This window comes from Frankia torreyi (genome assembly GCF_000948395.1).
In the GTDB taxonomy this organism is placed as follows: Bacteria; Actinomycetota; Actinomycetes; order Frankiales; family Frankiaceae; genus Frankia; species Frankia torreyi.
The window spans coordinates 1-56,332 of the sequence record NZ_JYFN01000046.1; the positions used below are offsets into that span (position 1 = coordinate 1).

The following is a 56,332-nucleotide window of genomic DNA, read 5'->3' on the forward strand; positions in this document are numbered from 1 at the left end:
CGGGGCAGGGGCTGGGGCGACTGAAAGCGGCTGAAGCGGCTGGAGACGGCTGGGGGCGGTCGGGGCGGCTGAAGCGGCTGGGGGTGGTCAGTCGCCGTGAGCGAGGGCGACGAGGTCGTCGTCCCAGGCGTGGTCCACGGCGGCCAGGTCGACGTCCTCGGCCGGGCGGGCGTACCCGGAGCGCTTGTGGAAGTGCGCGAGCAGACGCGGGTCGACCTCGTGCTCGCCGAGCACCTCCTCGGGCCGCGGGCCGATGCGGGCGGCCGCGCGGGCCAGCGCCGCCCGGTCGAGACCGAAGACGTCGACGGCGTTCTCGCCGAGGATCGCCCGGGCCTCCCCCTCGGGCACGCCGGCGAAGGCGGCGCGGATCCAGTCGCGGGTGTTGGGCCAGGTCCCCTCCGGATGCGGGAAGTCCACGCCGAACAGCAGCCGCCCCACGCCGATCTCGTGCCGCATCTCGATCTCGGCGCGGTGGGGCGAGGAGGGAATCGCCACGCAGTGCAGCCGGAAGTACTCGCTCGGCGTCCGCTTCAGGGCGCCGCCCAGGCGGGCGGCGCGTTCGTCGAGGCGCCGCAGGGTCGCCGGCAGCCAGTCGGCCCGCACCTCGGTCAGGGCCAGGCGCAGGTCCGGGAAGCGGTCGAACACCCCACCCAGCATGAGCTGCCACATGGCCCGCCGCGGCCCCAGGTCGAGCTGCAGGGGCGAGTCGGCGCGGGCGTCCATCTGCTCCCGCAGCCGCTGCTGCAGGTTCAGGTCGATCTCGCCGGTCCCGCCCATCGCCTCGTGCACCTGCCGCAGGAACGCCTGGAACTGGCCCTGGACCCCGCCCCAGCCGGCGTGCACGGTCACCACCAGCCCGAGGCGGGCGCAGGCCGCCCAGAACGGGTCGTAGTACGGGTCGTGCAGCGGCGGCAGCGCGGGGTCGGCGACCATGCCGGGCAACAGGACACCGACGAATCCGTGCTCGGCCACCCAGGCCAGCTCGGCGACGGTCGCCGCCAGGTCCAGGCACGGCCCCGCCTCCGCGATGCCGTAGAACCGGCCGGGCGCGGTGGTCATCGCGTCCGCCAGCCAGCGGTGGTAGGCCCGGGTGCCGGCCGCGCGCAGCCGCGGCGGGNAGGGGNTGTTCACGACGCCGAAGAACGGCAGCGTGCACATCTGGTGGCCCGACAGCAGCAGCTCGCCGGCGATGCCCTCGGCGTCGAGCTCACGTACCCGCCGGTCCAGGTCGAACGCGCCGAGCTCGCCGCCGGTGCGGATCGCCTGCCGGCCGTCGATCACCTCGAGGGTCTCGTCGGACGAGCCGCCGGCGGTGATCACGACGGCCAGCCACTCGTCGTTCTCCGCCGTCAGGCGGTCGAGATCGCCGAGGAACTCCGGCTCGATGTAGTCGCGGTAGGCCTGCGGGGGAGCTCCGGTGTGACCGTCGGCGGAGACGAGGACCAATCGCTGTCCCATGTGACTCACCTCATAGATCGAGTCCGCTCACCCTGCCCTCACCCCGCCGCGCTGTCAACAGTGTTCACCTCACCAAAGTGCCAGGCCCGCCGCCGGACGAGGGCTCAGTCGGTCGCCAGCTCGGCGCTCGACAGGTAGGTCCGCTCGATCTCGCCGATGCGGCCGCGCAGCTCACGGGCCTCGCCCTCCAGCACCACCCGCCCATGGCTGAGCACGTACGCGCGGTCCGCGACCTCGAGGGCGTCCCGGACATGCTGCTCGACCAGGAGCACCGCGCCGCCCCGGTCCGCCGCCGCGCGCACGGCCAGCAGCAGGCGCTCGAGGACCAGCGGCGCGAGCCCGAGCGAAAGCTCGTCGGCGAGCAGCACCCGGGGGTCGGCCGCGAGCGCGCGCGCCAGGGTGAGCATCTGCTGCTCGCCGCCGGAGAGCAGGGCCGCCCGGCGGGGCAGCAGCGGCGCCAGCTCCGGGAACAGCTCCAGGCACCGATCGCGCTCGCCCCCGCCCAGGCGCAGGTTGTCGGCCGCGGACAGCTCCATGAACACCGACCGTTCCTCGGTGATGTAGCGCAACCCGCCGCGGGCGCGCCGGTGCAGCGGCGCGGTCGTGCGGCGCCCGTCGAGCAGCACCTCCCCGCGCAGCGGCCGCAGCTCCCCCGCCAGCGCCCGGACCGTGGTCGTCTTGCCCGCGCCGTTGACCCCGAGCAGCGCCACGACCTCCCCGGGCCGCAGGACCAGATTCAGGTCGTGCACCACCGGGGTGGACCCGTAGCCGACCGACAGGTCGCGGGTTTCCAACCGCGGCGGCGAGGGGCGTTCGGACGATAAGCCGACGTTGCCGTTGGGCTGGGGAGCCGGGATACCCGAAGTGGTCGTCATGCGAGGACGGTACCGCCCGGATGGCTGATGTCCATGGCCCTTCCGGAGGTCGCACCGCGCTTTCCTGAGGCACTCGTCGGTGCCCGTCCGACCCGCCTACCCGAGCAGGTGAACGTCGTTGACTTGGCGGTCGCCGCGGACGTACGCTGCGCCCGCACCGGTCGCCCGGCGACGGCTGCGGCCGGCATTCCCAGTGCCCCACCAAACGCGTGGAGGATGACTGCTGTCATGGACGTGGACGGAAAGATCGAGGTAGCCTCCTACATTCCCGCAGACTCATTCTTCGGCTCGCCCTACATCGACTCGGACGTCTGGCGCGAGAGCCCCTTACCCCATCGCCACGTGCACGGTGGTTTTCAGGACACCGACACCCGCTTCACCTTCTACTTCCCCACCGAGGACTCCTACGACGGCCGCCTGTTCCACCCGCTCGAGGGGGCCCACGCGGGCCACGAGGACGCCTTCGGCGGCCCGATGGGCGACGTGATCGGCGGGCTGGTCCTCATCTCCCGGCTCGGCGGCTACATGGTCGAGTCGAACTCCGGCCACATCGGCGACGACATCGACCCCCGCGGCGGCGACGACCCCACCCTCTACGGCCACCGCGCCAGCGTCGAGACCGCCCGGTTCTCCAAGCACGTCGCCGCCCAGATCTACGGCGCCCCGCCCCACCACGCCTACGTCTGGGGCGGCAGCGGCGGCGGGCGGCGCTCGCCGCTGTGCCTGGAGTACGGCACCGGCGTCTACGACGGCGCGCTGCCGTTCATGGGCGGCGGCGAGATCGCCGCGCACGGCGTCACCACGCTCATGAAGGGCGCGCAGGTGATGGCCTTCGCGTCCATGTTCAACGTGCAGCGCCTGCTGCGCCGCCAGGCCGCCGGGGTCGTCGACGCGATGCGGCCGGGCGGCAGCGGCGACCCCTACGCCGGGCTGACCACGCACCAGCGCGAGGAGCTCGCCAACCTCTACCAGCTCGGCTACCCCCGCGGCGACGAGTTCATGATCTTCTCGCCGATGGGGCAGATCTGGCTGTGGTCGTCCATCGCCGACCGGCTCGCCAGCGAGGACGCCGACTACTTCACGTCCTTCTGGACGAAGCCCGGCTACGTCGGCCACGACGCGCCGGACGCCGTCGCCGACGACCTCCTCGACGTGACCACGACGGTGAGCCGGGTCGTCACCGGAGGCGAGCTGCTGACCGACCCCGCCTACGCCGGACCGGAATACGGCGGTCTGCGGGTGATGGCGTCGCTGATGAGCGCGGGGCCCGATCTGCCCATGGCGATCGAGGTCGAGGGTCTCGGCGACGGCTACCGCCTCGGCGCGGGCCTGCAACTGCTCAGCGGAAAGGCCAAGGGGCGCCAGCTCTACTGCATGGGCCACGCCGGCGACCTGCTCAGCGCCGACGGCGTCGCCGAGGCCAACCTGCTACGCTTCCGCGACGTCGAGGTCGGCGACGAGATCCACGTGGACAACCGCCGGTTCCTGGCGTTCTGCTACTACTACCGCCACCACCTGATGGACGAGCCGGCGTTCGACTTCCTGCGCCCCGACGGCCGCCCGATCTACCCGCAGAACCGGGTGCCCACGATGTCGCCGCTGATGGGCGTGGCCTACTCGGGCCAGTACGAGGGGAAGCTGCTGTGGGTGCACCACACCCACGACGCCTCGCTGTGGCCGCCGCAGGGGCTGGTCTACGAGGCGGCGGTGCGCGCCGTGCGGGGCCCCGAGGCGGCCGGCGAGCGGTTCCGCCTGCGCTGGACCGAGAACGCCGAGCACATCCCGCCGGCGTACCTGCCCTCGGCGCCCGACCGGGCCACCTCGACCTGGCTCATCGACTACCTGCCCGTCATCGAGCAGAGCCTGCTCGACCTGGTCGCCTGGGTGGAGCAGGGGGTCGAGCCGGCCGGATCGCACTACGAGTTCCGCGACGGGCGGGTCGTGCTGCCGGCGAGGGCGGCCGAGCGCGGCGGCATCCAGCCGGTGGTCTCGGCGACGGTGGACGGCGGCGAGCGGGCCGAGGTGCCGGCCGGCACGGCGGTGACCCTGCGGGTGGACGCCGAGGTGCCGCCGGGGGCCGGCACGATCGTCGCGGTCGAGTGGGACCTCGACGGCTCGGGTTCGTTCGCCGACCCGGCCGACGTCGTCGGCACCCCCACGGCCGTGAGTCTGACCAGGACGCACACCTACCCGACGCCGGGCACCCGGTTCGCGACCGCCCGGGTGTGGTCGCACCGCGACGGCGACCGCGACGCCGTGCACCGCCGCATTCCGAACGTCGCCTCCGTGCGGATCGTCGTGACCTGACCCGCATCACCCCAGCCCGCCGCGGGGCCGGCTGCGCACCGGCGCGCAGCCGGCCCCGTGACGCGCCCGTGAGGGCTGCCTCAGCGGCCGCCGAAGTCCGCCCGGACGGCGGTGGTGATCTCGGAGTAGCGCCCCAGGCTCACCGCGTCGGCGCCGCCGTCGACCGGCAGGATCACCCCGTTGACGAACCGGGACAGGTCGCTGGCCAGGAACACCACGGCTGCGGCGATGTCCTCGGGCTGCCCGACCCGGCCGGCCGGCTGCTCGTCGCGCAGCGCCTCGGCGAGGTGTTCCATGAAGGCTGGCCGGCGGTCCCGGGCGATGCCCATGCCCATCACGGGCGTCATCGTGATGCCGGGGCAGATCGCGTTGGAGCGGATGCCGTGCCGGCCGAGCTCGGCTGCGGCATGGCGCACCACGCCGATGACGGCATGCTTGCCGATCGTGTAGCTCGGCTGGCCCAGGCCCCCACGCAGCCCCGAACCGCTGCTCGTGGTGATGATCGAGCCGCCACGGCCCTGCTCGATGAACACGCGGGCGGCGTGGCGGTGCCCGGAGACGGCCGAGCCGACGATGAGGCGCAGCGACCGGTCGAGCCCGTCCGGCTCGAGGTCGACGAACCCGGCCTGATCGCCGGCGCCGCTGGCGTTGTTGAACATGATGTCCAGGCCGCCGAAGTGCCGCACCGCGGTGTCGACCAGGTTGGCGACCTGATCGTCGTCGGAGACGTCCGCGTGGACGTAGAGCGCGGCGTCGCCGAGCCGCTCGGCGGCGGCCCGGCCGCGCTCGTCCTGGATGTCGCCGATGACCACGTGCGCGCCCTCGGCGACGAACGCCTCGACGCTGGCCAGGCCGATGCCACTGCTACCGCCGGTCACGATCGCCGTCTTGCCCACCAGGTTGTCCGGCATCGCCGTCTCCTTCCGGTCCGTACTGGCCAGGGGCGTCGCAATCCTTCTCGCGCGCCGCGACCGGCCGTTACCGCGGAATGTTCGTGGTCGGTTCAGCGCAGCAGGACCTGGCCACCGTCGAGCATGAGCGTCGCCCCGGTCAGGTACTGCATGTCGTCGCTGACCAGGCCGACGATCGCTCGGCCGATGTCGGCGTAGGGGTCGCCGAGCCGACGCAGCGGAGTCTGGCGGCGCTGCAGCTCCCAGCGCTCGGGGCTCTGCTTCATGTACTCCTCAGCCGCCGGCGACCAGGCGGCCGGGCAGACCTGGTTCACCCGGATCCCGTAGCGGCCCCACTCGATGGCGGTGACCTTCGTCAGGCCGCCGATGGCCTCCTTCGCCATCGCGTATCCGAGCAGGCCGGGCGCGCCGCGCACCCCGATCCCGGACCCGAAGTTGACGACGGCGCCGTGGCCGGAGTCCCGCAACGCCGCGAAGCAGGCCTGCATCATGTGCACGCTGCCCAGCGGGCCGGTCTCGAAGGATTCGAGGAGCTGGGCATCGGTGGCGTCGACCGTGGGGATGCGGACGGTGTTGTTCCCGCCCTGGGCGTTGTTGATGAGGATGTCGACCCCGCCGAACGCGGCCAGCGTCGCCGCGACCGCGGCCTGCGCGTCGGCCCGGTCGGCCACGTCGCAGCGCACCGCCAGCACCCGGGCACCCTTGCCCGACAGCTCCTCGGCCGCCGCGACCACCTTCGACTCGGTGCGGCCGAGCAGGGCCACCGCGGCGCCCTCGTCGGCCAGCGCCTCGGCGATCCCCCGGCCCAAGCCCTGGCCCGCACCGGTGACGACGGCGACCCGCCCGGCAAGCCGGCCGGCCTGGCCCAGACCAGGGGCCGCCGTGGACCACTCGGATGCCGTGGATGGAACGGATGCCGTGGATGGAACGGATGCAGCGATGGGCTCGGCCATCCCCGTCAGGCCCCCGCCGCCGCGCAGCGGGCTAACGGTGCGGAATCGACGTTCCCGGACAGCTCGCTCGCGCCCATCAGACAGCTCCGTCCTCTGTTGCCCTCGGGCCAGCCCAGCCCAGCCCCGCGCCGACGCCCACGGCCCCGCCCGGTACCCGCGGCCCGCGTGCGGGTACCGGGCAGCGTTTCAGAGTGGCCTCGACCACGTCAACCGGTCGCTACCGGACTCGGTGAACAGTGTTGACACGCCTTCGGTCGGCGCCTAATTTCCGGTGCATCGAGCTACCTCACTCGCGCCCGGGAACGGGCCCACGCGAGAAAGGACCGATCATGCCGGATATCGTCATCGAAACGTCGAGCGGCCGGATTCGCGGCACGACGACACCAGCGGGCGTGCACGTTTTCAAGGGAATTCCGTACGGCGGATCCGTCGCCGGCGCGAACCGGTTCCAACCGGCCCGCCCGCCCGAGCCGTGGACGGGCGTTCGCGACGCTTTATCCTACGGTCCGACCGCGCCGCAGGCACGCCCGGCCGAGGCGGGCGGCGGCGGCGCGGCCGATCCCGCCGCGACCGCACGGATGGCGCCGTTCCTGACGTTCCTGCACGGCCTGGCCGGGGACGAACCGGCCCAGGACGAGGACTGCCTGGTGCTCAACGTCTGGACCGGCGGCGTCGACCAGCAGCGCGCCCGCGCCGTGCTCGTGTGGCTGCACGGCGGCGCCTTCAGCACGGGCTCGGGCTCCTGGCCGCTCTACGACGGCACCGCCCTGGCCGCCCGGGGCGACGCCGTGGTCGTCACGATCAACCACCGGCTGGGGCCGCTCGGCTTCCTGCACCTCGGCGAGCTGGCCGGGGACCGCTACCGCGACGCGGGCAACGCCGGCATGCTCGACATCGTGCTCGCCCTGCGGTGGGTGCGCGAGAACATCGCCGGCTTCGGTGGCGACCCGAACCGGGTACTGGTGTTCGGCGACTCGGGCGGCGCGTCGAAGACCTCCATCCTGCTGGGCATGCCGGCGGCGAAGGGTCTGTTCCACCGGGCGGCGGTGATGAGCGGCCCGCTGATCCGCTCCTGCCCGGCGGACGTGGCGACCGCGAACGCCGAGGAGCTGCTCGGCCGGCTCGGGATCGCCCCCGCCGACGTGGCGAAGCTGCACGACGTGCCGGCCGAGCTGCTGATCAAGGAGGCGGAGTCGATCGGGGTACCGATCGACTCCGGGCTCGCCGGGGCCGCCGGCAGCGAGCAGTTCATGCCCTTCCAGGCGGTTGTCGACGGCCACGTCCTGCCCGCCCACCCGATGGATCCGCAGGCCTCGCCGCTGGGCGCCGACGTCCCCGTCCTCGTCGGGTCGACCCGGGACGACATGAAGATGATCATGTTGGGGATGCCGTGGTTCGGCTCCCTCGACGACGCCGGCCTGGCCACGCTGGCCGGCGGCATGTTCGGCGCCGCGGGGCCGGAGTTCGTGCGCGCCTACCGGGCGGAGCGGCCGGACGCGACGCCGAGCGAGCTGGCGTGTGCCTTCGTGACCGACCGGGTGATGTGGTGGGGCGGGATCGACTGGGCCCAACGGAAGATCGCCGCGGCCGGCGCCCCCGTTTACGTCTACCGTTTCGATTTCGCCACACCCGCCCTCGGCGGGATTCTCGGGGCCACCCACGGCGGTGAAATCCCGTTCGTGTTCGACAACTACCCGCTCACCCCGATGGCCGGTGAGCGGCCCGAGAACGCGAATGTGGCCCGCGCGATCAGCGAGGCGTTCGTGCGTTTCGCCCAGGAGGGCGTTCCGGACCACCCCGGGCTGCCCACCTGGTCGCCATACACGCTCGACGGGCGCGCCACCATGATCTTCGACGCCGTGTCCCGGGTGGACGACGATCCCCGCCGGGCGATCCGCGAGCTCCACGCCCGGGTGTCCGCGGGCTAGCTCGCCCGAGCGCCGGCGCATCCGCCCGGATACGGTCCGGAAATGGACGACGCGGTCGAGGTGGATGACACGGTGGGGTCGGACCAGACGGGCAGGGCGGACTACGCGGCGGGGGCGCACGGCGCGGCGGGGGCGGGCGACCCTGGGCCGATCGTCGCGACCTCGGCGGGACGCCTGCGCGGCCGGCGTGTCGACGCGGGTGTGCTGGCCTTTCTCGGCATCCCGTACGGCGCGCCGACCGGCGGCGAGCGCCGGTTCCGGCCGCCGGCGCCCATGCGGCCGTGGACCGGCGTCCGCGACGCGCTGGCCGTCGGCCCCTCCAGCCCCCAGCCCACGGTGCCCGCGGCGGCGGCCGGGGCGTTGGCGGTCTTCGGCGGCATCCCCGAGCCCTCGATGTCCGAGGACTGCCTGGTGCTGAACGTGTGGACCCCGGCGGCCGACGGCGCCCGCCGGCCGGTGATCGTCTACTTCCACGGCGGGGGGCACGCGACCGGTTCGGCGTCCTGGCCCGTCTATGACGGCGCGGCCCTCGCCCGCCGGGACGCCGTCGTGGTCACGGTCAACCACCGGCTCGGCATCCTGGGCTACCTGTACCTGGCCGACCTGCTGGGCGAACAGTTCGCGGCATCGGGTGCCGCCGGAGCACTCGACCTGGTGCAGGCGCTGGAGTGGGTCCGGAACAACATCGCGGCTTTCGGTGGGGATCCCGGCAACGTCACGATCTCCGGCGAGTCCGGGGGCGGCTCCAAGGTCGCGACCCTGCTGGCGATGCCGTCCGCCCACGGCCTGTTCCACCGTGCCGTGATCATGAGTGGGTGGTTCGGCCTGCGGGGCACCGACCCCGCCCACGCCCGGTCCGTCACCGCGCGGGCGCTCGACCTGCTGGGCCTGCGTCCCGACCAGGCCGCGCAGGTGCTGACGCTGCCGGCGCAGCGGCTGGTGGACGCCGCCGCCGCGATGGGCGGCATCGACAACGGCCTCTACCCCGTCCCCGACGGGAAGATCATCACTGCTCAGCCGCTCGCGGCGGTCCGTGCGGGCCTGGCCCCCGACGTCCCGCTGCTCATCGGGACGACCCGCGACGAGTACAGCATGTTCCTGCCGTTGGCCACGATGGGCCGCCCCGGTCCCCGGGCGGAGGCGGAGCTCGCCCACCTGGTCAACGCCTTCGGATCCGACATCGTCAGGGTGGTCGAGGCCTACCAGTCCGCCCGGCCGGAGCTGAGCGCGGACCGAGTGCGGGTGGCGGTGGCGACGGACGGTCACGTGCGGCTGCCCGCCATCCGGCTGGCGCAGGCCCGTCTGGCCGCGGGTCGGGCGGCGGTGTACATGTACCGGTTCGACTGGGAGACCCCGCTCGACCCGTCGCTGCGGGCGTCGCACGGTCTCGACGTCCCGTTCTTCTTCGACACGGTGGACACCGCCACGGCCGCCGCCCTCGGCGCGGACGCCGAGGACTCCGACGGCCGCCGCGCGCTCGCGGCGCGGATGGGCGACGCCTGGGTCGCCTTCGCCCGCGACGGCCGGCCCGCCGCCGGGCCGGACCTCCCCTGGCCGCCGTACTCCCTGCCCGAACGCGCCACCATGTTGTTCGACGTCCCCACGCGCATCGAGGACGACCCCGCCGGCGCCGAACGCGCCGCGTGGGACCGCCTCGGCTGAGAGCGAGACCCCATCCTCGGATGGCCGAACCGCCCATCCCCACTGGCGCTGGGGGATGGGCGGTTCGGCGGTCGGCGGTGCTCAGGTGCGGCGGGCGCCCATCAACGCGACGGGTTCACCGGGAACACCTCGCACTGGGGAGCGCAGGCACAACGGGATCGCCTCGCGTGCTCCTTCGGTGCGGCGGGCATGGCACCTCGGGACGATCAGGATGGCAGAGAAACCTTCATGATCGCCTGGGGGTCGTACCCGTCTTGTTTCGGGGTCCAATCCGCAACCCACCACGACCCAGTCTCACCAGAAACCCCCGGCACGGCCCATGAGCCGCTACCCAGCAAGCTTGCCGGGACCCTGAACAAACCCTGGACGGGGTCATCCGCGCCGACGGCTCAGGGCCTACGGGATGGATCCAGACGAGCCAGGCTGCGTCCGCGTTCCAGCCCTCACAATTTCTCATCAATTCGTTGCCTTCGTTGGCATACAGGCTGTTATGCTCAGCGACTCCGGACGGTACTCATCCGACTACACCCCTCCATGGTCGGGCAACCCCCGTAGGGTCGCCCGAACTTTACCGGCGGTTCATCCGGACATGTCCATGTGCGGTCTGCCTGACAGTAGATGTTGTTCGTGTCCTGCTGCCTGTCCGATGGGTCGGAGGGTCATGCTCGCTGAAAAGGATTTCGCAGCCTTCGTCGCCCGCCATGCGGGAGTCGACGCCGAACAGGCTGATTCCGGCGCCCGCCTCGGCGCGGACCTGGGACTCGACTCGTTCGCGCTGCTCGAGCTGCACGCCGCGATATCCGGGCTGGGCGTCGACCTGTCGGAACGGGCCTGGTTGCGCATCGGTACGGTCGGCGAGCTCTATGACCAGTGCCTAGCCGGATCGCACCGGCCCGAGCCGGTGACACCCGAGACGCAACCCCCGTTCCCCGATATGTTGGCGCCGTCGACCGCATCGCGGATACGCTTCCCGAACGGGCCGTTCACCGTGCAGTCACCGGACACGGGTTCCGGAGCCCCAAATGGTGGAGAGGTCACGGACCCGGCCGGTTTGCGCATTGATCAGCGCGTTCCGCCGCCGACCGCCGCGATGCAGGGCGGCCGGGGCCTCGCGGACCCGACGCCGCCTCGGCCGCCGCAGCGTAGCGGACGGTACTTCAGGCTCGCGCCGCTTCTCCCAGCGTCAACCCCGTTCCTCTACGAACTCGCGATCTCGCCGGAGACCGGGTTCCGGTGGCGGTATCGAGGTTCGGTCCCCAGCTACGCACAGTTCGAGCAGGAACTTTGGCAAGGAATGCTCTCCCAGTTCCTGGTGGAGTCAGTTGAGACTGGCGAACCTGTCGGCAATGTAATTTGCTACAACCCGGACTTTGCACTTGGACACGCCTACGTGGGCGCCGCGGTCAGCGGCCGCTACACAGGATCAGGAATAGCGATCGAGCCGGTCCGTTTGTTCATCCGATACGTCTTCGATGTCTGGCCTTTTCGTAAACTTTACTTTGAGCTCCCGGAATTTAACCTGCCACAGTTCGCAAGCGCTCTGGGAAACGGGCTGCGGACGGAGGGCAGATTGGTCGATCATGAGTACTACCAAGGCCGTTACTGGGATCGGCTGATCCTCGCCGTGTACCGGGACCGGGCCGGCTCACGGTAGGCCGGCCGGCAAAGAACCCTCGCAAACGACCCCCGGCCGGATCTCCGGCTGGCCCGGCGGATCGGGACGATAGTTGACATATCTAATCGAGGCGATCGAACGAGCCGCCAACCAGTCCGGCTCGGTGACGTTTCTCGACGGCACGGATGTGCAGCGGGTCGAATGGTCGAAGTTGTACGACGACGCCCTACGACTGTCCGCAGCGCTGCAGGAGATCGGCGCCGGCTCAGGCCATCCCCTGGGCATTCTGGCGCCGACGTCGCGGCCCGCGGTCGTGGCTGCCCTCGCAGGCTGGCTTGCCGGCACCAGTGTCACCTTTCTGCCGTCGCCGGCCCGTGCCACGACCCCGGCCGGCTACCTTGCGGCTACCCGCGCCCGGCTGGACTACCTCGGCGAGCCAGTTGTCCTCGTCGGCGACCCGTGGACCGGCGCAATCGATGGGCTGACCCGCCCCGGACGCGTTGTTACCGACCTGCCCGGGGTGCTGTCCACAGCGCTGGCCGGACCCGAACCCATCACCATGGTCCCCGCCGGCTCCGACGACGACCCGGCTATCCTCCAACTGACGAGCGGGACGACCGGCGCCGCGAAGATTGTGCAGATCAGCTATGCAAATCTTGCCGCCAACATCGACGCGATCAAGCGGGCCACCGGGCACGAGTCCATCCATGGCCGAATGCTGTCCTGGCTGCCGCTATCCCACGACATGGGGCTGGTTGGGAGCCTTCTGATGCCTCTGACCTGCGGACGATGTGACGTCATTCTGTCCAGCCCGGCCGACTTCCTGGCCAGACCCGCCGAGTGGATGCGACGGGTGGACCGCCATCGGGCCACCGCGACCGTCGGTCCAAACGCCGCATACGCTCTCGCAGCCCGCTTGCTCGCCACCGGCCCCACACTCGACCTGTCGTCACTGCGCTGCGCGCTGTCCGGTGGGGAACTCATAGACCCCGACGTTGTGGACGCCTTCACCGCGGCAGGGAGCAGACACGGACTCGACCCCGCGACGTTCGTACCCGCCTATGGGATGGCCGAGGCGACGGTCGCCGTGGCAATCTCTCCTGTTGGCCACGGACTGCGCTGCGACGTGGTGGGCGCGGAGGATCTCGAACGGCACGGAATAGCGGTACCGATGCCTGATGGCGCCGCACCGGGAGCCCCCGCCAGGCCGGGGATCAGCGTCAGCAACGAGGGCAGGACGCCGCCGCCGGCCGGCCGCGTCCGACGCATACCTCTGCTCGGCAGTCCGGTCCAAGGGCTCGAAGCAAGGATTGTCGATCAAACGACCGGTCGCCCGATACCCGAACGCCAGGTCGGCGAAATTCAAGTCCGTGGGACTTCGGTGACGGCCGGCTACCGTGGTGACGCCGAGACGACCTCGGCGCGATTCCTCCCCGAGGGTTGGCTCCGCACCGGAGATCTGGGTTACCAGGCCGGCGGCGAACTCGCGGTCACGGGCCGCATGAAGGACGTTGTCATCCTCGCTGGACGCAACATCTACCCGGACGAAGTCGAGCGAGCGGCAGCCCGGGTGCCGGGAGTGCGGCCGGGCAACGCGGTCGCCTTCGGCTTCGCGCGCCGGGGGCCGTTGGGAGACGGCGAAGGTCTCGCCATTGCAGTCGAAAGCCGAACGGACGATCCCGAACGCGTTCGCACCTTGGTTCTCGATGAGGTCCAGGCCGCGCTGGGAATTATGCCACACGCGGTGGTCGTCCTCTCGCCAGGATCCATCCCGAAAACCCCGTCTGGCAAACTGCAACGGGCCGAGGCCGCGCGGAGGTTCACGCCTCGATGATCCCTCCCGTACCCGCCCACGATGGGGACCGTCCAGGCGACCTCCCCGACCTGACCAGGACTCCCCGGTCCGGGGTCGATCTCGTCGGCACCCTACTTTCGGCCTGGACTGAAACAAATCCGCTACGCCGGGAAGCGGCGCTGACGGCCAGCTGCACCCCGGACGTACGCTATACCAACCCGATCGGACAGGCGCAGGGCAGACCTGCGGTCGCCGAGCTCCTCGGCCGGATCGCCCGCAGTTACCCGACCCTGCGGCCAGTTCGGATCAGTGCGATCGATCTCCATCACGGTTACGGACGTTTCGAGTGGGCCATGTGTCTTCCCAACGGCCATCGCGTGCTTGAGGGACTCGACGTGATCACCCTCTCGGCAGATGAAAGCCGCATTGCCGAGGTCGTGGCGTTCTTCGGCCCGACCGACCGCACCACCACCTATACCTACGGCGCGTCAGCTCACGGCGAACCATGACGCGCCGACGCGCATCACATTGCGCTTCCTTTCACTTCACACTTCACGTATTCACAAACATTCCGAAGGAGAAAGATGCGTAGCTTCCCGAGCCCCTCGCGCCGCGCGGTGGGGACAGTCGGCGCGCTCGGTGTGAGGATCGGCACCGCGCTGGGCGCCGCGCCCGTCCAGGCCGCCCAGCCCGCCCCTCCTCCCGTCGGCTTCGATCTGCGGGCTGCCGGTACCCACTCCTACCGGGCGGGAGGTCCGGTCGCGGGCACAACCGCATCGGGCACAACCGCATCGGGCACAACCGCATCAGGCGCAACCGCATCAGGCGCATCCACCCAGGCGATCGAATGGACCTGCACCATCTACCCCAGCGATCCGACCTATGCCGGTGGAACGATCTACGGATACGGCGAACAGAAGTGCTCCGGCCCGATCGCGGCCCAGGGCATCACCGTCTATGTCAAGCACTGGAACGATTCCAGCAATGTCTGGGAACGAGTGGGCCTGGTCGGCACCGCACGTGGCGGTGTCGGAGTGATCAGCGCCGAGGCGAGCCGGCTGTGCATCGGGTCAAGCAGCCCCCAGCAGTGGCGCACCGAGGTCGCAGGCTTCGGTTCCGGTGATTCTGGAAGCTCCTCGGCCACGGACTACTCGAACACCGTCAGCATCTACTGCCGTTGACCGACAAAGCGCAAACAGGCGCCGGCCGGGCTCCGGCGTTCCCCGACCCCCAGGTCATTCCCGGTGGCATCCACGTCTATGAGCGGCTGATCGAGACGCTGGATCTTGTGGTCGTGCTGCATGGGGTGCAGGCGCAGGCAGCCGGGTTCATGGCCGGGTTCTTCGCGGTGGGTCCGGCAATCACCCGGTTCCTGAGCGCCGACGAGGAGCCCGCAGCGCGAGCGGGGCGGGAAGACGCCACGCCGGGTGCTCCGGTCTGGTCCACCCGCGGACCGGCGGCCGTTCTGGTGCAATGCGCGCTTCGGCCAACAGAGCCGGATCTCACTCTCGATCTGTCGCCCTTCAGTGGCATCTACACCACAGACCGGCGAAGATCGCACGGTTGGGTCTGGGCCGCGCCAATTCCGCGCTCCGGCGATGTACTCTGCACCGTTCGCGCCGCCGGGCAGACCGGCCGGACCGTCCTCGACGGTTCGGCGCTGCGCACTGCGGCTCGGGCGGCACGCCGGATTCGGGGAACCGGCGAAGCCGATGGAGAGGGTCGGCGATGAGCGAGTCACCGGGCAAGCTGCCAGCGGTGCCGGTCCCGATCGGCGTCGACTGCTACGCGGTTCTTCTGGAGACCGCACGGCTCGCGGTCGTGGTCGACGGGGTACTCGCCGACCACGACGGCGTCGAAATTCACCTGACCGCGGTGGGAGCGGACCTGCTGTTCGCCACGACCTCGGAGCACACGCGGCCAGAGGGCGACGCGTTGCTGAAGCTGTCCCGATGGATGCGGCAGGAGACAAGCAGCGGGCCCCCCGAGCCGGAGGTGACCCTCGACATCACCAGCCCGGCCATGCCCGGACCACCCTCGGCGACAGTCACCCGGTCCGGGTCCTGGCTCGGGCGCGCATATGCGGTACTGCGGGTGGAACCGATACCCGCCCGTGGGGACCTCCACTGCGCCGCGCCGCGGATGCGGCGCAGTCCTTCACCCGGCGTGGCCGGGACCCCGCCGGCGGCAGCTGACTGCCACCCGGCTTCCGTCCGGCGGGATCACAGGTCGCCCGCGCCGACCGCCCATCCCCACGCGCCGGGGATGGGCGGTCGGCGGTCTGCGGCGGTCAGGTGCAGTCGGCAACCGTCACGCGGGAACGACCGTCACTCGGGCACGGTGGATGACGCCGCCGCCGCCACGAGCGGCTTCGCGTCGGCCGGCAGGATGAAGCCGGCGTTCACGGCGCTGGTCGTAGCCTTCGTCCAGGCGGCGACGAAGGCGCCGTGCGACGGGTACAGGGCGTGCAGCTGCGCCGGGGTGAACGGGACGGTGGTGCCGAACAGGGCGCAGAACGGGGAGGAACCGGTGTCCTGACCGAGCCCGGAGAGCTTCGCCACCGGAGCGTCGACCGCGGGGGTGCGGATGCCGCCCTTCACGTTACCGTTGGCGTCGAGAACGTAGGCGTTGTTCGCGATCTGCAGCCGCGGTGCCTTCGACGGCGCCTGCCCGGTGGTGACCCAGCGGTTGAGCTGCGAGAACGCGGCCTGCAGGACGTACTGCTGCTCGCCGGCGTTGATCGGCTTGGCGCAGGAGAAGCCGGCGGCCCCGGTCGGCGGGTTGCGCAGCGCGTTGAACGCGGCGACGCTGCCCTGTCCGTCGCCGACGTCCGTGGCCCCGATGCCGATGGTGTACGCGTCGGCGTGGGCGGTCCCCGCGACCTCCCACAGGCGGAACCGGTTGGTGTCGTCCTGGCGGGCGTCGACGTAGCCGAGCAGGCCGGTCGGCAGGTCCGTCTCGGTCTGGAAGGTCAGGACCGGGACGGCGAGGTCAGGTCGGATCCGGACGACCGCCGGCGCGGCGATGTCGGGGCGCTCCGGGGCCTGGGACAGCGCACTCGCGGTGCCGGCGCGGCTGTGCAGCAGATACCCGTCATAAACGTTTACGAGCGGGTGGATGGCGTTGACGTAGGTCGTCAGCCGGAAGGCCGACTGCGACTCGCCGTCGCCGAGCACCTTCTTCGGCGCCAGCCCGCCGAGGACCGTGCCGGCCGACTTCCGCACCGCCTGGCCGACCTGGGAGAAGATGTCGTACGAATAGCTGTCACCGGGGTGGGACAGCGCCTGGTAGCGGTCCGGGTCGGCGTTCTTCGTCGCGTTGAGCCCGACCGCCTGCGCGGACACCCCGACCCAGGCGTAGCCGTCCCGGATGAGCTGGTTGTGGGCGGCGGTCCAGTCCGGGGCTCCGTCGTAGCCGGCGGAGACGTTGAGCCATTCGACGACGACGGTGCCGTTGAACTTCTTCGCGTCGACCGGGCGGTTGACCACGATCCGGGTCGTGTAGGGCGCCGTGGCGGCCGGGGTCACGGTCCACTTGCCGTCCGATCCCAGCGTGCCCGACGCCTGGTAGGCCGTCGCGGAGCCGGCGAGGAAGTACTCGGACTGCCGGTACCCGACCTTCCCTAAGTCGAAGGCGGTGGCGCCCAGCACGGGAACGCCCTTACCGCCGGTGACGGGCCCGGTCACTGTGGGACTGGCGGCCGAGGGGGTGGCGGCCTCGGCGGCCGAGCTGGTCGCGATCTGGGCCACCCCGGCGGCGGTCACGGTCAGCAGCGCGGCCACCGTTGTCGTCGCGATCCGTCGGCGGCGGGTCCGCCACCTGGCCATCACTGTCATGGTCACGTCCTTTACGGCGAGGGACGCCGCGACCCGACCTGCCTCCACCGAGCCGCGACACGTCAGCATCGGTGGCTTCGCGAGCGATCGCCACGCGCGGCCCCGGTCGGGGAAACGACCTGGGCTGCCGCCGGAACGCCCCCGGAAAGGCTGGGTATTTCGCCGGAACCCGTTTCGGGGCTTTCCTGGAATCACTCATTCACGATGCTGTGTGCCCGACATTACGGGACTTCGACCGTGGACGGCACCCCACCATGGGGTAACGCTCTTCTTGACAGGCACGCTCCTTTTGGTCGGAGTCGGGATGGCGTGCGTTGTCACCCTCCCAACCCCGACGATTATCCGCCGGATGTCGGAAATCCGTATCCACATTACCGACGATCGCGCGGAACCCGGCGCACCCCGGACCGAACGCTTCGCCGCCGGCGCGGCCCCACCTCACCCTCAGCCGCCGCCCCACCGTCAGCCGCCGCCCCACCCGCAATCGCCGTCCCGGCCCGCGATCTGCACCGGCCCCTCGCCGCCCGGCGCCACTGTTCACTGGCAGTCGCAGCGGCCGTACCCGGCGACGAGTGCGCTGGGGATCTTCTCGTCGCCCGCCCCACTCTCCGCAGGCAGTCGCAGCCTTGGGGACATGGACGGGCCGGCGGCATGCGGCGGGCCGCTTCCCCACATCGCTCACGGATACGAACATACGTTCGACTTTCAAGCGTCCGGGATCTACCGTTGACTCATGAACACGCACGGCCCCAGCCCCGGCCGCGAAGCTCCCAGCCCGGTTCCCGACCCCTACGCCGACTCCCACCCCGACCCCGACCCCATCGCCGACCCCGACCCCATCGCCGACGCAGACTCCACCCCCGGTCCCGATTCCGACCTCGCCGCCACCCCCGACCCCGGCCCCGACGCCGTCCCGGCTTCCGCCTTCGGCACTGACCGGACGGGTTGTCCACGGCTGCTTGCCGCGCTGTCCGGGCTCGACGAGCTGGCCGGGCAGGCGGTGGACATGCCCGGCTGGTCCCTGTCTGATGGCGACCTGGACAGCGCGGTGCTGGACTGCTCGGCTTTGTTGGCCCGGCTCGCCGCGCTGCGTCTGGGGTTGATCCGTGAGCTGCACGGCCGCGGCAGCGCTCAACGCGAGGGTGCCACCAGCACCGCTGCGCTCCTGCGCGCCCGGCTGCGGATCCGCCCCGCCGAGGCCCAGCGGCTACTCGGTCTCGCCCTGGCAGTCGACGGCGACCTCACCGCTACCGGCCCTGCCCTGACCGCCGGCACCATCAGCGTCGACCAGGCCTTCGCGATCCACGCGGCGCTGCGCGCCCTACCCCGCGGAGTGGACGTCGGCACACGACGTGAAGCCGAAGCGCTCCTGCTCCGGTGCGCGGACACCTTCAACCCCGCCGATCTCGCCCTCCTCGGCCGCCACATCCGCGAACGGCTTACCGACGTCGACACCAGCCCTGGCGGCGACAGCCCCGACCCCGCCGACAACAACAGCGGTAGTAGTGGCGACGGCGACGGCGACGGCGGAAATGATCATAATCCCGACGGCGGCAACGTCGGCGGTGGTGCCGATGGAGACGATCCGGCGTCGCGCCGCCACCTGTCGATCACCGACCTGTCCGACGGGATGACCCGGATCAGCGGTGAACTTGATGCCGAGGGCGCCGCTCTCCTGCGCACCGCCCTCGACAGCCTGGCCGCCCCCAGCCCCGCCGTCGATGGCACGCCCGACCCTCGCAGCCCCGCCCGCCGCCGAGCCGACGCGCTCGTCGAGCTTCTGCACCGCGCCCTCGACGCCTCATCGGTACCCGTCTCCGGCGGTGTGCGCCCCCACCTGACCGTCACCGTCCCCTGGGCGACACTGGTCGGCCGCGGCGGGCCGGCCGCGTCCACGAGCTGGGGCCAGCCGCTACCCCGCTCCGTGCTACGCCGCCTGGCCTGCGACGCCGAGGTCAGCCGCATCGTCCTCAACCCGGACAGCGTCCCCCTCGACGTCGGCCGCACACAACGCACCGTCCCGGCCGACCTGCGCCGCGCCCTGGTCGCCCGCGACCGCTGCTGCGCGTTCCCCGGTTGCACCAGGCCGCCGAGCTGGTGCCAGGCGCACCACATTCGGCATTGGACCGACAACGGCGCCACCTGCCTGGACAACCTCGTGCTCGTCTGCGGCTGGCACCACCGCTTCCTCCACCACCACGGCTGGACCGTCCGACTCGGCGCCGACCGCCGACCCGAGTTCCTCGCACCTCTCTGGGTCGACCCGACCCAAAGACCCCGCCGAAACCCCTACACCCAGCCCCTCGAAACCCTCCTCGGCCCCCCGGCAGACCAGTGAGCGGCCCCGGAGTCGAACGTTGGAACCTCGTGGGAGGCGGTGCTCGGCGAGCACTTCGACGCGGCCCGAGCACTGCCTTCCACGAGGCTCGGCGAAGATCAGCCTGTGGGACCGTTCGGGAACTTGAGCAGGGAGCCGGCATCGACCCGGATCTGCTGGCCGGTGATGTACCGGGACTCGTCCGAGGCGAGGAACAGCACCAGGTTGGAGATGTCAACCGGCTCGACGTAGGGGATCGGCATCGCCTGGAACGCGACGAACGCGGGCTCGACGTCCTCCCGGGTCGGGTTCTCCAGGTCCGGCCGGAACTGCGCGTACAGCCCATCGTTGTGGAGCAGGTGGGTGTTGACGTTGGTCGGGTGGATGGCGTTGACCCGGATGAACTTCGAGGCCAGGTGGAGCGCCATCTCCTCGACGTAGCCGATGAGGATCTTCTTCGACCAGCCGTAGCCGGCGCTGCCTGGGCCCATCGCGGGGTTGTCGGTGGTGTTGGGCAACATGGCCGCGGTCGAGCCGGTGACGATGATGGAGCTGCGGTCCGGCAGGTGCGGGACGCTGACCGCGACGGCGTTCAGCACGCCGATGAGGTCGACGTCGACGGCGTCGATGAAGTCGGTGGCCTGGGGGTCGCCCATCGCCATCGGCAGGATGCCGGCGTTCGCGACGACGATGTCGAGGCGGCCGAGCTCGGCGACGCCCTTGTTGACCGCCTCGCGGAGCTGGTCGCGCTCACGGACGTCGGCCTTGGTGGCGATGATGCGCCGACCGAGCTTCTCGACCAGGGTGACGGTTTCGGCGAGGTCCTCCGGGGTGGACAGCGGGTAGGGGTTCGACTCGATCTGCTCGACGATGTCGATGGCGATGATGTCGGCGCCCTCCTGCGCCAGGCGAACCGCGTGGCTGCGGCCCTGCCCGCGCGCCGCACCCGTGATGAAGGCGACCTTGCCCTCGAGGCGACCTGGCATTGTCCTGCTCCTCTGTTCGTGCGTGCGATCAGGTGGTGGACTGTCCGGATAACGGTGGTCCGGGCATGAGCGGTCCGGGCATGAGCGGTCCGGGCAATCGCCGGACCGGCGAACAGCGGCCCGGGTGTGGGCGGCCCAGACGAACTGCGGCCCGTACAGCCGGCGGCCCGGAGGATCAGCAGCCCGGATGTGGGCAGCTCAGCCGGCGTAGCCGACGGACTTGCTCTCCAGGTGCTGCTCGAAGCCCTCGATGCCGCCCTGGCGGCCGTTGCCCGACAGCTTGTAGCCGCCGTAGGGGCCGTTCGAGCCGTAGAAGTTGCCCCCGTTGACGTTGATGCTTCCCGTGCGGATCCGGCGGGCGACGGCCAGGCCGCGGTCAAGCGAGGCGGAGAACACTCCGCCGGACAGGCCGTACGGGCTGTCGTTGGCGATCCGCACGGCGTCCACCTCGTCGTCGAAGGGGATCACGGCGGCCACCGGGCCGAAGATCTCCTCGCGAGCCACCCGCATGCCGTTGTCCACGTCCGCGAGCAGCGTCGGCTCGACGTAGTAGCCGGTCGGCAGGTGCGCCGGACGGCCGCCGCCGGCGACGACCCGCGCGCCCTCGGCCTTGCCGATCTCGATGTAGTCCAGCACCCGGTCGCGCTGGCGGGCGTTGATCTGCGGGCCGGAGAGGTTCGCCGGGTCGTTGGGGTCGCCGTAGGGAAGCTGGCGGAACACCTCGGTGAGGATCTCGAGGCCCTGGTCGTAGACGGAGCGGGGCAGCAGGATCCGCGTCGTCATCGCGCAGCCCTGCCCGGCGTGCAGGCACGCCCCGAGCCCGGCCCCGGGCAGCACCGAGGGGAGGTCGGCGTCGTCGAGCACGATCATCGCGGACTTGCCGCCGAGCTCCAACAGCGTCCGCTTCATCGTCCCGGCGGACAGTTCGACGATGCGCCGGCCGACCCCGGTCGACCCGGTGAACGACACCATGTCCACCCGGGGATCGGTCACCAGCAGCTCGGCCACCGCGTTGTCCGAGGTCGGGACCACGTTCACGACGCCCGCCGGGATGTCCGTCCGCTCCGCGACGAGGCGGCCGATCCGGGTGGCGTTCCAGGGCGTGTCCGGCGCGGGCTTGAGCACCACCGTGTTGCCGGTCGCCAGGATCGGGCCGAGCTTGTTGATCGTCACCTCGAACGGGTAGTTCCACGGCACGATCGCCGCGACCACCCCCACCGGCTCCTTCCAGACCGCGCGGTGGCTGGGTCCGAACAGGTTCGTGTCGGGCAGCGTGCGCTCCCACGGGAAGGTGTCGATCAGCTCCAGCGGCCCGCGCAGGCCGTCCGCCAGCGGCCAGTCGAGCTGCGCGAAGTGCGTCACCGCGACCGGGGCGCCCGCCTCGGCGATGAGCTCCGCGCGCAGCGCCTCCTTCTCGTCCTCCAGCGCGGCCTGCAACTGGGCCAGGCACCGCTTGCGCAGCTCCCGGTCCGTCGACCACGACGACTCGTCGAACGCGCGGCGCGCCGCCGCGATGGCCCGGTCCATGTCCGCCGCCGTGGCGTCGGTCGTCTGACCGAGGACCTCCTCGGTGGCCGGGTTGATGTTGTCGTAGCGGCCGCCCGCCACCGACTCGCCGAGTTTCCCGTCGATCAGAAAGCGAAGCTCGCCCTGCACGGACACCGCCTCAGACACCGTCGTCATCGCCGATCAGACTCCCTCGCCATCGAAGACCCGTCCTGACGGGGCGGGTGCGTCGAGGAAAGTTACAGCGCATCTGACACTATGTCTACGTGTAGGCCCGGATTCGCACACGAGGACGATCGGCCTCTTTGTACGAAAGTCCGTCGCGCGCCGGAGCGATCGATCGCCCCCGGCGGATATTTCGGGCATGCCGAACCGCAATCCCGCTTTGGTCACCGCGGGATCGGCGGGACGGCTATTTGAACAGTCGCCACTTCCGGCCAAGGCGGGACGTCGTCTGCTGGCCGGGTCCACCGGCCGGGCCCGGGAGTTGGAAGGCAGGCACGCAGGAACTGCCGAACCCCGGCGGTGAAGGATTTCGGTGCTCGCAGCCTCGTCCGACCGAGACTGCGCCCTGGAGTATCCGTCTGGTGACATCACCCCTCTCCGAGCCGCCGAGACATTCCCTGGATGGAGAACCTCCGAGTCAGGTCAGGCGTCGTCTTCCGGGCCGGGATCGCCGACCTTCGCGGGCGCGGCGACAGAAGCCCACAGGGTCACGACCGCGTCGGTCATCTCGTCGGGGTTGGGGGACGGGATCAGATACAGCGAGCTCGTGGCTCGCAGCAGAAGCTCCGCCAGGACCTCCCGTCTCACCGTGCCTTCCTGGACGATGCCAAGATCGTCGAACACGGGCTCGAGGAGTTCCGTCACCTGGGCCACGAAGGTCGGGAAGATGCCGCGGATGAACTCCAGCGCGAAGGCGGGCTCCGCTTCGATGACTCGGGAAACCTCGGGATGGTCGTCTCCGTAGTGCATGATGGCGTCGGCGATCGCGCGGAGGCGACCGGAGGCGACCGGCTGCCCGGCGACCGCTTCGTCGAGCGCGGCGCCGNCCCCCCGCCGGACGTGGTCGCTGATGGCGGTGAGCAGCTCACCCTTGGTCTTGAAGTACCGGTAGAGCGTGCCACGGGAGACCTCCGCAGCCGCGGAAACATCGCGCAGGGACATCTTGGCCGGGCCGCGAGCCGCTATGCACCCCAACGCTGCATCGAGGATCTTCGCGGGCGTCTCGAACCTGTTCCCCACTGCGTGCCTCCAGTCCGACTGCGTTCGTCCAGTCTGACGGCGTGCCTCCAGTCCGACGGCGTGCCTCCAGCCTGACGGCGTGCCTCCAGTCCGACTGCGTTCGTCCAGTCCGACAGCGCGCCTCCAGCGTGACGGCGGGACGACCCGCTCCCGGCCTCGTCCACACGAGCGTGCCCCTGGTGGCCCCTAATGGCCGATGGTGGGAGGACTCCCAGGATCAAGATGTTGTGCGCCGGGGCCGTCGAGGAGCCGCCGATGCCTACAGGGTTCCCGAAGTCACTCAATGCGATCGATCGGATACTCAATCCTTTCAAGGAAGATCGAATAGAACTTTATTGACTCTATTGACTCAATAAGGCTAGCCTACCAGCGTGTCGCAGACCACAGTCTCGCATCGTCGAGCACAGCCACCACCGAGTCGTCGGGCCGCCGTGCGGATGCGGGCGCGGCATGCCGGGCAGTGGTCGGCGTGCCCCAGTCCAGGAGAAAGGGTGGAGCCCCCCGTCGTCTGACCAGATCAGGGCCGCGCGTCGCCCCGATCCAGGCCTCCCCGGCGGCCAGGCCGCGGTCGCGCTGGGTAACCAGTGACACACAGGCACGGTGGCGTTGCATCACGACGGAGAACGCCCACCCTGACGATCGTCCGCCTTGCCCCAGAGGGCACCGTCCGGTCGCGTCGAGAACAGGCGCCCGCAGCCGATACCCGACGGCTCCCGAGCCGGCCCGCCGGCCGCGCCGCCAGCCGGTCCGCTCCCGACGATGATCTGGTCGCGGCCGTCAGCGCGAACCGTTCTGTAGACATGGTCGCCGCACATCGCCTTTGTCGCGCGCGACGAGGTGCCCGACCAGAAGTGTTTCACCGACCTCGCCATCCCCCCAAGAAACCCGGCAGCCGTTTCCCGAGCCGGGTCGAGAGCCGGCGCGGCGGGACGCAACGTTCTCGTGTACGCACTCTAGGGATAAGTCGGTGCCACTGAACATCGGACGGCGCTCGGTGACTGCGGCGGCAGCTATCCGGAACGCCGGCGACTTTCCCGTCATTCCCACTGCGCTCATCACGCTTGACTGCGTCCCACCGCAGGCTGGCGGAACAGGCCGACAGGCTTGCCGTTGCTACCGATCACCGACACGCTGAAACAGCGCCGGAAATGCGGTAGATCGGCCCGGCCGTCATATCATAATCACGAAACGAGAGGCCGACCCGTGACCACCGTAGACGAAGCAGGATTTAGCGACACCGACCTGGACCATCANAGCGCAAGATTCCGGGAACACAACTACGAGATTATGACGGATCTCCAGAACCGTTGCCCCGTGGCCAAGTCATCGGCCTGGGGCGGCTACTGGCTCGTCACCTCGTATGCGGCCGTGTTCGACGCCTGTCGAGACTCGGATCTCTTCAGCAACCATATGAGCAAAGCTATTCCGGCCCTGCCGATCGAGACGTCTTTCATTCCGATCGACATCGACCCGCCAATGCTGCAGAAGTACCGGAAGTTACTGCTTCCCTACCTCTCGCCCAAGGAGGCGGAACAACGGGAGCCGGCCCTGCGGCGCACGGCCACCGAGTTGATCGACGCCTTCATCGAGAGCGGCGAAGCCGACCTCGCCGAGCAGCTCTTCACCCCGCTTCCGGCCCGGTGGACGCTGCAGCTCCTCGACTTCGACGAGAGCCGCTGGCCGGACTGGATCGACTGGCTGCACTCTCTCATCCATGACCGTGCCTATGCCCCGGAGCGGTCCGCCCAGTCCGCGGCCAACATCTACGGCACGATCGCCCAGGAGATCGCCCAGCGCCGGCTCCACCGGGGCAAGGGCGTGCTCAGCGATCTCATGGAGGCGGAGATCGACGGAGCGAAGCTTTCCGACGAGGAGCTTGCCGGCATCGTCGTGCTGCTCCTGCTCGGCGGCATGGACACCACGGCAGGCCTCACCGGCAATGCCTTCCTGCGCATCGACGCCGATCCTGCACTGCGCCGCCGGCTCCTCGAGGACCCGGCCGTCCTGGAGAGCGCGACGGAGGAGTTCCTGCGCCATGACACCCCGGTGCAGGGCCTCACCCGAGTCGTCACCCGGGACGCGGAGTTCCACGGCCGCCAGCTCAAGAAGGGCGACCGGGTCATGTTGATGTTCGCGGCGGCCAACCGCGATCCCAGCGCCTTCGAATGCCCGCACGAAATCGATCTTGATCGCGGCACGAATCGGCACATGGCCTTCGCGCTGGGTGTCCACCGCTGCCTGGGATCGAACTTCGCGCGGGCCATGTTCCGCGTGATGATTACCGAACTGTTGCGTCGGCTGCCGGACGTGCATGTCGCGGCTCCCATCGAGCGCCTTGCGGACGCGGGCGACGTCTACGCGGTAAAGCACCTTCCGGTTCGCTTCACTCCCGGGCCGCGCGAAGGCGTGGGTATGCCTGCCTACCGTGACTGAGCCAGCGGCCGCGGTCCCGTGGCGCCTTACGCGACGCCTGGAACGCCGCAGGATCTCGAACCCGTTCCGGATCTGGTAGGCGGTCGCACCGGGATGAGCTGCGCGGTCGGATACAGCTTCCCAGCACCACGTCCGGCTTTCTCATCACGCACTGCGTGATGACCATCGAGCTGAGAGGGACTCAGATGAAGGTGTCGGTCAGCAACGAGTTCTGCCATGGCCACGCGCAATGTCATGCGAAGGCCCCGGAGGTCTATGCGCTCGACGACGAGGGTTTCATCGGCGCGGTGGCACAGCTGGACGTGCCACCTGGCCTGGAGGAGGCTGCCCGGCTCGGTGCCGCGGCCTGCCCGGAGCGAGTGCTCTCGCCGGTCGAGTAGGTGTAGTCCGCGCGAGCGGGGACCTGTAAGCCGAAGGGGGTCCGGTCGGGCCCAGTCCAGTCCGGTCGGGCCCCGTCCGGTCGGGCCCGGTCCGGTCGGGCCCGGTCCGGTCGGGCCCGGTCCGGTCGGCTCAGGTCGGAAGGTCGTCGAGATCGGCGCAGAGGGCCCGGATGATCAGTGCGGCCGTCAGCCGGGTCCGGCCCGCCGGGGTGTCGATGGAGAAACCCAGGACGCGCTCGGCCTTGGTCAGGCGCGCGATCAGGGTGCTGTGGTGCACGTACAGCACGGCCGCGGCCTGCCGCAGCGAGGCGGTGGCGCCGACGGCGACGAGCATGGCCAGCGTCTGCGGGCCCTGCGGCTCGGCGCCGAGCCGCCGCAGCGCCGCCACGTCCGGCGAGGCGGCGAGCCGTTCCCCGGGCACCTGCTCGGCGATGGCCCGCCAGACGCCGAGGCTCTCCTCGGTGACCAGCGCCGACCCCCCGGCGAGCGTGGTCAGCCCGGCCGGCAGCCCCGAGCCGGTGAACCGCAACGCCGTGCGGGCGCCGCGCCACGCCCGCTGCGCCGCCGAAGCCGGCACCGGCGCGGACCGGCCCACCTGCACGCCGGTCGGGATCGTCGGCTCGTCGGCGGGTGCCTCCCGACCGACCACCGCGCGCACGTCGCCGATCCGCACGGCGCGCACCCATGGATGCAGCCCGGCCAGGAACTCGGCGCCGGCCGCGGGATCGGGCGAGCGGACGGCGTAGACCGTGACCGGGCAGGTCGGCTCGATGCCGAGCAGCCGCAGGGCACGCGCCCGGCCGGCATCATCAGCGCCCGCGCCGAGCACCAGTTCCAGCAGCGCCGGATCTCCGGTCCCGGGATGGTCGAGCCGCGGCCGAGGGGACAGCGCCCGAACCGCGTGCGCCAGCCGGTCCAGGAGCATCCGATCCTGCGCGAGCGGCTGTCCCGGCCGCGCGAGCCACACCCACCGGTCATCGCCAACCGGCGCCCGGGCCACACCGTCGGGCGGGTCGCCGGCGGACGGGACTCCCCCACCAGCCCGCACCGCCAACGGCGGCACCGAACCACCGGCGAGGCCGACCTCGCACCCGGCGAACTGGGCGGTGGCCGACAGCACGGCCTCCAGGCTGGCCCGGTGCTCGACGAAGCCGTCGAAGAAGGCGATGATCCGCACCGCGCCCAGCGCGCCCTCATCCAGGTCCGCCAGCCGCAGGATCAGCCCCTCCATGCCAGGAGACTACGACCGTGGGCAGGCGCGCGGGCGCCGGCAAGGCGCGCGGGCGAGCGATCGCCGCTGGACACGAAACAAGCCCGCGCTCAACGATGACCCGAGGCCCCAGCCCCCGGGTGCCAGCTCACGGACGGGAGGATCGCCGGTGCGCTACGCCATCGACCCGGAAATCGCGCCGTGGATTGCGCTTCTGGTCGACGTGCCGATCGCCGACGTCGCACAGGCCCGCGCGCTGATACGGGAGCTCACCGCGGCAGCGCCGCAGCCCGATTCCGGCGGTATGGTCTCGATCAGCGAGCGGACGATCCCGGGACCGGCGGGGGCGCCGGACGTCCGGGTGCGGATCTACCGTCCCGTCGCGGCGCCGGCCGACTGTCCGGCGGTGCTCTTCCTGCACGGCGGCGGTTTCATTCTCGGCGATCTCGACATGGCGCACTCCGAGGCACTCCGGTTCGCGGAGCTGGGTTGTGTGGTGGTCAGCGTCGACTACCGGCTCGCGCCCGAGCATCCCTACCCGGCCGCGGTCGACGACTGTTACGCCGCGCTCACCTGGCTGGCCCGCGAGGCCCGGCCGAGCCTGGGCGTGGATCCGGCGCGCATCGCCGTCGCCGGCGGCAGCGCGGGTGCGTGCCTCGCCGCCGCGCTGACCCTGCTCAGCCGCGATCGCGGGGGCCCCGCCCTCTGCTTCCAGTTTCTCACCGCTCCCAAACTCGACGACCGTCTCGACACCGTGTCGATGCGCACGCTCACGGACACCCCGATGTGGGACAGCGGAAAGGTCGCGCTCACCTGGCGCTACTACCTCGCCGACCGCGCCGGCGCCCCCGACGCGGTCGTGCCGCCCTACGCGGCGCCGGCGCGCGCGGCGGACCTGTCGGGCCTGCCGCCCGCGTTCGTCTCGGTCTGCGAGTTCGACCCGCTGCGCGACGAGGGCCTCGCCTACGCGCAACGGCTCGTCCAGGCCGGGGTGCCCACCGAGCTGCACCTCTACCCGGGCACCTTCCACGGCTCGCGGCTCATCCACAACGCCAAGATCACCCGGCAGATGATCGCCGACGAGGATCGCGCGATCGTCCACCGCCTCGGCCTCGAGCCTCGTCTCCTCCCGAGCCGAGAATCCTAGGACCGCTCCCGAGCTGGGAATCCTGGGACCGTAGTGCTGGGACCGCGAGTGCTGGGACCGCGAGTGCTAGGACCGCGAGTGCTAGGACCGCGGGCGGGCGGAAACCTGCCGGCGCGGGTCCCCCGGCTGCTCGAAGCCGCTCAGGACGTGGGCGAATCCGCCGTCGACACGGGAGTCGCGGCGCGCGCTGGTGGTGACCCGCACCGCGGTCGTATGCAGGACGCGCAGGTCGAGATGGCGGTGCAGGTTCGCGGCCAGGGCGTTGTCCTCGCCGACGGAAAGCGGGGGGATGCCGCCGACCCGGTTGTAGGCATCCAGGCGGATGCCCAGGTTGGCGCCGTGCGCATGCCGGTGCCGACTCGAGTCTGCAGGTTCCATCCCACGGTAATGCCGCAGGAAACGTCGCTGAGCGGGGGCGGGAAAGCCGTCCCAGTCGTCGATGTCGACCACGCCGAACACCGCATCCGCGCCGTCGCGCGCGAACTCCACCTGAGTCGTGATCCAGTCGGGGGAGACCTGGCTGTCCGCGTCGGTGGTCGCGAGCCACACCGCGCGTGGATGGATTGCCGGCATGCCCGCCGCCACCCGGGAGATCAGGTGCGCGAACCCGCGCGACCGGGCCCTGCCCACGTTCCGCTCGCGCACGGCGAGGGTCGGCACGGCGCGCGTCCGGCAGTGCCGGGCGGACTCGTCGCCGCAGTCGTCGAGCACGACCAGCACCGCGACGTCGACGCCACGCAGACCCGGATGGTGGACCGCCTCGCCCAACGCGTCCAGGCAGGCCCCGATCAGATCCTGCTCGTCATGGGCCGGGACCACGACGCCAACCCTGCTGATTCGGTTCACAGCAGGCTGACCCGCTTCACCGCAGGCCCGTCCGCGCGGCGACCGAGCGGGCGTCGCGCGCCCAGACGTCCGCCACCAGATCGTCTTCGAGATGGTGCACGAGGCGCGTCAGTCCCGCACCGGCGGCGGCCTCCCCGAGCAGCGCATGCACCTCGTCGCCCCCGCACAGGTAGTCCTCGACGGGATGCCGCCAGTGGACGGCGACGAGCGTGCCCGCCGAGGCGGTGGCACGGGCGGCAACGAGGCGGGCGTCGGCCCGGTCGAAGTAGTAACCCACCTCGGAGAGCACCACGAGCTCGAAGGTCCGCGTGGGCCAGTCCCCCGGCAGCCGCGCCACCTCGACGCGCACGTTCGGCAGGTCGGCGGTCTGGCGGGTGGCGGCCGACACCGCGGCGGGCGCCACATCGGTCGCCAGCAGCCGCCCGCAGCGGCCGGCGAGATCGCGGGTCAGCAGGCCGATCGAGCAGCCCGGCTCATAGCCGGTCGCATAGCGGTCGTCGGGGAGCAGGGCGACGGTGAGCGCCCGCTTCCGCCGCTCGTACCAGCGGTCGGCGAAGCCCCACGGGTCGCCGTCGCCCGCGTACATCTCGTCGAAGTACTGCGGCGGCAGCGTCATCGAACCCTCCGTGAACCCTCGCGGCCCGGCTTCCCGCTGTGTACCCGGGTTCCGGTCGGCAACGACAGCAAGGACGACAGCAGGGACGGCAGCGGGGACGGCAGCGGGGACGGCAGCGGGGACGCCGCTCGCGAGTCACAGCGACCAGCCGGGCTCGGCCGCGGCAACGACGGCGGCGCCGAGATCGGCCAGGTCCCGTTCGGCGTGCTCCTGAAGGAGGTAGACCTCCAGGTCGGCGACGCGAGCGGCATGCCGGCGGTCGCGGGCGCGCGGCCCCGGCCCGAGCGCCCGATCGACCCGGCGGATCACCTCGGCCGCCGCCCCCGCCACCGTCGCCCGTGCCCGCCGGGCGAGACGCGCGTGATCCGCGTCGGGACGGCCGTCGACCGCGACCGCCGCCGCCCGCAGCACATCGCGGGCGCCACCGAGCGCGACGTCGACGGCGCCGAGATGGGCCGCCGCGTGCGGGTCGTCCCCGCGGCCGCCGACCCGCTCCCGCAACGGCGCGGCCACGGCGGCAGCACCCCCGTACCAGCAGGCCGCGACGCCGATCCCGCCGATCCAGAACCCGGGACGGCGCAGGTATTCGTCCGGCCCGCCGACGGCGCGGGCGGGAACCCGGTCGAAGCGGACCCGCCGGGTGTCGGCCGCCTTCATGCCGGGGGCGGCCCAGTCGTCGGCGGCGACGGTGATCCCCGGGGCGTTCAGCGCGACCGCGAGGAGCTGGCGAGACTGTCCGTGGCGGGCAGTGACCAGGGCGTGGGTCAGCAGGGTCGCGCCCGAACACCAGACCTTGGCCCCGTCGAGCAGCCAGCCCGTCCCCTGCTCCTCGAGCGGGACGGCGGTCAGTACACCGGTGGGATCCTCCGCCGCCCAGACCCCCCAGCGGGACCCCGGCGGCAGCGGTTCTCCCGCGAGCTCGGCGACGATGGCCACCGCGTCGGCGTGCGCCTCGGCGAGCCGCGCGAGCACCAGATCGTCCGCCGCGAGCGCCGCCAGCGCCGTCCAGCGTTCGAGCGTCCGGCCGCCCCCCGGCAGCGGCAGGTCCCCCGCGGCCACGCACGCCTCGGCCAACGCGTCAGCCCGTACCCGACTAGGTGCTCGCATGGTCCCCTCGCAACCGGCATCCGGTTCACGGCGGGCGGCCACCCGAGGGTCCGCCGGGCCGCTCGTCGGAGTATGGGGTACCCCCTCCGCGGCAGTACGATCGCCCGACTATGCCCGAAGGTCACACTGTGCACAGGTTGGCCGCGGTTCACCAGCGGATGTTCGCCGGCCGGCCGGTGGCCGTGGCAAGCCCCCAGGGCCGTTTCGCCGAGGGAGCGCGCCGGCTGGACGGCCGGCTGCTCACCGACGCCGAGGCACACGGCAAGCATCTGCTCCTGCGGTTCGACCACGACCAGATCCTGCATGTGCACCTCGGCATCTACGGCACCTACGCCTTCGGCCCCCTGCCCGCTCCCGTGCCGACCGGTGCCGTCCGGCTGCGGCTCACCGCGGACGCCGGATACGCCGACCTGCGCGGTCCCAACGCCTGCGAGCTGCTGGAACCCGGCGGGGTGAAGACGCTGCGCGACCGGCTCGGCCCCGATCCGCTGCGCGGCGACGCCGACCCGGACCTGGCCTGGCGACGGATCGAACGCAGCCGCACCCCGATCGCCATCCTCCTGCTCGACCAGACGGTCGTGGCCGGCCCGGGCAACATCTACCGGGCCGAGGTGCTGTTCCGGGCCGGCCTCGACCCACTGCTGCCCGGACGGGACCTGGCCCGGCGGCAGTGGACGGCCATCTGGGCCGACCTGGTCACGCTGATGGCCGACGGGGTGCGGACGGGCCGGATCGACACCGTGCGCCCCGAGCACACCCCCGAGGCGATGGGCCGCCCCCCTCGGGTCGACGACCACGGCGGCGAGGTCTACGTCTACCGCCGCGCCGGCCAGCCCTGCCTGATCTGCGCCACCACGGTGCTGACCACCCGCCTGGCCGGCCGCAACCTGTTCTGGTGCCCCGGCTGCCAGCCACCTCACATAGGCTGAACTGTACCGATGCGACGAGGGCGAGACCGGTCATGGGATTCACCGAAGAGTGGGAACGCTGGCATGCCCGGCGAGTGGAGGCACTCACCGCCCCGTTTGGCCCGCTTTCCAGCCTGTGTCGCGGTCGGGCGTACCGTTCGGCCACCTCGTCCGATGTCGCCGGTCTTTCGTGGGTCAACCCGCTCGATGCGTGGGCCAACCCGCTCGGCGCGCTGACCGGGACCGGCAGCCGGTCGGCGCCGGGCGCGCTGCGTCGGGTGGTTCTCGACACCCCGCTGCGCGGCCTGGGTTCCTATGCCGGTCTCACCGACCAGCAGAAGACGCTGCTCGGCCAGGAGGGCACGTACGGCCTGGGCCTCAGCCAGGTCGAGGAGGGCGCGATCCGGGTCTCGCACGGTGCGATGGAGGTCTTCGAGCCGCATCCGGACTGGGTGGTTCCCGCCGTCTTCCAGCCCTGGCCCGATGGTTCCAGCGTCCCGGTCGAGGTGCCCAGCACCAAGTCCGGCACGATGACGCTCACCCTGGTCGGCCGGGTCGAGTTCAGCCTGCCGGACGGCGGCACGACGGGGCTCGCGGTGAGTCCGCTGCTGCAGGGCGAGCTACACGCCGTGTTCGTCGACCTGTCGCGACGGAACCGTTTCCCGTTCCGCTTTCTGCGGATTCCCGCGCCCGACGACGACAACACGACGGTGCTCGACTTCAACCGCGCCGTGCTGCCGCTGGCCGCGTTCAACGACCGCATCCCGGCTCCCGCCCCGCCGCCGGGAAACGTCCTGGAAGTCCACGTGACCGCCGGCGAAAGCCATCCGCAGCCCGACGTCTCCGACATTCTCGAATATCTCGACAGCTAGGCCCGGGGACGGCCTCGGCTTCGGCTTCGGCCTCGGCTTCGGGGCGCTACCGCCAGGCCGACCGGCTCGCGGCGGTGTCGATCACCTCGGCGGGAAGCTGGTCCCGGGCAACGTCAGCGACCGTCACCGACTCCAGCAGTCTGGTGAGGCCGGCGCGCATGGCGATCCAGACCTTCTGCAGGGGCACCGCCGTCCCCTCGTAGGCGAGATCCTGCGGAAGCTCGCCGCGCACGGTGGTCACCGGCCCGTCCGCCGCCTGGATGACATCGGCCAGGGTGATCTCATCCCCGGGCCGGCACAGCCAGAACCCGCCCCCGACCCCGCGCTGGCTCGCCACGAGGCCGGCTCGGCGCAGGTCGCCGAGCACGCTGTCGAGGAACTGGCGGGGGATCTGCTGTTGCTCGGCGATCTCCGGCGCCGAGCGACGTTGTGGGTGGGCGGCCGCGAGCTCGATGACCGCTCGCAGCGCGTAGTCGGTTCGCGCCGAAATCTTCATGCCGCCTGCATCGGGTCGGGATCATGCGACGCACCTGCGGCCCGTCGTCGACATTCTAGGAGTTCGACGCCACTTCGGCGATAATCGCTAAAACCGATCGGCATAGTAGGATTTACGCTGGGCAGACGGGAGACATGCGATGAGTCCTGGTCCAGCAGCACCGACCGCGGCGGCGCCGGCCGCCGGGGCGCCGCTTGCGGGTCTCGAGAACCTGCTGGCCGAGATTGCCACCGGGGCGGCCGAGCGGGAGACCCATGACCGGCCGCCCTTCGCGGAGATGGACCTGCTGCGCCGGTGGGGAGTTGGCACGCTGCGGGTGCCGGTCGCCGCCGGTGGGCGGGGGCTCGGCCTGGCCGCCTTCTTCGATGTCGTGCGCCGGCTCGGCACGGCCGACCCCAACCTGGCCCAGGCACTGCGTAACCACTTCGGCTTTGTGGAGTCACTCCTGCGCCAGCCGCCCGGTAAGACGCGCGACAGCTGGCTCGACCGGGTCGTCGCCGGTGAGCTGTTCGGGTCGGCGGCAAGCGAGTTGTCCACCCCTCGGGCGGGCGTCATCGGCACCTCGACGAAGCTGGTCCGGGACGGGGACGGCTACCTGCTCGCGGGAAGCAAGTACTACAGCACCGGCAACATCTACGCGGACCGGATCGTGGTGATCGCCGTAGCCGAGGACGACGCGCTGGTCAGCGCGATCGTTCCCGCCCACCGCGAGGGTGTCGTGCACCTCGACGACTGGGATGGCATGGGCCAGCGTTTCACCGGTTCGGGCACCACGGAGTTCCACGATGTCCGCGTCCACGCGACCGAGCTCCTCTCGTTCGGCGACGCGACCGACCCGGGACGGGCGTTGAGCCCGACCTTCTCCCAGCTCTACCTGACGACCATCATCGCCGGCATCGTCGAGAACGTGCGGCTCGACGTCCTCGAGCTCGTCTCGCGGCGCTCCCGCAACTTCCGCCACGGCCTGGTCGAGGAACCCCGGCACGAGCCGACGGTGCAGGAGACAGTCGGGGAGATCGCGGCGAACAGCTTCGCCGCGACATCGATCGTGGCCACCGCCGCCGTCGCACTCGCGGCCGCGCACGAGGCGCTCGGCCACGGCGACGGTCACGCCGACGACGCCCGGACACGGGCGATGTTCGCCGCGGCGAAGGCGAAGACGATCGTCGACCGGATCGGCACCGACACCGCGTCGCTGCTGTTCGACGCCGGCAGCGCCACCAGCGTGCGCCGCGGACCGCAGCTCGACCGGCACTGGCGCAACATCCGCACCCTCGCCTCGCACAATCCTCGTTCCTACAAACTGCGCCTGATCGGCGACCATGAACTGAACGGAACACTGCCGCCCCCGGGCGCCTTCTTCTAGACCGGGCCTTCCGCCAGGCCGGCCTTCCACTAAGCCGGGCCTTCCACTAAGCCGGGCCCGGCGCGCCGACACCGAGGATGTCGCGCAGGGTCCGGCCGGGATACTCGTGGCGGAAGATCCCGCGCCGACGCAGGATCGGCACAACGTGGTCGACGAACAGTTCCAGGCCCTCGGGCGCGGTGTCGACGAAGATGTTGAAGCCGTCGGCGCCCCGTTCGACGAACCACGTCTGAAGGTGGTCGGCGATCTGCTCCGGGCTGCCCACGATCGACAGGTGGCCGCCGGGGTTGTCCGCGATCAGTTCCCGCACCGTCAGGTTCCGCACGCGGGCGTGCGCGAGGACCTGGTCGCGAAACGGCCTGGCCCGCGACGGCGGGGTGAACGACTCGACCTGCTCGTACGGCAGCGGGGCATCCGGCTTCAGCAGGTCCGGCGGGACGAACAACCGCTCGGCGAGCTTTTCCACCAGGTGCTCCATGCCGTACAACTCGTTGAGCCCGTCCCGGCGGGCACGGGCCTCCTGTTCGGTGGAGCCCACAGTGACCTCGAGCCCGGGCAGCACCAGCACGTCCTCGGGACGCCGGCCGTGGCCGGCGGCGAGCGCCTTCACGTCGGCGTAGAAGCTGCGCGCGCCGACGAGCGTGCGCTGGACCGTGAACAGCCCGTCCGCCCAGCGCGCGGCGTACTGCCGGTGCCGCGGGGACGCGCCGGCCTGGAACAGCACGGGCCTGCCCTGGGGCGTGCGGGGCGAGCCGAGGGTGGCCCGCACGGGGAAGTACCGGCCGCGGACGTCGACCTCGTGGACCTTCGCCTCGTCGAGGAACCGTCCGGTCGCCAGGTCGGCGACCACCGCGTCCGGCTCGAGGCTCTCCCACAGGCGCAGGACCGCCTCGACGAACTCGCCCGCCCACCGGTAGCGCTCCTCCTCGGCGGGCTCCGCGCCCACCCCGAAGGCCGTGGCGGTCTCGGGCGCCCAGCTCGTGACGATGTTCCAGCCCGCCCGGCCGGCGGTGATGTGGTCGAGGGAGGCGAACTGGCGGGCGACCTCGAACGGCGTGCCGAAGATCGCCGAACGGGTACCGATCAGCCCGATGCGCTCGGTGCGCTGGCTGATCGCGGCGAGCAGCGAGACCGGTTCGAGCGCGTGCCAGTTGCGCCGGCCGTGCTCGCTGTGGATGGCGCCGTGGTTGTCGCCGCGGAACAGCGCGTCGAACGTGCCGCGCTCGGCGATCCGCGCCAGCTCGACGAAGTGGTCGATGTCGGTGAACGAGTCGGGGCTGTTGTTGTACCGCCAGCCGGCGACATGCGCGCCGTCCGCGAGCAGCACGAGATTGAGGTGAAGCTGGCGCGGTGCGTCGGTCATCGCGCCACCTCCTTTCCGAGAGCGCGGGCCCCGGCGTCGACCGCCGCGACGCCGACCGGGAACGACACGATGCCGTCGCGACGCAGTTGCTCCTCCAGGGCGGCGCACCAGACGATGTAGTCCTCGTGCAGGCGGGCGCGCTGCTGGCGGGTGGGGGGCGGCGGGAGCACGAGCGGCTTGCCTGGATCAGCGGGCTGCTGGGCCGAGTCGGTGGCGGTCGGCAGGCCCGCCTCGCGCCACGCCCGGGTGCCGCCGTCGAGCGCCGCGGCGCTCCCTCGGCCCGCGGCGCGCAGATCGGCGGTCGCCCAGCGGGCCAGCGTGCCGTCGCCGGAGGTGACCACGAGGAATGGTTCGCCCGCGGGGAGGCCAGGCCACGCCGCCAGCGCCGAGCGCGTCGTCACCCACGATCCCGGGATGTAGGGCCGCGCGAGCAGCCACCCGGCCGCCGACGGCGGCTCGACGTCGACGACGACCGCGGCGCCGCCGTCGAGCAGCTCCCGCAACGCCGGGGCGCTCACCGTCGGGACCTCGGGCAGGGGGACGGTCTCGGGACCGCACACGAGTACGTCGGATCCGACGACATCCTGGCGCAGAAGGTCGAAGTACCGGACATCGGGACGCGGCAGGTCGGGACGCCGGACGTCGGGACGCGGCAGGTCCGGGGACCGGCGATCGAGGTCGAGGAGATGCACCGCAACGTCGGGCAGGCCCATCCTGGCCAGCCACACGCCGGTCGTGAATCCCCGCGTGCCGTAGCCGTCATCGACGAGGACCACTCGGGCACCGCGGCTGGCCACGTACTCGTCCGTCGCCTGGATGAGCTGGCCGCCCGGCGCCCACCGGCTTCCCCGCAGGTGACCGGCGACGAACTCGGCCTGCGTACGGACGTCAAGCAGATACAGCGTCCGATCGGCCGCCGCCGCGACGAACCCGCTCAGCTCGGCGGCGGAGATCTCCAACACCCCGGTGCGGGCGGCGAGCGCCCGCGCCGACTCCCCCGCCCGGGCCTCCTGCGCCGGCTCGGGCACGGGCAGCGGGGCGGTCGAACCGGCCACCGACGGGTAGCCGGCGAGGCTCCACGCGGCCAGGCCGCCGTCCAGGACGGCGACCGGGTTGGGGAACCCGGCGTCGATCAGGGTCTGCGCGCCGATGATCCCACGGGTCCGGCCGGCGCAGGTCACCACGACCCGGGTGTGTGGCGACCGGACCGCCGCGTACGCCCGGCGTACCAGCTCGACCCCCGGCGTGTTGCGGGCGGTCGGGATGGCCGTGTACTCGAACTCCTCGGCCGTGCGGGTGTCGAGAAGGACCACGTCCTCCCCCGCGCTGTCCTCCCCCGCGTCGAGGCCGGCGCGCAGTTCGGTCGCGGAGACCCTCGGCGTGCCGAGCCGGCGCAACGCGACCTCGCCCAGGGCCCGGCTGACCGTGTTGTATCCGGTGAACAGCTCGCCGCCCGCCGCCCGCCAGCCGGCGAGGCCGCCGTCGAGCACGCTGACATCGGTGTATCCCAGCGCGGCCATCCGGGGTACGGCCCGCATGACCGTCTCCTCGCGCGTTCCGACGACCACCACGGGCACCGTCGGCCGGGGCGCCAGCAGGGGCAGCCGAGGTTCGAGGTGGTCGAGGGGAACGTGCGTGGCGACCGAGAGATGACCCGCGGCGAACTCGTCGCGGGTACCCACGTCCACCACCACGAGGTCCTGGCGGGCCCGCAGCCGGGCATGGAGCTCGCGCGGGGCGACGACCCCGGCCGACGAGCCCGTCACCGGGCCACGGCGGCGGGGCGGTGGGGTCGCCAACCCAGCGCGGGCGCCACCTGCGTCGCGATCAGCCGCAGCGCCTCCAGGGCGGCGTCCAGCGACGGCCGGCCGGGTTCGAACTGCACCAGCAGATCCGTCGCCACGCCCAGCACCGGCTCGGCCGCCAGCCCTTCGATCACCTCGTCCGGATGCCCGCAGAAGATGTGCAGGGTCGACAGGACGTTGTCGATCGTGTCCTCGCCGACGTCCGGGAACGCGCCGGAGGCCTTGATGTTGGCGAAGGCCGGGAACAGCCCGTCCGACAGGTGCGCCAGCGCGGTGGCCCGGTCCGCGGCGGGGAAGACCGCCCGGCACACGGCCACCCGCCGCCCGACACCCGCAGACCCGACACCCGCGGACCCGACACCCGCGGACCCGACACCCGCGGGCAGGGCGGCGCGGTACCGGTCCGCCCAGCCCCGGTGCACCGTGCCGGGACGGTCCGGGAAACCGATGGCGGTCTGGTCGAGCAGGAGGTTCAGGCCCTCCCGGCCCACCTGCTCGGCGGTCTCGCCACTGTGCGCCCCCTGCCAGATCCGGGCCTCGGCCACCTCGGGCGCGCACGGCGTCAGCACCGCGCCGTCCTCGGTCAACGGCCGGCCGCTCAACGCCCGGCGCAGGAGCTCGCGATGCTGCGCGTGGATCTCCCGCTTGCGGCCGAAGTCGCGCCCGAGGGCCCGGTAGGCACGCTGGTCCGAGCCGCTGCCCAGGCCGAGCTCGACCCGCCCGCCGGACAGGATGTCCACGACGGCGACGTCCTCGGCCAGTCGCACCGGGTCCTCCAGCGGCAGCACGTTGACCGCCGTCCCGAGCCGGATGTGCCGGGTCGAGGCCGCCACGTTCGCGAGGAACGTCCACGGCGAGGGCAGCCCGCCGAGGGGATGGGTCGACGTCGGCAGGTGGTGCTGCGCGACCCAGCCCGAGTCGAAACCCAGCTCGTCGGCGGCGACGAACAGTTCGTGGGCATCCGCGTAGGCCTGGCGCGCGTCGGAGCGGATCGCCGCCCGGGTGAAGAAGCCCAGCCTGAAGGCGCTCGTGTCGGTCATCGGCCCTTCTCGTTCGTCATCCGGGACACGGGAATGCACCCGGGGATGGGTTCCAGGCGGTCGGCCGGGGGTGGTCGCGGCGGGCGCCGCGCGGTCAGGGACGGGCCGCCGCGACGGCCGCGTCGACCTTCGCCGTGACGTCCAGTTCCTTGAGCTTCTGCGCGACCGTGTCGTTGAAGCCGGTGTAGTAGTGGTCGCGGATGTTGACCGCCCGCTTGATCAGGCCGCCGGAGTAGGCGACGTCGGCGGTGTTGTGCTGGATGCGGTCGAGCAGCGCGGCGTCGAGGACGTGCGGAACCTGCCGGTTGGCGATGGCGGTGGACCTGGCCTTGGCCGGGGTGAGCTTCGCCGCGTCGACCCAGACCTGCGCCGACTGGTCCGGCTGGGTGATGTTCCACAGCTCGTAGGCCACGGAGCGGCCCACGAAGTCCCGGATCGCCGCGTTCTTCCGCTGGTCCTTCAGCGCGCCCCGCGACGCGACGAGCACGCCCAGCCCGAGGGCGCCGGTCTGCTTGGTGGTGGTCAGGACCTGCGCGCCCGCGTCCAGCGCGGCGCCGGCGCGGGCCGGCGACCCGGCCCACGCGTCGACGTCACCCTGGGCCAGCGCGGTGGCGCCCACCGTCGAGTCGAGCTGGACGGGCTTGACGTCCGCGGGCGTGAGCCCGGCCTGCTTCAGGGTCAGCAGGTACTGCAGCTCGGAGGTCGCGCCCGGGGAGTAGGCGAACTTCTTCCCGCGGAGGTCGGCGAGGCGCTCGATTCCCGAGTTCTTGCCGCGCAGGGTCACGATCGGCGGGTAGTTGGTGTCGTCGGCGGGCTGGGTCGCCAGGACCCCCTGGATCGGGGGGTCGTTCGCCGGCCACGCGGGCTGGGCGTTGGCCTGGGCCAGGATGAGGGCGAAGTCGCTGAGCTGACCGATGTCGACCTTCCCGGTCGTCAGCGCGGTCGTGACCGTCGCGGCGTTGAACTGCGCGAACTGGACCTTGTACGGGGCGCCCTGGAGCACGCCGGACTTCGCGAAAGCCGCCTTCACGTACGGCGACTGGGTCGCGAAGGTCAGGGTCACGCCGCTGAGGTCGTTCTGCGCTGCCGCTTTGCTGCCGCTGCTGCTACCGCTGCCGCTGCTGCCGCCGTCCGATCCGCAGGCGGCGGCGGCCACGGCCAGCGCGAGCAGCGGGGCGGCCAGGCGGAGCCGACCGAATCTTCCGATCTTCATGGATGCGTTCCCGAGGTGTTGGTGGGGTGGCCGAGCCGGTGGGCTTCAGGCCGGGGATGACGGGCGTGCGACGCCCAGCTCGGCAAGTAGCTGTGAGCGCAGGTCACCGAAGCGCGACCCGGTGCCCTCGCGCGGTCGAGGCAGGTCGACGCGCAGGTCCAGACCGACCTTGCCGTCGGTGAGGACGACGACGCGGTCGGCCAGCCGCAACGCCTCGTCGACGTCGTGGGTGACCAGCAGGACGGCCGGCCGGTGCCGGTGCCACAGCTCGTGCACCAGGGCCTGCGTGCGCAGGCGGGTCAGCGCGTCGAGCGCGGCGAACGGCTCGTCGAGCAGGAGCAGGTCCGGACGGTGCACCAGGGCGCGCGCCAGGGCGACCCGCTGCGCCTCGCCCCCCGACAGCGTGTGCGGCCAGGCCCTGGCATGGTCGGCGAGGTTCACCTCGGCGAGGGCCTCCTGCGCCCTGGCGAGGGTCGATTCCCGGCGGGGAAGCCCGAGCAGCACGTTGCGCCAGACCCGCTCCGACGGGATCAGCCGGGGCTCCTGGAAGACCACCGAGCGGTTGCGGGGCGCCAGGACCGTTCCCTCGTCGACGGTGTCGAGCTCGGCGAGGATCCGCAGCAGGGTCGTCTTACCACTGCCGGAGCGGCCGAGCAGCGCGACGAACTCGCCCCTGGCGATCGTGAGGGCGAAGTCGTCCAGGATCCGCCGGGCCGCGAACGCCTTGCCGACGTCGCGCATGACGACGGCCGGCTGCGCCGGTGCGGGGGTCGTGCCGGCGGGGGTCGTCATGGTCAGGACTTCACGATCGTCGGTCGCCAGGGCAGGAGCAGCCGCTCGAGGAGCCGGACGACGAGGTCGACGAGCAGACCGAGCAGCGCGTACACGACGACCCCGACGATCACGATGTCCGTCCGGATCTGGTTGGACGCGTTCATCACCAGTGCGCCCAGCCCGGAGGAGGCGTTGATCTGCTCCGCCGCCACCAGCGCGAGCAGCGAGATCCCCATGGCGTACCTGATGCCGACCAGCACCGACGGGAGCGCGTTCGGTAGGACGAGGCGGGTGATCATCCTCGTTCTGCTCAGCCCGAAGACCCGGCCGACCTCGATCAGCCGGCGGTCCACCCCGCGCACTCCGGCGAAGGTGTTGAGGTAGACGGGGAAGACGCAGGCAACCGCGATCAGCACGATCTTCGGGGTGTCGCCGATGCCGAACCAGACGACGAACAGCGGAATCAGCGCGATGAACGGGACCGTCCGCAGCATCTGCAGCGTCGAGTCCACGAGCTCCTCGCCCAGCTTCCACAGCCCGGCGACGAGGCCCGCCGCGACCCCGATGCCGGCGCCGATGACCAGCCCGGCCAGGGCCCGCCCGGTCGACACCCGCAGGGCCGTCTGCAGCTCACCGTCGGCGATGAGGTCGCGGGCGGCCTCGAACACGCTCTTCGGGCTCGCCAGCGTCGTCGGCGGGACGAGCCCGGCGGAGGTGCTCCACTGCCAGGCGATCAGGAGGGCGGCCGGCACCAGGCCGCGCAACAGCCAACGAACCCGGCGCAGTCCGGCGCGCCGTCCGGGGGCGTTGCGCCGACGACTCAGATCGGTGAGCTCGAACGGCGTGGCGAGAGCCGCCCGGTCCGCGACCGCCGGGTCACCACTCACCGCCAGGTTCTCGTTCGCCGCCGGGTCACGCCCGAGCTCGCCCGGCGCGCACCGGGAGTCCTGAACCGTCACGATGCGCGGGTCCCCACGGCCTCGGCTGAGACTCGACACGTGCCAGTGCGCTGCATGACGAACTCCTGGTTCGGGACGGGCGGGCGTAGCCCGGTGGGACCGGGTGGCAGCATATATGGGCAAAGCCGATCGGTTTAGTAGTATTTACCGCTCGAGTGATGCGGATCGCACGATCGCCCGGGCCGCACTCGCTCGCGCCACCGGCGGCGGGCCCCGGTGGACGCCTGCGTGGCAAGGGAACGTCCAGGGAACGCCGTGTCCGTAGAGTCCTTCACGACGCACTACCTCGGCATCCCTCGCCGAGCTTCCTCTGTGAACGGAGTGAGTAATGTCCCTGACGATCGGTGACACCGCACCCGACTTCGTGGCGGCGACCACGGAGGGCCCGATCAAGTTCCACGAGTGGATCGGCGACTCGTGGGCGGTGCTGTTCTCGCACCCGAAGAACTTCACCCCGATCTGCACCACCGAGCTTGGCTATGTCGCGTCGATCAAGCCCGAGTTCGACCGCCGCAACGTCAAGATCATCGGCCTCTCGGTGGACCCGATCGAGCTGCACGACGCCTGGGCCAAGGACATCGAGGAGACCCAGGGCACCGCGCCCAACTACCCGCTGATCGGCGACGCCGACTTCGCGATCTCCAAGGCGTACGGCATGCTCGGCGCCGACGTCAGCGGTGACCCGTCGGACCGCACGGCCGCGGACAACCAGACCGTGCGCAACGTCTTCGTCATCGGCCCGGACAAGAAGATCAAGCTGATCCTGGTCTACCCGATGACGACCGGGCGCAACTTCGACGAGGTCCTGCGGGTCATCGACTCCCTGCAGCTCACCGCGAAGCACAAGGTCGCCACCCCGGTGAACTGGAAGCAGGGCGACGACGTCGTCATCGCCGGCTCGGTCTCCAACGACCAGGCCAAGGAGATCTTCGGCACCTGGAACGAGCCGAAGCCCTACATCCGCATCGTCCCGCAGCCGACCGCCTGAGTCACAGCAGCGGCCTGGAGCTGACGACCCGACTGTCCGAGGAGCTCGGCGACGCCGGGCCTGGTCGAGGCCGGGCCCGAGTTCTACCCGGTGGCCGGGGCGTTCGCGACGCGCGCCGCGCTGGACCGGTTCGACGGCGGGCGGGTCGTCGTCGGGGTCACCTCGACCCCGTTCAGGTGCCCGCCCGCCACGATCCCTCCGCGCTGTACGCGGCGGACAGGTCCGAGTTCGGTTCGACCCGGATCCGCCGCTGGTTCGGCCGCGGGTGGACAGGCCACTGAGCCGGTCACCGCGGACCAGGTTCGCCGGCCGTCTCCGGGGCGGTCCTCAGACGGCGGCGGCCTGGCGGCGTGAGCGGGCGGCCCAGAACGGCTGCCCGGCCTTCTCGTACAGCGCGGCGGCCGTCTCGAACCCCGCGCGGGCCTCGACCGGGTCGCCCGCGGCCGCCGCGGCACTACCGGCCGCCGACTCGGCCATGGCCGTCCAGGCCATGCTGTCGTGGAACGACGCCGCCCGCCGGGCCGCCTCGGCGAAGGCCCGCGCTCCCGCGGCGTCGCCGGCCCGCGCCAGCGTCTCCGCGCCGACCGGGTTGAGCAACAGGCCGCAGCTGGCGCAGTCGCCGTAGCGGGCCGCGGTGCGCGACGCCGCCCGCACCGACTCGACGGCGCCGTCAAGATCGTCCCGCTCGAGCGCCGCCAGCGCCGCCGTGGCGTGCAACCGCCCCCAGGCGTGCCGGGCCAGCGGGGTGACCGCCGCGATGGCGGACGCCCGCTTGAGGTAGGGCACGACCTCGTCGAGGGCACCCGTACAGATCGCGAGTTCGGCCCGGCGCAGCCAGGGCAGCGCGACGGACCGGCTGCCCATCGGCGCGTACAGCTCGCAGCTTCGGTCCAGGCAGGCGGCCGCGGCGTCCCAGTGGCCGCGCAACAGCAGCGACTCGCCGAGCAGACACCAGGCGAACGCCTGCACCGCCACCGCGTCCGCCCGCTCGGCCAGCGCCAGCGTCTCGCGCGCGTACTGCTCGACATCGTCGGCGAGGGCGTCCTCGTAGAGCTGGTACTGCCCGATGCAGTGGTTGATCTCGAAGAACCGGCTGACCCGGCCGCCCAGGTCCACGGCCGCGAGCCGCGGCATCTGGACCTGCAGCGCCGTGCGCCAGGTGCCCTGGATGTGCGCCAGGATCGCCTGTTCCTCGAGCGCCTCGGCGACGGCGTCGGCGTCGCCGTGCGCCACGGCCACCTGGTGCGCCCGGTCGGCCAGCCGGCGGGCGGCGGCGAAGTCGCCGCGTTCCCGCATCACACCCGCCCGCACGCCGGCCAGCCGGCCCTGGTCGACGGCGTCCGGCCCGAGCCGGTCGGCCGCGTCCAGGTGCGTCTCGGCCGCGTCGAGCTGCTGCTGCATCACCAGCGCGGCCGCACCCTTGCGGTGCAGGCGGATGGCCGTCGCCGCGTCGGGTCCGGCCCGCAGCGCCCGCTCGTACGCCGTGATCGTCGCCGCGGCGTCGCCCGACTGGGCACGCAGGTCCCCGACCCGCTCCCAGACCTCGATCGCCTGCTCCGGCTCGGCCGCGAGGTTGCTGCGGATCTCCTCGTACAACCGCTGCGTCGACGGGCTCGGTTCGATCCCCAGCTCGGCGTCGAGCACGTCGCACAGCCGCTGGTACTGCCGCCGGGCCTCGCCACGGCGCCCGGCGGCGGAATACAGCCGCATCAGCCAGGCGTGGTTGTCCTCACTCAACGGATCCGCGGCGACGAGGCGCTGCACGGTCCGGGCGGCGTCGTTGAGGTCCCCGCGCGTCTCGAGCAGCTCGGCGAACTCCGCCATCAGCGCCAGCCAGTCGTCGCGCAGGGCATCGCGCGGCGCGACCGCCCAGTCCTCGTAGACGTCCTCCGGCAGCAGCCCGTCCCGGTAGAGCTCGATCGCGCCGGCGTGAGCGTCGACGGCCCGGGTGCGCCGCGCGGTCGCGGCGGCCGACCGGTACTCGTCCACATCGACCGACAGGCGGTCCGACGGCAGGCACAAAAGGTCACCGACCGACGCGATGAGGTCCGCACCCTGTTCGCCGTCGAGCGCGCGGCGGGCCGCATGCAGAGCCTTGCGCAGGTTGCGGCCGGCTGCGGCCGGGTCCAGCTCCGGCCACAGGACGTCCATCACCTGATCCCGGCGCAGGCGATGCCCGGGTGCCAGCGCGAGCAGCTTGACGAGCGCCGCCGGCCTGCGCTGCGACCAGGCCCCATCCGGGACCGCCCGATCACCCACCGTGACTCGAAAATGGCCGAACAGCTCGATCCGCAGAGTCTCCACCCGTCCCCCTCAGATCGCCCTACGGACGAACCCCGCCATCCACCCCGATGGTGCCACGCGGCTGTCGACCCAGGGCCGGAGCGGCGGTGCCCGCGACCCATCCACCGGGGCCCGCTCCGCGCCGCAGTTCACAGTTCACAGTTCATGCGATAACAGGATTATCACCGCGCATCGACAAAATACAGTCAAAGGTTCATCTTGCCTATCAGCGCCGACGGTCGAGCTTGACGGCGCGCAGCGGCCCGGAAATCGTGGTCGAGAGGACGGCGTCGACGAGGTGCTCGCTCAGCGCGGGGCCGACGCGCTGTCCACGACGTCGGTCACGTTGGTCACGTTGGTCACGTCGCCGATTCTCTCTTGCCACGACCCGTTCGCTCAGTGCCCTTCGGACCCCGGGAGCGCAGTAGTGACAGTCTCGATCGAACGCAACGTCGACCCGTTCGACACCATCGACTCGGGGTCAGATCCAGCTTTCGAGGAGAGCATTCTTCTCGAACGGATCGCCGGGAATTATTATCCCGCCGTTCTCGACTGGTTCTTCGATCTGCTGCCGCGGGAGGCGAAAACGGTCCTCGAGGTCGGCTGCGGTACCGGGCAGGTTCTCGACCGGCTTGTCGGCCACCTGGGCGCTGACCGCGTCGAGCGGGCCGTCGGCATCGACCGCAGTGCCTATCTCGCCAAGCGGGCGGCCGAACGTTTCGACCAATTCGAGATATTCGCCGCCGACGGAACGCAGGTACCGCTGCCCGACGAGCAGTTCGATCTCGCGACGACCGCGACCGTGCTGGTGCATGCCGCCGACCCCGCCGGCATCCTCCGGGAGATGCACCGGCTCACCCGTCGCGGCGGGACGGCGGCGGTGCTCGACCAGGATTTCGGCAGCGCCGTGATCCACCCGGGCGACCGGGACCTCAGCCGCCGGATCCTCGACGCGGCGACCGACTTCTGGCAGGACGGCTGGATCGGCCGAAAGCTGCCCTCGCTGCTGCGGGACGCCGGTTTCACCGTCACCGGCTTCCACTCGACGGTCCGTATTGATCGGACCTTCGACCGGGCATTTTTCACCCGGATCCGGGACTGGGTCGTCACCGCCGGTTTCGCCGCTGCGGAGGCCGACCGGTGGCTCGCCGAACTGGCCGCGGGGGCCGAGCGCGACGAGTTCGTCTTCACCCGCAACTTCTATGCCTGCACCGCGCGCCGGGATGACTGAGGGCTCGCTCCTCGTCTACAGCCCCCTCAACGAGCCGCGCCGGCCGGCGCTTACCCGTCTCGCCGAACTCCACCCGCGCGTCGTCCTGCTCGCCGAGGACGACACCGATGTCCCATCCTGGGCCGACGAACTCCTGGCCGACGTGGTGCGGATCGACCGGCTCGACGCGCCGGCCGCGATCCGCACCACGCGGGACCTGCTCGCCCGCCGCGGGGGTGCCGCGGACGGCATCGTCTCGCTGTCGGAGACGGGTCTGGCGTTCTGCTCGGCCGTGGCCGCGGAGCTGGGCCTGCCGTTCACGCCGTTGGACGTGTTGGAGAGGGCCCGGGACAAGTCCCGGATGCGGGCGGCCTTCGCCGAGCACGGTCTGCCGACGGTACGGTTCGGGACCGCCGAGCGGCTCGACGAGGCGCTGGCGATCGCCGCGGACATCGGCTATCCGGTGGTGCTCAAGCCGCTGCTCGCCGGCGGCAGCCTGTTCGTCTGGACGGTGCACGACCCGGCCGAGCTGGCCGCCGCGTTCGACGACGTGCTCCGCGGCGGCGCCCGGGTCGTCGCCGGCGACCCGCTGGTGCACGCCACCTTCCGCGGCGGCGCGGCGCCTCGCCTGCTCGTCGAGCAGCTCATCCGCGGGCGGCGGCGGTTCGCCAGCTCCCTCGACCTGCCGGTCGGCGAGGTGAGCGTCGAGGGCAGCGTCGTCGGTGGTGAGGTGCGGGTGCTGGCCCGCCACGACAAGCCGCTGCCGGCGGACGGCCCCTTCTTCGAGGAGGTGCTGTGGTCGTCGCCCTCCCGGCTTCCGGCGGACCTGCTGGCCCGGGTGGACGACGTGGCGGCGGGCGCCGTGCGCGCGCTCGGCCTGCGGGACTGCGTGTTCCACGCCGAGATGCGCACGACGGACACCGGACCGGTGCTGCTCGAGGTCGCGGCGCGGATGGGCGGCGGCCCGATCTTCCGGTCGGCCCGGCTCGCCCACGGCGTCGACCTCGTCGAGACGATGGTCCGGATCGCCACCGGCGCGCCGGCGCCAAGCGGGCGCCCGGCGCCGGACCCGGACCCGGGTCCGCGGGACCCGGACCGGCCGCGCCATGCGGTGATGACGTTCGGCTTGTTCGCCGACGAAGGGATGTTGCGGGCGATCGAGGGGCTCGACGAGGTGCGGTCGCACCCGGACGTCGTGGAGGTCTGCGTCTACGAGCACCCGGGCACCTACATCCGCCGCGCGCCGCGCTCGGACCACTGCACGGTCCACGTCATGGTCGCGGCGGCCGACTTCGCCACCGCCGAGGACCTCGGCCGCTGGGCGCAGAAACGCATCCGGTTCGTCACGGGCGCTCAGTAGCCGGACAGCACGCCGGCGGGCAGGAGGTCGTGGAGGAGTTCGGCGGTTTCGCCGCGCGGCAGCGCATCGAGCGAGTCGACGTCGAGGAACTGCCTGAGCACGAACGAGTAGTCGACGCTGTGAAAGGTGTGCTTCTCCTGCGGGGTCATGTTCCGCGCGGTATCGGTGAGGACCTTCCGCACCCGTGCCGGCGTCAGGTAGAAGCGGCTGTACGCCTCCCGGCGCAACTCCTCCAGGCGGTCCCAGGGGACCTCCGCCGTCGGCGAACTCTCGGGCGCGCTGAAATAGCCCTGGCCGGCACCACCGCGGGGCGGCTCATAGCCCTGGTCGATCGCCATGTCCCAGACCTCGGTGCCCTCGTGCGGGGACAGCACGAAGAAGTTCGCCTTGCTCAGCCCTGTGGTCGACGCGTTGAACTCGATCGTCCGCTCGATGTCCGCCTCGGTCTCGGACGGGAAGCCGAAGATGTTGAACGAGCCGAGAATCACGCCCGCGTTGCCCATGTACTCGATCATCCGGCGGGTGCGGTCGAGGTTCAGCCGCTTCTTGATCACCTGTTGCACCCGCTGGTCACCTGATTCCACCGCGACCATCGCGTAGAACGTGCCGCCCTCGAGCAGCAGGTCGACGATGTCCTCGGTCAACAGGTCCGCGCGCAGGCCGTTGGGGAAGGCGAACCGCAGCCCGGGCCGCCTGGCGAACTCGGCGAAGATCTCCCGCACCCGACCGCGGTGGATGTTGAAGATGTCGTCGTAGACGAGAAACGTGTCGACGCCGGCGGCCTCATGCCAGTAGTCGACCTCCGCCACCACCGCCGCCGCCGACCGGTACCGCACGGACTTCCCCATGATGTCGTGGCAGTACACGCACTGGTACGGGCAGCCCCGCGTGGTGACGATCGGCATGTACCGCACCTTGAGGTTGAGCAGCGAGGTGTAACCGGCGAAGGGGGTCGGGTCCAGCTGCGCGAGCGTCGGGGTCGCGAGCGCGTCGAGGTCCGGCACCACACCGCGCGGATTCGCCCGGACGGTCCCGTCCGGCTCGCGGTAGACGAGGCCACCGATGTCCGTGCGCGGCGCGCCACCGTCCCTACCGCGGATCAGGTCCCCGCCGCGGATCAGGTCGAGCAGGTCACCGAACCCGGCTTCGCCCTCCCCCACCAGGGCGTAGTCGATGTTGCCGTCGTCGAGCACGCCCCGGCCGATCGCCGTCGCGTGCGGGCCGCCGACAACCACGACACTGCCGAGCTCCGCCTTGGCCCAGCCGGCCACGAAGGCCAGCTCCGGCGCATAGTAGGTCAACGCGCTGAGCGCCACGACGTCGGGCGCGAACCGGCCGAGCGCCGAACGCCAGTCCTCGCCCCGGCTGAGCAGATGCAGCAGGTTCACCTGGAGCGTGCGGTCTTCCGGCCGCCACGCGACGTTGGCCTCCAGGTAGAGGGTGCCCAGCTCGATGCTGCACTTGTTCTCGTAGAACGTCAGCTCCCGGCCAAGGATCGCGTCCTGCTTGGCGTTGACGTTCACGAAGGCGACTCTCATGTCGGTCTCCCTGGCGCGGGTGGCACGGGCGGCACGGGCGTGGCGGCCCACGGTCCGGCCGTCGCGTCCACCGTGTCGTTGCGGCCGGTGCGATCCACGCCGCGGACCCGGTAGAGCACCCGCCCGGAGATGTCCGGGACGCCGAGCTCGCGGTGCTGGCGGCGGGCCAGGTCGCGGTCGTAGTACGAGGTCGTAGGCATGTACCGGAAGGTGATCCCGGCGCGGCGCGCTCCGGACACGTTGGCGGACGATCCGTGCACGAGATGGACGTCGTGCAGCGAGAAGTGACCCGGTTCCAGCTCGGCGACGCGCACGGCGGCACGCTGCGGCTCGTCGAGCTCCAGCCGCTGGTTCAGGGTGGCGTCCCGCCCGTCGGAGCGCTGGTGCCCGAGCAGCGCCCGCGCCCGGTGCGAACCGGCGACGTAGCGCAGTCCGCCGTTGTGCGGGCCGGACCGGTCCAGCGCCAGCCACACCGTGCACGTGGCCAGCGGCCGGATGGGCCAGTAGTGACCGTCCTGGTGCCACGGCGTCGGCTTGCCGATCCGCGCCGGCTTGCCGAACATCCCGCAGGCCCAGAGCAGGACGTCGTCGCCGAGCACGGCCGACACCGCGTCCAGCAGCACCGGATGGCTGCCGTAACGCAGGCCGAACCCGCTCGCCATCAGATCAGGCACGAAGTCGGGGACGTCGCTCGGGTCATCGCACAGATAGTCGCCGAGGTCCGACCGCACCTGGTCGAGGACGTCGGCCGGCATCGGCTCGGGGGCGATGACGAGCCCCTCGGCACGGTAGCGCTCGACGTCGAGCCCGGCCGTGGCGATCCGGTCGCTCATGGGCGCGCCGCCTCGAGCGGGGCGGGCGGGGCAGGCGGGGCGGACGGGGCGGGCGCCGGCAGGCGCAGCCCGAACAGCCGGGACACCGTGTCGTGCGTGAGCATCGTCGTGGTGTCGGGCCCGACCGCCGCGCGCAGCTCGGCGACCTTGCCCACCGAGTGCGGCCAGGTGGAGTCCGCGTGCGGGTAGTCCGAGGCCCACATCAGCCGCTCCGCCGACCAGTTCGGCAGGATCCGGGGGACCTCGTCGGTCTCATGCTGGAACGTGACCCAGACGCCGTCGGTCACCTGGTCGAGGGCCGGCCGGGACAGGTCGACGCCGAAGGAGCGTCCGAACCGGTGGTCGGCGTGCTCCAGCCGCTGCAGGAAATGCGGGATCCACAGCAGGTCGAACTCGCAGAGGATCAGTCGCAGCCCCGGATACCGCTCCCAGACACCGCCGAAGACGAGCGCGGTGAGCGCGCGCTGGGCCTGGGCCGGGATCATGACGTAATCGAGCAGCGCGCCGTGGACGTCGATCGTGATGTCCCGCCGGACGGCGCCCCGGTGAATCACCACCGGGAGGTCGAGGCCGACGGCGGTCTCCCACACCGGGTCGAAGGAGGCGTCTGCGTAGGACCGATCCGGGTCCGCGCGTAACACGACGCCGCGCAGGCCCAGACCCGCCGCCCGGGTGACCTCCTCCGCCGCGAGCCCGGGGTCGGCGTCGTCCACCAGGGCGGTGCCGACGAGTCGGTTCGGGTCGACGGCGCAGTACTCGGCGACGAAGTCGTTGTAGGCGTGCAGGCAGGCGCGGCGGAACTCGGCGTCCTGGCAGCCGAAGAGCAGGTCCGCGAAGGTCGGGAACAGGACCTCTGCGGCGACGCCGTCGACGTCCTGCTCGGCGAGCCGCGCCCGCGGATCCCACACCGACGGTGGTGCGGCGGCGAAGCCCAGGGCCGCCCGGCGGGGGAGCTCCTCGGACGGCACGCCGGCGGCGCTGGCCGCGTACACGCTGCGCGGTTGGATGTCCTCGCAGACGAAGTACTCTCCCGGCCGCCCGTCGAGGTTCACCACCCGGGGCGCCCGCTCCTGGTACCGCCGCGGTAGCCGGGATGTCCACAGCTCGGGCGGCTCGCAGAGGTGCGAGTCGGCGGAGATCAGCGGCCGGCTCACGGCGCCACCTCGCCGGCCGTGCTCGTCTCGACCAGATCGGGCCTCCGCAGCCGTGCGATCTCCTCCGTGGTCAGCGAGCGGTCGAGGACGTCCTGCGCGAGCGTGCCGTCGTCGAGCACCCGTTGCACCCGCCAACAGGACGGATCGGACGCGGTCCAGCGTTCGTACTCGCCGCGCCCCGAGTTCGCCATCGCCTGATAGGCGGTGCCCCGGCAGCCGCCGTAACACTGCCGGGTGGCGAGCAGGTCGCAGTCCCGGCAGTCCCCCTGGATATGGTCGTCGAGGTTGCGGATGACGGCGAGCGCGGGACTGCCGAGCACCTCGGCCAGCGGCTGCCGGTTGAGGTCCCCGATCGTCGTCTCGATCCCCGGGCACGGCCTGACCGCACCGTCCGCATGCAGGTCGAGGCGGTACAGGTTCTCGTAGCAGGCGCCTGCCAGGCAGGGCGGCTTGGCCTGGTACGGCTCGTAGCCCATCGCCTCGTCCTGGCGGCGGACGGTCTCGAACAGCTCGGAGATCTCGGCCCGGCGGATCACCAGGTGGGGGTTGGTCCGGGCGAAGCCCTGCAGCTTGCTGAGCTCGATGTGCGAGTAGATGTTCCGCTCGCGCAACTGGGCCACCAGCTCCGGGAGGAACTCCAGGTTGTCGCGGGCGATGACCGACTCGACGCCGAGCCTGGTCCGGCCGGGCTCGTCCGTCGTCGTCAGGCCGGCGGCCACGAGACACTCGATCAGCGCGACCTGCTCGGCGTAGACGGTCTCGGCGTCCCGCGGCAGACCGGACAGGTACTTCTGCACCTCGGCGAGTCGCGCGCGGCGGGGATCGTCGGGCGCCACCACCGGCACGTTCAGCTTCGTCAGCAGGTTGACGCCGCTGGCGACGATCCAGTCGATCGACTCCGGCGTCAGCAGCCCCCCGTTGGTGACGAGCGTGACCGCGATGCCCCGCCGTTGCAGAAAGGAGATCGTGTCCTGCCAGGACGGCGCGGCAAGCGGTTCGAACGTGCCGTTCACCGTCACCGCCTGCAGGCCGAGCGCGATCGCCTGCTCGAGCCAGCCCTCCATCCGCCCTTCCCAGGTCGGGTCGCGGTGCAGGGGCACTGACCCCGACTCGCTCGCCGTCATGACCGTGGGTTGACGGGGGCGTCCGTGCAGTTCCGGATCACCCGCATAACAATAGGGGCATTTCCAGTTGCAGGTCGGCGGGGTGTTCATCTTCAGGCCCACTCGTAGGACCTTTCCGTCCGCGAAGGCGGAGTACCGGCCGTCGAGCGTGGTGAATGGGCCGGCAAAGAGAGGAAGCGGGCGGAGTTCAGCCATGAGCCCTCCAAGCATAGGCTGTGCAAAAGCAGCCGCCCAACGAGGGTAAATCACGGAGTCGCCCCGGACAAGGGCTTCTGACCTGAACGTGTAGTCTTCGCATCTGGCCGGATGTTCCGCCGGATCATCGCCGCCTCGGACGGCAACCCGGCGCATCTACGACGCCCGGCAAAGGTTTACGCAGCGCAGCGACACAGCCATGCCGGCAACTAAAGGAAAGCGTTGACCTGCGCCGCGACAAAGATTAGAGGTCGCCATCCGTAGCACTTCGTGACCGCGGACCAATGCGAACACATTCGCTGCCGAGGCGCCCGGCGCGTCGGCGGGTGGGCGACGGCAGGCGGATGCCATGGTCAGCGGCCGCCCGTCGCCCGACCCCGGCGCGGACTGGTATCGGCGCCTGGACGGGTACGGCCCGCCGAGCCCCCGCGCCGATCCAGGGGCCGTGCCGATCCAGGGGCCGTGCCGAGCCAGGGGCCGTGCGACCTCGTCGGCGTTTCACGGCGGTGGGCCGCCAGCCTCGGAGGCCTGCCTGCACCAGGTCCCGGTGCGCCCCGCGCGGCGAAGGCGCCCCGGCGAGCCGCATTCCCGGGCCGGCGTCACGGCCGGGTGGACGATGCGTGCGGGATTGCGACGGCTTAGATCTTCAGTCCACGGCTGATTCCGCGATCAATATCCGGGTTCTCCCGAGAGGATTTCCGGCGACTCCGCCCCGAAGCGGGAATATCAGTTTTCGGAATCACGCTCTGCCACCCGGGAGCGCGCTACCGGGTTCGGACCGCAGGGCGGGCAATTCGGTGAAGAGCGCCCCGGATGAGGCCCCCCGAAGGAACGTCCGGCGCCCGGGCGGGTGCGTCGGCGCGTCTGGCGCGGGCGACTACGATCAATCGGAGGAAGGCAGAGCATTGAGGATCTTGAGAGGCGGCCATGTCGGCACGTATGCCCGCGGTGCCCGAGGAGCGAGTGTCCGCTCCAGCCGGTAGCAGCTTTGCGGAGGCGGTGAAGGCCGCCGGCCTGACGATGTCAGGCCCGAACGCGATCGTGGTCGTCCGCGACGCTGGCGGCACGCTGCGCGACCTCACCGCGGTGCCGGAGGTGGACACCGAGGTGACGGCGGTGCCGATGTCGAGCCCGGACGGTCTCGCGGTGCTGCGGCACTCGACGGCGCACGTGATGGCCCAGGCGGTGCAGGACCTCTTCGACGAGGCCCGGCTCGGCATCGGGCCGCCGATCGAGAACGGCTTCTACTACGACTTCGACGTGCCCAAGCCGTTCCAGGCCGAGGACCTCGAACGCATCCAGGCCCGGATGAAGGAGATCGTCAAGCAGGGCCAGCGGTTCCGCCGCCGCGTGCTGACCTCGCGGGAGGCGGCGCGCGACGAGCTGTCCGCCGAGCCCTTCAAGCTGGAGCTCGTCGACATCAAGGGGGAGGCGTCGGGCGCGGCGGCCACCGAGGTCGGCAGCGGCGAGCTGACGATGTACGACAACGTCGACCCGCGCAGCGGGGAGGTCGTCTGGACCGATCTGTGCCGCGGCCCGCACCTGCCGTCCACCCATCTGATCTCCGCGTTCGCACTGCTGCGCAACTCGGCCGCCTACTGGCGCGGTGACGAGAAGAACCCCCAGCTCCAGCGGATCTACGGGACCGCGTGGCCGACCCGGCCGGCGCTCAAGGAGTACCTGGCCGCGCTGGCGGAGGCCGCCAAGCGGGACCACCGCAGGATCGGCGAGGATCTCGACCTGTTCGCGTTCAGCCCGGAGATCGGCAAGGGGCTGCCCCTGTGGCTGCCCAACGGGACGATCATCCGCGACGAGCTGGAGAGCTGGGCCCGCCAGACCGAGCGGCGCCTCGGCTACCGCCGGGTCGTCACGCCGCACATCACCCAGGAGGACCTCTACTTCCTGTCCGGGCATCTGCCGTACTACAGCGAGGACCTCTACGCCCCGATCCAGATCGAGGGCGAGAACTACTACCTCAAGCCGATGAACTGCCCGCACCACCACATGGTGTACAAGGCCCGACCGAAGAGCTACCGCGAGCTCCCCTACAAGATCGCCGAGTACGGGACGGTGTACCGGTTCGAGCGCAGCGGCCAGTTGCACGGCCTGATGCGGGCCCGCGGCTTCACCCAGAACGACGCCCACATCTACTGCACCCGCGACCAGGCCAAGGAGCAGTTCCTCGAGGTCATGCGGATGCATGACGAGTACTACCGGGCGCTCGGGATCACCGACTTCTACATGGTCCTCGCGCTGCGGGACCCGGCGAACACGACGAAGTACCACGACGACGCGCAGATGTGGGAGGACGCCGAGCGGATCACCCGTGAGGCGATGGACGAGTCCGGCATCCCGTACGTCGAGGAACTCGGCGGCGCGGCGCACTACGGCCCGAAGGTCGACTTCATCATCCGCTCGGTGACCGGCAAGGAGTTCGCCGCCTCGACGAACCAGGTCGACCTCTACACGCCGCAGCGCTTCGACCTGAAGTACCACGACGCCGACGGGACCGACAAGCAGGTCGTCGTCATCCACCGGGCGCCGCTGGGCTCGCACGAGCGATTCGTCGCGTTCCTCACCGAACACTTCGGCGGCGCCTTCCCGGTCTGGCTGGCCCCGGAGCAGGTCCGAGTGATCCCGATCATGCCGGAGCTCGACGAGTATGCCGAGACGGTGAGTCAGGCGCTGCTCGACGCGGACGTGCGCGTCGACGTCGATGCCAGCGACGGCCGGCTCCCGGCCCGGGTGCGCACCGCGGTCACCCGCAAGATCCCGCTGATCGTCGTCGTCGGTCGGCGCGAGGTCGAGGAGGGCAGCGTCTCGGTGCGGGACCGGTCCGGCCAGGAGACGTCCATGCCGCTGGCCGACTTCGTCCGCCGGGTCCGCGACCTGATCGACACCAGAAGCCTCGACGGCGCCGGCCATCTCCGCGCAGGATCAGACGCGACACCCACCGAGGTCGACGCGACCGACTGACCCAGTCGACGCGACCGATCACCGCCACCTGGCTCCGGCTGGTTCCCGGTCCCCCCGCGAACATTCGCCTTCTGGCTGGGGGCCCGGGTCGGTGCCGGTTCCGCGGAACATCAAGATCGTCTTTTGGGTTGCCCGGGTGGCTTCCACGCGCGGTTTCCGGGTCTGCTGCCGGCCGGTTCAGGTTCCGCCGCATTCCATGAGTGGAGGAGGTGATCTGCCGGTGGGCGGGGCGGATCGCGGCGGCGACGTGTGCCTGGCTGCTGGCGGTGGCGGCGTTCGATCGGCGGGAGGGCTGGTCGGGGATGGGGATGGNCTCGTGCGCGCACTGGCTGTCGTGGCGGTGCGGGATCGGCCTGCGGACCGCGCGGGAGCATGTGGCGACCGGGCATGCGTTGGAGCGTCTGCCCGCGATCCGCGCCGCGTTCGCCGCGGGCACCCTGTCGTATGCGAAGGTCCGGGCGGTGACGCGNATCGCGGAGGAGGAATCCGAGCGGGTGTGGTTGACCCATGCCCGGTACTGCACCGCCGGGCAGATCGAGCGGCTGGTCCGGTGTGCCCGGCAGGCCCGCGGGCAGGAGCGGACCCGCCGGTCGGCGCCGCGGCTGGCGTGGCAGTACGACGACGACGGCATGCTCCGGGTGAGCGCGGTTCTTTCTCCGGACGACGGTGCTCGGCTGCTCGCGGCGTTGGACGCGGCCCGGGCGAGCCTGGACACCACCAGCCCCCTCGACACCGCCGGTGC

Annotated in this window: 43 protein-coding genes and 3 pseudogenes; 22 read left to right on the forward strand and 24 right to left on the reverse strand. The window is 71.4% G+C overall.

The window, feature by feature from the left end:
• Nucleotides 1-87 precede the first annotated feature (87 nt).
• Both FF36_RS22760 and FF36_RS22765 read right to left on the reverse strand, forming a co-directional pair.
• Nucleotides 88-1,107: an amidohydrolase family protein gene (locus FF36_RS22760; protein ID WP_277912972.1), complete on the reverse strand. Its 1,020-nt coding sequence runs from the start codon at nucleotides 1,105-1,107 to the stop codon at nucleotides 88-90.
• A gap of 455 nt (nucleotides 1,108-1,562) precedes the next feature.
• Nucleotides 1,563-2,333 carry an ABC transporter ATP-binding protein gene (locus FF36_RS22765; protein WP_082122149.1) on the reverse strand — a complete coding sequence of 257 codons (771 nt, stop codon included), beginning with the start codon at nucleotides 2,331-2,333 and terminating at the stop codon, nucleotides 1,563-1,565.
• Between the two features lie 228 nt (nucleotides 2,334-2,561).
• Here FF36_RS22765 and FF36_RS22770 point away from each other — a divergent pair, with 228 nt between their 5' ends.
• The gene (locus tag FF36_RS22770; protein WP_044887190.1) at nucleotides 2,562-4,640 is read left to right on the forward strand and encodes a tannase/feruloyl esterase family alpha/beta hydrolase; all 2,079 of its coding nucleotides are present in this window, start codon (nucleotides 2,562-2,564) and stop codon (nucleotides 4,638-4,640) included.
• Between the two features lie 80 nt (nucleotides 4,641-4,720).
• Here FF36_RS22770 and FF36_RS22775 read toward each other — a convergent pair whose 3' ends face one another.
• Both FF36_RS22775 and FF36_RS22780 read right to left on the reverse strand, forming a co-directional pair.
• The gene (locus FF36_RS22775) at nucleotides 4,721-5,551 is read right to left on the reverse strand and encodes an SDR family NAD(P)-dependent oxidoreductase (RefSeq protein WP_044887191.1); all 831 of its coding nucleotides are present in this window, start codon (nucleotides 5,549-5,551) and stop codon (nucleotides 4,721-4,723) included.
• 92 nt (nucleotides 5,552-5,643) lie between these two features.
• Complete coding sequence (locus tag FF36_RS22780) at nucleotides 5,644-6,420, reverse strand: SDR family NAD(P)-dependent oxidoreductase (protein WP_044887222.1); 777 nt, start codon at nucleotides 6,418-6,420, stop codon at nucleotides 5,644-5,646.
• Between the two features lie 413 nt (nucleotides 6,421-6,833).
• Between FF36_RS22780 and FF36_RS22785 the strand changes: the two genes are divergently transcribed.
• The 7 genes from FF36_RS22785 (at nucleotide 6,834) to FF36_RS35045 (ending at nucleotide 15,236) form a co-directional block, all read left to right on the forward strand.
• Nucleotides 6,834-8,432, forward strand: a complete 1,599-nt coding sequence (locus FF36_RS22785; RefSeq protein ID WP_044887192.1) for a carboxylesterase/lipase family protein — start codon at nucleotides 6,834-6,836, stop codon at nucleotides 8,430-8,432.
• 42 nt (nucleotides 8,433-8,474) lie between these two features.
• On the forward strand, nucleotides 8,475-10,094 hold the full coding sequence (locus tag FF36_RS22790; RefSeq protein ID WP_052681350.1) for a carboxylesterase/lipase family protein: 1,620 nt from the start codon (nucleotides 8,475-8,477) through the stop codon (nucleotides 10,092-10,094).
• A 661-nt stretch (nucleotides 10,095-10,755) separates the two neighbouring features.
• Entirely contained in the window at nucleotides 10,756-11,748 is a 993-nt protein-coding gene (locus FF36_RS22795) for a hypothetical protein (RefSeq protein WP_044887193.1), read from the forward strand.
• Between the two features lie 73 nt (nucleotides 11,749-11,821).
• Complete coding sequence (locus tag FF36_RS22800; RefSeq protein WP_044887194.1) at nucleotides 11,822-13,543, forward strand: AMP-binding protein; 1,722 nt, start codon at nucleotides 11,822-11,824, stop codon at nucleotides 13,541-13,543.
• Nucleotides 13,540-14,013, forward strand: a complete 474-nt coding sequence (locus FF36_RS22805) for a nuclear transport factor 2 family protein (protein WP_052681351.1) — start codon at nucleotides 13,540-13,542, stop codon at nucleotides 14,011-14,013. Before FF36_RS22800 ends, FF36_RS22805 begins: the two co-directional genes overlap by 4 nt.
• 75 nt (nucleotides 14,014-14,088) lie before the next feature.
• Nucleotides 14,089-14,685 carry a hypothetical protein gene (locus FF36_RS22810; protein ID WP_128423369.1) on the forward strand — a complete coding sequence of 199 codons (597 nt, stop codon included), beginning with the start codon at nucleotides 14,089-14,091 and terminating at the stop codon, nucleotides 14,683-14,685.
• The gene (locus FF36_RS35045; protein ID WP_128423370.1) at nucleotides 14,682-15,236 is read left to right on the forward strand and encodes a hypothetical protein; all 555 of its coding nucleotides are present in this window, start codon (nucleotides 14,682-14,684) and stop codon (nucleotides 15,234-15,236) included. Before FF36_RS22810 ends, FF36_RS35045 begins: the two co-directional genes overlap by 4 nt.
• Before the next feature lie 595 nt (nucleotides 15,237-15,831).
• Here FF36_RS35045 and FF36_RS22815 read toward each other — a convergent pair.
• Entirely contained in the window at nucleotides 15,832-17,340 is a 1,509-nt protein-coding gene (locus FF36_RS22815) for an alpha/beta hydrolase domain-containing protein (RefSeq protein ID WP_082122150.1), read from the reverse strand.
• A gap of 733 nt (nucleotides 17,341-18,073) precedes the next feature.
• Between FF36_RS22815 and FF36_RS22820 the strand changes: the two genes are divergently transcribed.
• Entirely contained in the window at nucleotides 18,074-19,678 is a 1,605-nt protein-coding gene (locus FF36_RS22820; protein ID WP_044887196.1) for an HNH endonuclease signature motif containing protein, read from the forward strand.
• Nucleotides 19,679-19,776: 98 nt separating this feature from the next.
• Here FF36_RS22820 and FF36_RS22825 read toward each other — a convergent pair whose 3' ends face one another.
• The 3 genes and pseudogenes from FF36_RS22825 to FF36_RS40100 form a co-directional block, all read right to left on the reverse strand.
• Nucleotides 19,777-20,643, reverse strand: a complete 867-nt coding sequence (locus tag FF36_RS22825; RefSeq protein WP_044887197.1) for a mycofactocin-coupled SDR family oxidoreductase — start codon at nucleotides 20,641-20,643, stop codon at nucleotides 19,777-19,779.
• 198 nt (nucleotides 20,644-20,841) lie between these two features.
• Nucleotides 20,842-22,326 carry an aldehyde dehydrogenase family protein gene (locus tag FF36_RS22830; RefSeq protein ID WP_044887198.1) on the reverse strand — a complete coding sequence of 495 codons (1,485 nt, stop codon included), beginning with the start codon at nucleotides 22,324-22,326 and terminating at the stop codon, nucleotides 20,842-20,844.
• 875 nt (nucleotides 22,327-23,201) lie between these two features.
• Nucleotides 23,202-23,394: pseudogene (locus FF36_RS40100) on the reverse strand (TetR/AcrR family transcriptional regulator); the annotation flags it as partial.
• Nucleotides 23,395-24,870: 1,476 nt separating this feature from the next.
• Between FF36_RS40100 and FF36_RS40105 the strand changes: the two are divergent.
• Together FF36_RS40105 and FF36_RS22845 are read left to right on the forward strand one after the other, a co-directional pair.
• The gene (locus FF36_RS40105) at nucleotides 24,871-25,827 is read left to right on the forward strand and encodes a cytochrome P450 (protein ID WP_277912974.1); all 957 of its coding nucleotides are present in this window, start codon (nucleotides 24,871-24,873) and stop codon (nucleotides 25,825-25,827) included.
• A 158-nt stretch (nucleotides 25,828-25,985) separates the two neighbouring features.
• Nucleotides 25,986-26,207 carry a ferredoxin gene (locus FF36_RS22845; protein ID WP_242419166.1) on the forward strand — a complete coding sequence of 74 codons (222 nt, stop codon included), beginning with the start codon at nucleotides 25,986-25,988 and terminating at the stop codon, nucleotides 26,205-26,207.
• A gap of 130 nt (nucleotides 26,208-26,337) precedes the next feature.
• On the opposite strand, the gene FF36_RS22850 is transcribed toward FF36_RS22845, so the two are convergent.
• Nucleotides 26,338-27,438, reverse strand: coding sequence for a helix-turn-helix domain-containing protein (locus FF36_RS22850; protein ID WP_044887202.1), 1,101 nt, complete (start codon nucleotides 27,436-27,438; stop codon nucleotides 26,338-26,340).
• Nucleotides 27,439-27,586: 148 nt separating this feature from the next.
• Here FF36_RS22850 and FF36_RS22855 point away from each other — a divergent pair, with 148 nt between their 5' ends.
• Nucleotides 27,587-28,564: an alpha/beta hydrolase gene (locus FF36_RS22855; RefSeq protein ID WP_044887203.1), complete on the forward strand. Its 978-nt coding sequence runs from the start codon at nucleotides 27,587-27,589 to the stop codon at nucleotides 28,562-28,564.
• Between the two features lie 81 nt (nucleotides 28,565-28,645).
• On the opposite strand, the gene FF36_RS22860 is transcribed toward FF36_RS22855, so the two are convergent.
• From FF36_RS22860 to FF36_RS22870, 3 genes are all read right to left on the reverse strand, one after another.
• Nucleotides 28,646-29,383 (reverse strand): glycosyltransferase family 2 protein, encoded by a 738-nt coding sequence (locus FF36_RS22860; protein WP_052681352.1) that lies wholly within the window; start codon nucleotides 29,381-29,383, stop codon nucleotides 28,646-28,648.
• Nucleotides 29,384-29,426: 43 nt separating this feature from the next.
• Nucleotides 29,427-30,026, reverse strand: a complete 600-nt coding sequence (locus FF36_RS22865; protein ID WP_044887204.1) for an SAM-dependent methyltransferase — start codon at nucleotides 30,024-30,026, stop codon at nucleotides 29,427-29,429.
• Nucleotides 30,027-30,161: 135 nt separating this feature from the next.
• Nucleotides 30,162-31,133, reverse strand: a complete 972-nt coding sequence (locus tag FF36_RS22870; protein ID WP_044887227.1) for an acyl-CoA dehydrogenase family protein — start codon at nucleotides 31,131-31,133, stop codon at nucleotides 30,162-30,164.
• Between the two features lie 110 nt (nucleotides 31,134-31,243).
• Here FF36_RS22870 and FF36_RS22875 point away from each other — a divergent pair, with 110 nt between their 5' ends.
• Nucleotides 31,244-32,062, forward strand: coding sequence for an Fpg/Nei family DNA glycosylase (locus FF36_RS22875; RefSeq protein ID WP_044887205.1), 819 nt, complete (start codon nucleotides 31,244-31,246; stop codon nucleotides 32,060-32,062).
• A gap of 32 nt (nucleotides 32,063-32,094) precedes the next feature.
• Nucleotides 32,095-32,913 (forward strand): DUF1684 domain-containing protein, encoded by an 819-nt coding sequence (locus FF36_RS22880; RefSeq protein ID WP_044887206.1) that lies wholly within the window; start codon nucleotides 32,095-32,097, stop codon nucleotides 32,911-32,913.
• A 46-nt stretch (nucleotides 32,914-32,959) separates the two neighbouring features.
• Here the strand turns inward: FF36_RS22880 and FF36_RS22885 are convergent, their stop codons facing one another.
• A complete protein-coding gene (locus tag FF36_RS22885) occupies nucleotides 32,960-33,409 on the reverse strand; it encodes an RrF2 family transcriptional regulator (RefSeq protein ID WP_044887207.1) in 450 nt (149 codons plus the stop codon).
• A gap of 139 nt (nucleotides 33,410-33,548) precedes the next feature.
• Here FF36_RS22885 and FF36_RS22890 point away from each other — a divergent pair, with 139 nt between their 5' ends.
• Entirely contained in the window at nucleotides 33,549-34,775 is a 1,227-nt protein-coding gene (locus FF36_RS22890; RefSeq protein ID WP_044887208.1) for an acyl-CoA dehydrogenase family protein, read from the forward strand.
• 46 nt (nucleotides 34,776-34,821) lie between these two features.
• On the opposite strand, the gene FF36_RS22895 is transcribed toward FF36_RS22890, so the two are convergent.
• From FF36_RS22895 to FF36_RS22920, 6 genes are all read right to left on the reverse strand, one after another.
• The gene (locus FF36_RS22895; RefSeq protein WP_044887209.1) at nucleotides 34,822-36,138 is read right to left on the reverse strand and encodes an NtaA/DmoA family FMN-dependent monooxygenase; all 1,317 of its coding nucleotides are present in this window, start codon (nucleotides 36,136-36,138) and stop codon (nucleotides 34,822-34,824) included.
• On the reverse strand, nucleotides 36,135-37,904 hold the full coding sequence (locus FF36_RS22900; protein WP_161849162.1) for a rhodanese-like domain-containing protein: 1,770 nt from the start codon (nucleotides 37,902-37,904) through the stop codon (nucleotides 36,135-36,137). Before FF36_RS22900 ends, FF36_RS22895 begins: the two co-directional genes overlap by 4 nt.
• Nucleotides 37,901-38,983: an LLM class flavin-dependent oxidoreductase gene (locus FF36_RS22905; protein ID WP_044887210.1), complete on the reverse strand. Its 1,083-nt coding sequence runs from the start codon at nucleotides 38,981-38,983 to the stop codon at nucleotides 37,901-37,903. Before FF36_RS22905 ends, FF36_RS22900 begins: the two co-directional genes overlap by 4 nt.
• Before the next feature lie 94 nt (nucleotides 38,984-39,077).
• Nucleotides 39,078-40,196, reverse strand: coding sequence for an ABC transporter substrate-binding protein (locus tag FF36_RS22910; RefSeq protein WP_044887211.1), 1,119 nt, complete (start codon nucleotides 40,194-40,196; stop codon nucleotides 39,078-39,080).
• A 45-nt stretch (nucleotides 40,197-40,241) separates the two neighbouring features.
• Nucleotides 40,242-40,988: an ABC transporter ATP-binding protein gene (locus FF36_RS22915; protein ID WP_044887212.1), complete on the reverse strand. Its 747-nt coding sequence runs from the start codon at nucleotides 40,986-40,988 to the stop codon at nucleotides 40,242-40,244.
• Between the two features lie 2 nt (nucleotides 40,989-40,990).
• Nucleotides 40,991-41,929, reverse strand: coding sequence for an ABC transporter permease (locus tag FF36_RS22920; RefSeq protein ID WP_044887213.1), 939 nt, complete (start codon nucleotides 41,927-41,929; stop codon nucleotides 40,991-40,993).
• A 328-nt stretch (nucleotides 41,930-42,257) separates the two neighbouring features.
• Here FF36_RS22920 and FF36_RS22925 point away from each other — a divergent pair, with 328 nt between their 5' ends.
• A complete protein-coding gene (locus FF36_RS22925; RefSeq protein WP_044887214.1) occupies nucleotides 42,258-42,917 on the forward strand; it encodes a peroxiredoxin in 660 nt (219 codons plus the stop codon).
• A 327-nt stretch (nucleotides 42,918-43,244) separates the two neighbouring features.
• Here the strand turns inward: FF36_RS22925 and FF36_RS22930 are convergent, their stop codons facing one another.
• Complete coding sequence (locus FF36_RS22930; RefSeq protein WP_044887215.1) at nucleotides 43,245-45,221, reverse strand: AfsR/SARP family transcriptional regulator; 1,977 nt, start codon at nucleotides 45,219-45,221, stop codon at nucleotides 43,245-43,247.
• A 406-nt stretch (nucleotides 45,222-45,627) separates the two neighbouring features.
• Between FF36_RS22930 and FF36_RS22935 the strand changes: the two genes are divergently transcribed.
• Both FF36_RS22935 and FF36_RS22940 read left to right on the forward strand, forming a co-directional pair.
• Complete coding sequence (locus tag FF36_RS22935; RefSeq protein ID WP_044887216.1) at nucleotides 45,628-46,431, forward strand: methyltransferase domain-containing protein; 804 nt, start codon at nucleotides 45,628-45,630, stop codon at nucleotides 46,429-46,431.
• Nucleotides 46,424-47,770, forward strand: a complete 1,347-nt coding sequence (locus tag FF36_RS22940; RefSeq protein WP_044887217.1) for an ATP-grasp domain-containing protein — start codon at nucleotides 46,424-46,426, stop codon at nucleotides 47,768-47,770. The genes FF36_RS22935 and FF36_RS22940 overlap by 8 nt, the downstream gene beginning before the upstream one ends.
• Here the strand turns inward: FF36_RS22940 and FF36_RS22945 are convergent.
• From FF36_RS22945 to FF36_RS22960, 4 genes are read right to left on the reverse strand one after another with little or no spacing between them, the layout of a single operon-like run.
• Nucleotides 47,764-49,308 carry a B12-binding domain-containing radical SAM protein gene (locus tag FF36_RS22945; protein WP_044887229.1) on the reverse strand — a complete coding sequence of 515 codons (1,545 nt, stop codon included), beginning with the start codon at nucleotides 49,306-49,308 and terminating at the stop codon, nucleotides 47,764-47,766. The two genes, FF36_RS22940 and FF36_RS22945, sit on opposite strands and share 7 nt — an antisense overlap.
• Nucleotides 49,305-50,141 (reverse strand): phytanoyl-CoA dioxygenase family protein, encoded by an 837-nt coding sequence (locus tag FF36_RS22950; protein ID WP_044887218.1) that lies wholly within the window; start codon nucleotides 50,139-50,141, stop codon nucleotides 49,305-49,307. The genes FF36_RS22945 and FF36_RS22950 overlap by 4 nt, the downstream gene beginning before the upstream one ends.
• Nucleotides 50,138-51,295, reverse strand: a complete 1,158-nt coding sequence (locus tag FF36_RS22955) for an amidohydrolase family protein (protein WP_044887219.1) — start codon at nucleotides 51,293-51,295, stop codon at nucleotides 50,138-50,140. Before FF36_RS22955 ends, FF36_RS22950 begins: the two co-directional genes overlap by 4 nt.
• On the reverse strand, nucleotides 51,292-52,614 hold the full coding sequence (locus FF36_RS22960; protein WP_044887220.1) for a radical SAM/SPASM domain-containing protein: 1,323 nt from the start codon (nucleotides 52,612-52,614) through the stop codon (nucleotides 51,292-51,294). Before FF36_RS22960 ends, FF36_RS22955 begins: the two co-directional genes overlap by 4 nt.
• 963 nt (nucleotides 52,615-53,577) lie before the next feature.
• Between FF36_RS22960 and thrS the strand changes: the two genes are divergently transcribed.
• The 4 genes and pseudogenes from thrS to FF36_RS38775 all read left to right on the forward strand — a co-directional run.
• Nucleotides 53,578-55,590 (forward strand): threonine--tRNA ligase, encoded by a 2,013-nt coding sequence (thrS, locus tag FF36_RS22965; RefSeq protein WP_242422767.1) that lies wholly within the window; start codon nucleotides 53,578-53,580, stop codon nucleotides 55,588-55,590.
• A 200-nt stretch (nucleotides 55,591-55,790) separates the two neighbouring features.
• Nucleotides 55,791-55,902 (forward strand): hypothetical protein (locus tag FF36_RS41105; protein ID WP_422615111.1); only part of this gene is annotated, 112 nt, incomplete at its 3' end.
• Between the two features lies 1 nt (nucleotide 55,903).
• Nucleotides 55,904-56,059 (forward strand): annotated as a pseudogene (locus FF36_RS38770) (HNH endonuclease); the annotation flags it as partial.
• Between the two features lies 1 nt (nucleotide 56,060).
• Nucleotides 56,061-56,332 (forward strand): annotated as a pseudogene (locus FF36_RS38775) (HNH endonuclease); the annotation flags it as partial.

What these genes read in the sequence shown, in the direction of transcription:
- FF36_RS22960 (WP_044887220.1), bottom strand. Translation starts at nt 52,614, where the DNA reads ATGGCTGAACTCCGCCCGCTTCCTCTCTTTGCCGGCCCATTCACCACG.
- FF36_RS22845 (WP_242419166.1), top strand. Translation starts at nt 25,986, where the DNA reads ATGACCATCGAGCTGAGAGGGACTCAGATGAAGGTGTCGGTCAGCAAC.
- FF36_RS22795 (WP_044887193.1), top strand. Translation starts at nt 10,756, where the DNA reads ATGCTCGCTGAAAAGGATTTCGCAGCCTTCGTCGCCCGCCATGCGGGA.
- FF36_RS22890 (WP_044887208.1), top strand. Translation starts at nt 33,549, where the DNA reads ATGAGTCCTGGTCCAGCAGCACCGACCGCGGCGGCGCCGGCCGCCGGG.
- FF36_RS22810 (WP_128423369.1), top strand. Translation starts at nt 14,089, where the DNA reads ATGCGTAGCTTCCCGAGCCCCTCGCGCCGCGCGGTGGGGACAGTCGGC.
- FF36_RS40105 (WP_277912974.1), top strand. Translation starts at nt 24,871, where the DNA reads ATGCTGCAGAAGTACCGGAAGTTACTGCTTCCCTACCTCTCGCCCAAG.
- FF36_RS22895 (WP_044887209.1), bottom strand. Translation starts at nt 36,138, where the DNA reads ATGACCGACGCACCGCGCCAGCTTCACCTCAATCTCGTGCTGCTCGCG.
- FF36_RS22865 (WP_044887204.1), bottom strand. Translation starts at nt 30,026, where the DNA reads ATGACGCTGCCGCCGCAGTACTTCGACGAGATGTACGCGGGCGACGGC.
- FF36_RS22875 (WP_044887205.1), top strand. Translation starts at nt 31,244, where the DNA reads ATGCCCGAAGGTCACACTGTGCACAGGTTGGCCGCGGTTCACCAGCGG.
- FF36_RS22790 (WP_052681350.1), top strand. Translation starts at nt 8,475, where the DNA reads ATGGACGACGCGGTCGAGGTGGATGACACGGTGGGGTCGGACCAGACG.
- FF36_RS22885 (WP_044887207.1), bottom strand. Translation starts at nt 33,409, where the DNA reads ATGAAGATTTCGGCGCGAACCGACTACGCGCTGCGAGCGGTCATCGAG.
- FF36_RS22910 (WP_044887211.1), bottom strand. Translation starts at nt 40,196, where the DNA reads ATGAAGATCGGAAGATTCGGTCGGCTCCGCCTGGCCGCCCCGCTGCTC.
- FF36_RS22815 (WP_082122150.1), bottom strand. Translation starts at nt 17,340, where the DNA reads ATGACAGTGATGGCCAGGTGGCGGACCCGCCGCCGACGGATCGCGACG.
- FF36_RS22765 (WP_082122149.1), bottom strand. Translation starts at nt 2,333, where the DNA reads ATGACGACCACTTCGGGTATCCCGGCTCCCCAGCCCAACGGCAACGTC.
- FF36_RS22820 (WP_044887196.1), top strand. Translation starts at nt 18,074, where the DNA reads ATGAACACGCACGGCCCCAGCCCCGGCCGCGAAGCTCCCAGCCCGGTT.
- FF36_RS22830 (WP_044887198.1), bottom strand. Translation starts at nt 22,326, where the DNA reads ATGACGACGGTGTCTGAGGCGGTGTCCGTGCAGGGCGAGCTTCGCTTT.
- FF36_RS22805 (WP_052681351.1), top strand. Translation starts at nt 13,540, where the DNA reads ATGATCCCTCCCGTACCCGCCCACGATGGGGACCGTCCAGGCGACCTC.
- FF36_RS22770 (WP_044887190.1), top strand. Translation starts at nt 2,562, where the DNA reads ATGGACGTGGACGGAAAGATCGAGGTAGCCTCCTACATTCCCGCAGAC.
- FF36_RS22785 (WP_044887192.1), top strand. Translation starts at nt 6,834, where the DNA reads ATGCCGGATATCGTCATCGAAACGTCGAGCGGCCGGATTCGCGGCACG.
- FF36_RS22870 (WP_044887227.1), bottom strand. Translation starts at nt 31,133, where the DNA reads ATGCGAGCACCTAGTCGGGTACGGGCTGACGCGTTGGCCGAGGCGTGC.
- FF36_RS22905 (WP_044887210.1), bottom strand. Translation starts at nt 38,983, where the DNA reads ATGACCGACACGAGCGCCTTCAGGCTGGGCTTCTTCACCCGGGCGGCG.
- FF36_RS22950 (WP_044887218.1), bottom strand. Translation starts at nt 50,141, where the DNA reads ATGAGCGACCGGATCGCCACGGCCGGGCTCGACGTCGAGCGCTACCGT.
- FF36_RS22880 (WP_044887206.1), top strand. Translation starts at nt 32,095, where the DNA reads ATGGGATTCACCGAAGAGTGGGAACGCTGGCATGCCCGGCGAGTGGAG.
- FF36_RS22945 (WP_044887229.1), bottom strand. Translation starts at nt 49,308, where the DNA reads ATGAGAGTCGCCTTCGTGAACGTCAACGCCAAGCAGGACGCGATCCTT.
- FF36_RS22825 (WP_044887197.1), bottom strand. Translation starts at nt 20,643, where the DNA reads ATGCCAGGTCGCCTCGAGGGCAAGGTCGCCTTCATCACGGGTGCGGCG.
- FF36_RS22775 (WP_044887191.1), bottom strand. Translation starts at nt 5,551, where the DNA reads ATGCCGGACAACCTGGTGGGCAAGACGGCGATCGTGACCGGCGGTAGC.
- FF36_RS22925 (WP_044887214.1), top strand. Translation starts at nt 42,258, where the DNA reads ATGTCCCTGACGATCGGTGACACCGCACCCGACTTCGTGGCGGCGACC.
- FF36_RS22915 (WP_044887212.1), bottom strand. Translation starts at nt 40,988, where the DNA reads ATGACGACCCCCGCCGGCACGACCCCCGCACCGGCGCAGCCGGCCGTC.
- FF36_RS22850 (WP_044887202.1), bottom strand. Translation starts at nt 27,438, where the DNA reads ATGGAGGGGCTGATCCTGCGGCTGGCGGACCTGGATGAGGGCGCGCTG.
- FF36_RS22940 (WP_044887217.1), top strand. Translation starts at nt 46,424, where the DNA reads ATGACTGAGGGCTCGCTCCTCGTCTACAGCCCCCTCAACGAGCCGCGC.